The organism is Corallococcus sp. AB030, from assembly GCF_003668965.1.
In the GTDB taxonomy this organism is placed as follows: Bacteria; Myxococcota; Myxococcia; order Myxococcales; family Myxococcaceae; genus Corallococcus; species Corallococcus exiguus.
Genome location: NZ_RAWQ01000050.1, coordinates 1 through 49,129, shown reverse-complemented (window position 1 = coordinate 49,129; position 49,129 = coordinate 1). Strand labels below are relative to the sequence as shown.

General features: G+C 69.4%; 38 protein-coding genes and 1 rRNA gene. 25 read left to right on the top strand and 14 right to left on the bottom strand.

Translation table 11 applies throughout. The annotated features are described in order from the left end of the window. Positions 1-82: 82 nt before the first annotated feature. Positions 83-1,441, bottom strand: coding sequence for an RtcB family protein (locus D7Y15_RS14835; RefSeq protein WP_120575829.1), 1,359 nt, complete (start codon positions 1,439-1,441; stop codon positions 83-85). 235 nt (positions 1,442-1,676) lie between these two features. Between D7Y15_RS14835 and D7Y15_RS14830 the strand changes: the two genes are divergently transcribed. Beyond that, entirely contained in the window at positions 1,677-1,958 is a 282-nt protein-coding gene (locus D7Y15_RS14830) for a hypothetical protein (RefSeq protein WP_120575828.1), read from the top strand. A 79-nt stretch (positions 1,959-2,037) separates the two neighbouring features. Here the strand turns inward: D7Y15_RS14830 and D7Y15_RS14825 are convergent, their stop codons facing one another. Together D7Y15_RS14825 and D7Y15_RS44145 are read right to left on the bottom strand one after the other, a co-directional pair. After that, complete coding sequence (locus D7Y15_RS14825; RefSeq protein ID WP_120575827.1) at positions 2,038-2,388, bottom strand: DUF2019 domain-containing protein; 351 nt, start codon at positions 2,386-2,388, stop codon at positions 2,038-2,040. A 90-nt stretch (positions 2,389-2,478) separates the two neighbouring features. Continuing rightward, the gene (locus tag D7Y15_RS44145) at positions 2,479-3,870 is read right to left on the bottom strand and encodes a tetratricopeptide repeat protein (protein ID WP_148712770.1); all 1,392 of its coding nucleotides are present in this window, start codon (positions 3,868-3,870) and stop codon (positions 2,479-2,481) included. A gap of 2 nt (positions 3,871-3,872) precedes the next feature. On the opposite strand from D7Y15_RS44145, the gene D7Y15_RS14810 reads away from it, so the two are divergent. Then, a complete protein-coding gene (locus D7Y15_RS14810; protein WP_158620770.1) occupies positions 3,873-4,199 on the top strand; it encodes a pilus assembly protein N-terminal domain-containing protein in 327 nt (108 codons plus the stop codon). Between the two features lie 22 nt (positions 4,200-4,221). On the opposite strand, the gene D7Y15_RS14805 is transcribed toward D7Y15_RS14810, so the two are convergent. Next, positions 4,222-4,674, bottom strand: a complete 453-nt coding sequence (locus tag D7Y15_RS14805; protein WP_120575824.1) for a PaaI family thioesterase — start codon at positions 4,672-4,674, stop codon at positions 4,222-4,224. Then, on the bottom strand, positions 4,674-5,123 hold the full coding sequence (locus D7Y15_RS14800) for a PaaI family thioesterase (protein WP_120575831.1): 450 nt from the start codon (positions 5,121-5,123) through the stop codon (positions 4,674-4,676). The genes D7Y15_RS14805 and D7Y15_RS14800 overlap by 1 nt, the downstream gene beginning before the upstream one ends. Before the next feature lie 160 nt (positions 5,124-5,283). Here D7Y15_RS14800 and D7Y15_RS14795 point away from each other — a divergent pair, with 160 nt between their 5' ends. Next, positions 5,284-8,727, top strand: a complete 3,444-nt coding sequence (locus D7Y15_RS14795) for an amidohydrolase family protein (protein ID WP_120575823.1) — start codon at positions 5,284-5,286, stop codon at positions 8,725-8,727. A gap of 421 nt (positions 8,728-9,148) precedes the next feature. Continuing rightward, on the top strand, positions 9,149-9,604 hold the full coding sequence (locus tag D7Y15_RS14790; RefSeq protein ID WP_120575822.1) for a hypothetical protein: 456 nt from the start codon (positions 9,149-9,151) through the stop codon (positions 9,602-9,604). Positions 9,605-9,608: 4 nt separating this feature from the next. On the opposite strand, the gene D7Y15_RS14785 is transcribed toward D7Y15_RS14790, so the two are convergent. Next, positions 9,609-13,001: a PAS domain-containing protein gene (locus D7Y15_RS14785; protein WP_121752991.1), complete on the bottom strand. Its 3,393-nt coding sequence runs from the start codon at positions 12,999-13,001 to the stop codon at positions 9,609-9,611. 623 nt (positions 13,002-13,624) lie between these two features. Between D7Y15_RS14785 and D7Y15_RS14780 the strand changes: the two genes are divergently transcribed. Then, a complete protein-coding gene (locus tag D7Y15_RS14780; RefSeq protein WP_120575820.1) occupies positions 13,625-15,136 on the top strand; it encodes a M20/M25/M40 family metallo-hydrolase in 1,512 nt (503 codons plus the stop codon). 7 nt (positions 15,137-15,143) lie between these two features. Here D7Y15_RS14780 and D7Y15_RS14775 read toward each other — a convergent pair whose 3' ends face one another. Further along, positions 15,144-16,904 (bottom strand): MDR family MFS transporter, encoded by a 1,761-nt coding sequence (locus D7Y15_RS14775; protein ID WP_121752990.1) that lies wholly within the window; start codon positions 16,902-16,904, stop codon positions 15,144-15,146. Between the two features lie 247 nt (positions 16,905-17,151). Here D7Y15_RS14775 and D7Y15_RS14770 point away from each other — a divergent pair, with 247 nt between their 5' ends. The 4 genes from D7Y15_RS14770 (at position 17,152) to D7Y15_RS14755 (ending at position 23,873) form a co-directional block, all read left to right on the top strand. After that, entirely contained in the window at positions 17,152-19,137 is a 1,986-nt protein-coding gene (locus tag D7Y15_RS14770) for a lysyl oxidase family protein (protein WP_121752989.1), read from the top strand. Positions 19,138-19,237: 100 nt separating this feature from the next. Further along, positions 19,238-21,247 (top strand): lysyl oxidase family protein, encoded by a 2,010-nt coding sequence (locus D7Y15_RS14765; protein WP_121752988.1) that lies wholly within the window; start codon positions 19,238-19,240, stop codon positions 21,245-21,247. A gap of 151 nt (positions 21,248-21,398) precedes the next feature. Further along, positions 21,399-22,625, top strand: coding sequence for an ABC transporter permease (locus D7Y15_RS14760; RefSeq protein WP_120575816.1), 1,227 nt, complete (start codon positions 21,399-21,401; stop codon positions 22,623-22,625). A 21-nt stretch (positions 22,626-22,646) separates the two neighbouring features. Continuing rightward, positions 22,647-23,873 carry an ABC transporter permease gene (locus D7Y15_RS14755; RefSeq protein WP_120575815.1) on the top strand — a complete coding sequence of 409 codons (1,227 nt, stop codon included), beginning with the start codon at positions 22,647-22,649 and terminating at the stop codon, positions 23,871-23,873. 86 nt (positions 23,874-23,959) lie between these two features. Here the strand turns inward: D7Y15_RS14755 and D7Y15_RS45240 are convergent, their stop codons facing one another. Together D7Y15_RS45240 and D7Y15_RS14750 are read right to left on the bottom strand one after the other, a co-directional pair. Then, a complete protein-coding gene (locus D7Y15_RS45240; protein WP_167548584.1) occupies positions 23,960-24,133 on the bottom strand; it encodes a hypothetical protein in 174 nt (57 codons plus the stop codon). A gap of 166 nt (positions 24,134-24,299) precedes the next feature. Further along, positions 24,300-25,202, bottom strand: a complete 903-nt coding sequence (locus D7Y15_RS14750) for a hypothetical protein (protein ID WP_126933752.1) — start codon at positions 25,200-25,202, stop codon at positions 24,300-24,302. A gap of 196 nt (positions 25,203-25,398) precedes the next feature. On the opposite strand from D7Y15_RS14750, the gene D7Y15_RS14745 reads away from it, so the two are divergent. The 4 genes from D7Y15_RS14745 to D7Y15_RS14730 all read left to right on the top strand — a co-directional run bounded on the left by D7Y15_RS14745 (position 25,399) and on the right by D7Y15_RS14730 (position 30,910). Then, positions 25,399-26,643, top strand: a complete 1,245-nt coding sequence (locus tag D7Y15_RS14745) for a phosphatidylserine/phosphatidylglycerophosphate/cardiolipin synthase family protein (protein WP_121752986.1) — start codon at positions 25,399-25,401, stop codon at positions 26,641-26,643. Positions 26,644-26,746: 103 nt separating this feature from the next. Further along, positions 26,747-28,732 (top strand): DUF4091 domain-containing protein, encoded by a 1,986-nt coding sequence (locus D7Y15_RS14740; protein ID WP_121752985.1) that lies wholly within the window; start codon positions 26,747-26,749, stop codon positions 28,730-28,732. A 238-nt stretch (positions 28,733-28,970) separates the two neighbouring features. After that, positions 28,971-29,495, top strand: coding sequence for a GNAT family N-acetyltransferase (locus tag D7Y15_RS14735; protein ID WP_121752984.1), 525 nt, complete (start codon positions 28,971-28,973; stop codon positions 29,493-29,495). Between the two features lie 179 nt (positions 29,496-29,674). Beyond that, positions 29,675-30,910 carry an AAA family ATPase gene (locus D7Y15_RS14730; protein WP_121752983.1) on the top strand — a complete coding sequence of 412 codons (1,236 nt, stop codon included), beginning with the start codon at positions 29,675-29,677 and terminating at the stop codon, positions 30,908-30,910. A gap of 22 nt (positions 30,911-30,932) precedes the next feature. On the opposite strand, the gene D7Y15_RS14725 is transcribed toward D7Y15_RS14730, so the two are convergent. From D7Y15_RS14725 to D7Y15_RS14710, 4 genes are all read right to left on the bottom strand, one after another. Then, entirely contained in the window at positions 30,933-31,832 is a 900-nt protein-coding gene (locus D7Y15_RS14725; protein ID WP_121752982.1) for an Abi family protein, read from the bottom strand. Between the two features lie 364 nt (positions 31,833-32,196). After that, positions 32,197-32,943, bottom strand: coding sequence for a hypothetical protein (locus D7Y15_RS14720; RefSeq protein ID WP_121752981.1), 747 nt, complete (start codon positions 32,941-32,943; stop codon positions 32,197-32,199). Then, positions 32,940-33,776: a hypothetical protein gene (locus tag D7Y15_RS14715; protein WP_148712769.1), complete on the bottom strand. Its 837-nt coding sequence runs from the start codon at positions 33,774-33,776 to the stop codon at positions 32,940-32,942. The genes D7Y15_RS14720 and D7Y15_RS14715 overlap by 4 nt, the downstream gene beginning before the upstream one ends. Next, positions 33,776-34,678: a PilZ domain-containing protein gene (locus D7Y15_RS14710; RefSeq protein WP_158629052.1), complete on the bottom strand. Its 903-nt coding sequence runs from the start codon at positions 34,676-34,678 to the stop codon at positions 33,776-33,778. The genes D7Y15_RS14715 and D7Y15_RS14710 overlap by 1 nt, the downstream gene beginning before the upstream one ends. 269 nt (positions 34,679-34,947) lie before the next feature. On the opposite strand from D7Y15_RS14710, the gene D7Y15_RS14705 reads away from it, so the two are divergent. The 10 genes from D7Y15_RS14705 (at position 34,948) to D7Y15_RS14660 (ending at position 45,551) form a co-directional block, all read left to right on the top strand. Further along, complete coding sequence (locus D7Y15_RS14705) at positions 34,948-35,388, top strand: hypothetical protein (RefSeq protein ID WP_120575805.1); 441 nt, start codon at positions 34,948-34,950, stop codon at positions 35,386-35,388. 180 nt (positions 35,389-35,568) lie between these two features. Continuing rightward, on the top strand, positions 35,569-37,053 hold the full coding sequence (gene mmsA, locus D7Y15_RS14700; protein ID WP_121752993.1) for a CoA-acylating methylmalonate-semialdehyde dehydrogenase: 1,485 nt from the start codon (positions 35,569-35,571) through the stop codon (positions 37,051-37,053). A 70-nt stretch (positions 37,054-37,123) separates the two neighbouring features. Further along, complete coding sequence (locus D7Y15_RS14695; RefSeq protein WP_120575804.1) at positions 37,124-38,377, top strand: GTP cyclohydrolase II; 1,254 nt, start codon at positions 37,124-37,126, stop codon at positions 38,375-38,377. Then, on the top strand, positions 38,370-39,578 hold the full coding sequence (locus tag D7Y15_RS14690) for a URC4/urg3 family protein (protein WP_120575803.1): 1,209 nt from the start codon (positions 38,370-38,372) through the stop codon (positions 39,576-39,578). The genes D7Y15_RS14695 and D7Y15_RS14690 overlap by 8 nt, the downstream gene beginning before the upstream one ends. Before the next feature lie 23 nt (positions 39,579-39,601). Next, positions 39,602-40,246 carry a uracil phosphoribosyltransferase gene (upp, locus tag D7Y15_RS14685; protein WP_120575802.1) on the top strand — a complete coding sequence of 215 codons (645 nt, stop codon included), beginning with the start codon at positions 39,602-39,604 and terminating at the stop codon, positions 40,244-40,246. Positions 40,247-40,301: 55 nt separating this feature from the next. Beyond that, on the top strand, positions 40,302-41,075 hold the full coding sequence (locus D7Y15_RS14680; RefSeq protein WP_158624362.1) for a serine protease: 774 nt from the start codon (positions 40,302-40,304) through the stop codon (positions 41,073-41,075). 107 nt (positions 41,076-41,182) lie between these two features. Then, the gene (locus D7Y15_RS14675) at positions 41,183-42,586 is read left to right on the top strand and encodes a hypothetical protein (RefSeq protein WP_121752978.1); all 1,404 of its coding nucleotides are present in this window, start codon (positions 41,183-41,185) and stop codon (positions 42,584-42,586) included. Between the two features lie 63 nt (positions 42,587-42,649). Continuing rightward, complete coding sequence (locus tag D7Y15_RS14670) at positions 42,650-43,408, top strand: trans-aconitate 2-methyltransferase (RefSeq protein ID WP_121752977.1); 759 nt, start codon at positions 42,650-42,652, stop codon at positions 43,406-43,408. Beyond that, the gene (locus D7Y15_RS14665; protein ID WP_121752976.1) at positions 43,408-44,697 is read left to right on the top strand and encodes a CapA family protein; all 1,290 of its coding nucleotides are present in this window, start codon (positions 43,408-43,410) and stop codon (positions 44,695-44,697) included. The genes D7Y15_RS14670 and D7Y15_RS14665 overlap by 1 nt, the downstream gene beginning before the upstream one ends. 128 nt (positions 44,698-44,825) lie before the next feature. Beyond that, complete coding sequence (locus tag D7Y15_RS14660; protein WP_121752975.1) at positions 44,826-45,551, top strand: carbonic anhydrase; 726 nt, start codon at positions 44,826-44,828, stop codon at positions 45,549-45,551. Positions 45,552-45,557: 6 nt separating this feature from the next. On the opposite strand, the gene D7Y15_RS14655 is transcribed toward D7Y15_RS14660, so the two are convergent. Next, complete coding sequence (locus D7Y15_RS14655) at positions 45,558-46,844, bottom strand: chloride channel protein (RefSeq protein WP_121752974.1); 1,287 nt, start codon at positions 46,842-46,844, stop codon at positions 45,558-45,560. Positions 46,845-47,071: 227 nt separating this feature from the next. On the opposite strand from D7Y15_RS14655, the gene D7Y15_RS14650 reads away from it, so the two are divergent. Both D7Y15_RS14650 and D7Y15_RS14645 read left to right on the top strand, forming a co-directional pair. Next, complete coding sequence (locus D7Y15_RS14650; RefSeq protein ID WP_120575795.1) at positions 47,072-48,157, top strand: SGNH/GDSL hydrolase family protein; 1,086 nt, start codon at positions 47,072-47,074, stop codon at positions 48,155-48,157. An 893-nt stretch (positions 48,158-49,050) separates the two neighbouring features. After that, positions 49,051-49,129, top strand: a 16S ribosomal RNA gene (locus D7Y15_RS14645); the annotation flags it as partial.

Genomic DNA, 49,129 nt, shown 5'->3' with positions numbered 1-49,129 from the left:
GGGCATGGGTGGGGCTCCAGGCGGAGGCCCAGTCTACCGCCGCCCGGCCTCCCCCACGAGTCCCCCTTCTCGGGATATCCCGTCAGTCCGCGCCCTTGATGCAGGCCACCGGCTTGAGGCGGTGGGCCACCCGGGCGAGTCCTGCCTGCTCCACCGTCTCCAGCACGTCGTCCAGGTTCTTGTAGCAGGGCCCGGACTCGTCCAGCGGCGTGGTGCGGGTGTTGAGCAGGATGCCGGCCTCCGCCATGCGCCGGTCCGTCTCCTCCTGCTGGAGCTGCCGGCGCGCGGCGGAGCGTGACAGCCGCCGGCCGGAGCCATGGTTCACCGAGTAGATGGACTTCTCCGCCCCCGGCTCCGCGAAGAGGATGGCGCTGCCCGTCTCCATGGAGCCCGGGATGAGGATGGGGTGCCCGGTGGCCTCCCACGTCGTCCCCTTGAGGGCCGGATGTCCGGCAGGGAAGGCCCGCGTGGCGCCCTTGCGTGCGACGAACCTGCCGCCCTCGCGCTGGATGAGGTTGTGGCTGATCTCGTAATAGATGTTCGCGGTGCCGCCGAACACGTCCTCGAGCGCCCCGCACACGGCCTCTCCGATGAGCAACCGGTTGGCCACGGCGAAGTTGGCCGCCATGTTGTGCAGGTTCCAGTAGCTGCGGCCCAGGGCGCTGTCCGCGTCCAGCCAGACGAAGTCCTCGCTGCGGCTCTTGAGGCCCAGCTGCGCGGCGCCTGCCACGAAGAAGTGCTTGGCGATGTTCCAGCCGAAGCCCCGGCTGCCGGTGTGGAGCATCACCCAGACACGGCCCGTCTCATCCACCTGCATCTCGGTGAAGTGGTTGCCGCCGCCCAGGCTGCCCAGCTGTCCGCGCTTGTCATAGGCGCGCTCGGGGATGGAAACGCCGGTGTCCTCCACGGGGATGAAGTCGCGCTCGGTGACGGAGCGGCTTCGGCCCAGGGCCTTGGCGCCGTGGCGCAGGACTTCCTTGAGGGTGGGCTCGCTGAGCTTGCGCTGCTTGCGTGCCCGGGTGGCGCCCACGCCCACGGCGATGCGGTCGGTCACCTCGTCGATCCACTGGCGGCGCTTCGCGGGGTCGGCGACGTCCTCCACGGTGAGGGAGGTCTGCAACTGCACCATGCCGCAGCCGATGTCGTAGCCGGCGGCGGTGGGCAGCAGGACGCCGTCCGTCTCCACGATGGTGCCGATGGGGACGCCGTAGCCCACGTGACAGTCGGGCGTGACGGCGACGCGGGTGACGCCGGGGAAGGTGGCGGCGTTGACGACCTGATCGAAGACGGCGTCTTCCAGCGGGGGGGCTTCCGGGTTGCCTTCCTCCCCCCAGAGGAGCTTGTCGGAGAGGAACAGATCCGCGTGCACGCGCATCGTCTTGGTGCGCGGCAGGACGTAGTGGCCCTCGGAGACCTTTTCCAGGTGTTGCTTCCAGCTCATGGTGAATCCCCCAGGTGGGTGAACCCGCGGCAGGGACGAAGCCCTCCATCATCCCTGACGGTGCCGGTTTCCGGACACACGATTGGCTGCCTGCCTGGCGTTCGCCGAGGGGAAATCCCCTGGGGTGGACGGAGGGAACGGCCGGGAGTGCACGGAGCGGCATTCAGACAAGCCCGGGGGTTGCGGCGGAGGATCGGCATTCCCATTTCTGCAGCGTGCATCAAGGGGGTGGGCGATGGGGTTTTTGACGGGGATGGTGCTGGCGGTGTCGTTGCAGGCGGGGCCGGTGGAGATGACCGCGGCTCCGGTGTTCAATCCGTCGCTGTGCGCCAAGAAGCGCGTGGATCCATGCGGGTGCCATCACGTGTACGGCATCCGGCACTGCCACCAGAACCGGAAGAGCAACCACTGCGAGGCGCAGGTCCGCGCCTACGAGCCGGACGTGGGGCAGGAGACCGCGGAAGCGACGAACCCGCTCCAGAGCCTCATCGACCCGGCGAAGTCCGTGTCCATGTAGGACGGTCCCTGAACGGGGTGGAGCATCCGGGCGTCCTTCCCTGAAGAGGGGAGGGCGCCACGGTGCGTTGTGGGGACGGCTATCCGGGGTCCAGGGACCAGGTGCCTTCCTTCCAGTGCTTCAATACGATCGAGGCTTCGAAGGGAACGAGGCCCTGGCCCTTGGCGGCTTCCTCCAGGACGGCCTTGGCTTCAGCCGTCCGGTAGCGGAGCAGGGTCGCAGCGGCCGTCACCCGTACGTCCATGCGCTCATGCTTGAACAACACGAGGAGCGCATCCCGTCCGGCATCACCGTGGGCCAGGAGTTGATCGATCGCCGCGTTGTACTTCCTGGCGTGCTTGTTTCCGGTCTTCGCGTCCCCTTTCCAGATGGCGTCGGTCTGGGCGGCGACGTGCTTCGCGACCTGTTCGACCAGTTCCTCCAGCGTCATCACCAGACTCCTTCGGGATGGTGAGTCGGAGCAACGGCTCAACCACGAAGGCGGGCTGGCTGCAAAGACCTTGTCACTCCTCACACCACCTCAATGCGCGGCGGCTGGCTCCCCGGGAAGCACCTCGGAACGGCTCACTTCAAGGTCGCTCTCCGAGCGGATGATGACCCAGCGTGCCTGTGGCGACACGCGCAGGGCCACCACGTTCGGCGCCAGGCGGCGCATCTCCGGCTTGTAGGGCATCACCGCGGACGGAGGCTTCGTTGGTGGGGCGCCGGGCGCGCGGTTCTTCAGCGCGAGGACCTTCACCGTGGGGCGCTCCGGCGTCGGAGCAGGATTCACCGTGGACGGCGGCACGGCCGGCCGTGCCTTCTGGGGCACGCTCCTGCTCACCATCACCGGCGTGATGCACGGAGGCGTATTCCCTCCCGGCTGCTCGGCCCCCTCCGCCGGTGGATCCCCGAAGGCGAACATCGACACGATGACCTTCGGCAGCGTCACGGCCTCCGGCGCACCCGCCGCCACCTGCGCCATGGAACGGGACATCGTCGTCGTCGCTGAATCCAGCGCGGGCGTCACGGTCGGCATGGCAGGACGCGGATGGGGCAGCACCGCCTGCCGTCCCGGTCCCTGCATCACGCTCGGTGTCCCATGGACGTTCACCGGCGTGACGGACGGCGCCACCGGGAGAGCCCTCGGTGCGTCCGGCCCCTGCGCGTCGTTGCGCACGAAGGACGGCGGCACGCTGCGCATCCGTCCGGGCGGCGGCGTCGGCGGCAGCCGGTCGAAACGGTAGAGCTCCTCGTCCTCCAGTGCCGTCGGAGTCACCGCGCCCTGACCCATCCGCGCCAACTCCTGCTGCAACGCCGCGTCGCGCGGATCCAATTCCAGCGCGGCCTTCAGCGCACCCCTTGCGCGGGACTCGCAACCCAACGACAACAGCACCCGGGCGGCTTTACGGTACGCGGCAATCGCTTGCTCCTTCTGCCCCGCGCGGCGGCAGGCCTCCGCCAGCCGGACGCGCACATTCGCGTCGCGCGGGAGCATCTTCGCGAGCTGCGCGTACGTTTCCACGCACTGCGCATACCTCCCCCGCTGGTACAGCGCATGGGCGGCTTCCTTCAAATCCCGTAGCTTCATCGACTCGCGCTCGCTCATGGGGGTCTCCGCGTCGGTGTCGCTCCCGTGAGCTAGCAGGCGACGTGCCGCGCTCCCGTGACGTGCGCTCGCGTTCACTGCCGTGCCCCCACCGCGCCCCCAGGCTGGAAACCCTGTCCTCCACCCGGCGGACCCCAAGGCAATCCACCGTGTCCCCGTGCACGCTGTCCGCTGAAGGACCCGGCCTGAACCCTGTAGAAATGGGAACCACGCTGTAACAACGTCAGTGCGCGCATCGCGGGGGGCTCTCAGGAGACGTCGGATGCCAGCGCATGGGACATTGGGGCAGCTCCGGACTCCGCCGGAGTCACCCGGAGGTTGCATTCATGGCTTCACGCTTCGTGGCCCTGACGTTGGGAACCCTGCTGCTCAGCGCCCTGCCCGCGGGGGCGAAGGAGCCCGCTGCTCGCGCTGGGGACTCGAAGGAGCTTCCTCCCGCGGACGAGACGCTCACCCTGAAGAAGGGCGCGAAGCAGGTGCTGACGGTGCAGGGAATGAGCCGCGTGGCGCTGGGCGACCCGTCCGTCGCGGACGTGAAGACCACCGGGAAGGACGGCGTGGAGGTCTCCGCGCTGGCGAAGGGGACGACCACGCTCATCATCTGGGGCAGTGACGGCAAACGCCGCACGTACCGCATCGTGGTGGACGGCTAGCGCCCCCCGAAGCTCCGGAGCCTCACGGCTCCGACAGCAGGAACAGCGCGTGCGAGCTGGCGATGGGCCGCGTGCGGTCGTCCTGCCAGGCCTCCACGCGCACGTTGGCCACGCGGCGTCCCTGTCGCGTGATGAATGCTCGCGCGAAGGTGTCCTGCGCCTTGCCCGAGCGCAGGAAGTCCACCGTGGTGGAGATGACCTTGGGCACGCGCTCGGTGTCTGTCTTGAGCAGCAGCTCGAAGATGGCGCTCGATTCCAGCAGCGCCCCCAGCGTGCCGCCGTGCAGCGCGGGCAGGATGCTGTTGCCGATGAGGTGCGGCGCGTAGCGCATGCGGCAGAGCATCTCGCCGGCCAGGTTCTCCACGCCAATGCCCACGAAGCGCGTGTAGGGGATGGCGTCCGTGAGGCGGTGGTACTCGCGCGACTGGCGCACCTGTCGCACCAGGTCCGCGAGGGGAAGCGAAGGCGTGCTCATCAGCTCTCCACCCGCATGAAGGTGCCCTGCGACGAGGCCACCGGCGTCGCAGGGTCGCCCTGGTGCACCAGCGCGCGCACGAAGGCGACCATGCGGGTGACCTTGTAGCACTCGGCCTGCGCGGTCAGCGGCAGGCCCGGGCGCGCGGGGCGCAGGTAGTCGATTCGCAGGTCCAGCGTGACGATGGCCGCGAACGCGCCCAGCGCCGCCATCACCGCCGCGCCGCTCGCCGCGTCGATGAGCGTGGTCACCGCGCCGCCCGCCACCACCCCCGTCTCCGGGTTGCCGACGAGCACATCCGCGTAGGGCATCACCACCGTCGCGTCCGTGGGCCCCACCGCTTCCAGCCGCAGCCCGAGCGCATGGTTGTGGGGCACCGCCTCGGTGAACAGGACGGAGAGCGCCTCGCGCCGCTCCGCCGGGTCCGTGGAAAGACTGAAGTCCGACATGGGCTGGATGCAGTAGCAGATTCGGACCGCGCCGGGGGAACGCACCGCGGCACGCCGCGCCCAGGAACACGCCTGCCCGTCCGCGAGTTCACGGGCGCCCTGACAGCCCACGCATCCTGGCAGGATGCCGCGCCCCGCGTCTTCCCCGAGGACACTTCCGGTGAACCGACCTCTCTCCGCCCTCTGCTTCGCACTGCTCGTCCCAGGTCTGCTCCTGGCGGCGCAGCCCCTGCCCCGGCCCGCGAGTGCACCCGAGCCCGCACCTCCAGGGCAGGGTGAAGCGCCTCCGCAGGAACCGCCCAAGCCGCCCGCGCCCAAGGACACCGCGCGCGAAGCCGCCCGGGCGAGCGAGGGCGACGGCGGCACCCTGGCCCCCGTCGCCACGACGGAGCAGCCGGACGCGAAGAAGGAGGAGTGGAAGGTGGACGCGCCCCCGGGCGTGGCCAGCACGCAGGTGCCCATCGACGTGCGCGAGGGCACGTGGATGAACGTGGACGTGAGCCCGCGCGGAGACGAACTCCTCTTCGACCTGCTGGGAGACATCTACGCGCTGCCCATCGCGGGCGGCGAGGCCCGCGCGCTGACGTCCGGCGCCGCGTGGGACATGCAGCCGCGCTACAGCCCGGACGGGAAGTCCATCGCGTTCACCAGCGACCGGGGCGGCGGGGACAACATCTGGGTGATGGACCGCGACGGCAAGAACCCGCGCGCGGTGACGCAGGAGAAGTTCCGTCTGCTCAACAGCCCGGCGTGGAGTCCGGACGGCCAGTTCCTGGTGGCGCGCAAGCACTTCACCGGCCGACGCTCGCTGGGCGCGGGCGAGGTGTGGATGTTCCACCGCGCGGGCGGCGAAGGCGTGAAGCTCACCGAACGCGCCAACGACCAGAAGGACCTGGGCGAGCCCGTGTTCTCCCCGGACGGCCGCTACGTCTACTTCAGCCAGGACGTCACGCCGGGGAAGTCCTTCGAGTACGACAAGGATCCGAACAAGGAACTCTACGCCATCCAGCGGCTGGACCTGGACGCGAAGGAGGTGGAGCCCTTCGTCACCGGCCCGGGTGGCTCCATCCGGCCCACGCCGTCGCCGGACGGCAAGCAGCTGGCGTTCGTGCGGAGGGTGCGCGGCAAGAGCGTGCTGTACGTGACGGACGTGAAGTCCGGGGCGGAGCGGCCGCTGCATGACGGGCTCGACCGGGACATGCAGGAGACGTGGGCCATCCACGGCGTGTCTCCGGTGATGGCGTGGACGCCGGACAACAAGTCGCTGGTGTTCTGGGCGAGCGGGAAGCTGCACCGCATCGACGTGGCGACGAAGAAGGTGTCGCCCATCCCCTTCCACGTGAAGGGGACACGCACGGTGTTCGCGGCGGTGAAGGGCACGCGCGCCGTGGCGCCGGACCGCTTCGACGTGAAGATGCTGCGCTGGATGCAGGTGTCACCGGATGGCAAGAGGCTGGTGTACCAGGCGCTGGGCAAGCTTTACGTGAAGGAGCTGCCGTCGGGGACACCGCGGCGGCTGACGCGGCAGAACGAGCACCTGGAGTTCTATCCGTCGTTCTCGCGGGACGGGCGCTCCATCGTCTACACGACGTGGGACGACGATGCGCTGGGCGCGGTGCGCGTGGTGTCGGTGACGGGCGGCGAGGGCCGCGTGGTGACGACGCAGCCGGGCTTCTATGTGGAGCCCGCGATGAGCCCCGACGGCAGGTGGGTGGTGTACCGGACGACGGGCGACGGCTACCTGATGCCGGGCACGTGGAGCCGGGAGACGGGGCTGTTCGTGGTGCCGTCCACCGGTGGAGGCGTGGCGCGCAAGCTGACGCGGGACGGGGAGCAGCCGCACTTCGGCGCGAAGTCGGACCGCGTGTACTTCCTGCACGTGGAGTCCAAGGACGTGGAGGACGTGCGCACGCTGCGCAGCATCGGGCTGGACGGGGACGAGCCGCGCACGCACCTGACCAGCGGTGGCGCGCTGGAGATGCGCGTGTCGCCGGACGACAAGTGGGTGGCCTTCCGCGAGGACTTCAACGCCTACGTGACGCCCTTCGTGCGCGGCGCGAAGGAGGCGCGGGTGGGGCCGGGCACCAAGGCGATGCCGGTGACGCAGGTGAGCCGTGACGCGGGCGAATACCTGCACTGGTCCGGCACGGACGCGCGGCTGTCCCTGCACTGGGCGCTGGGGTCCAGGCTCTACACGCGGGCGCTGAAGGACGCGTTCACGTTCATGGACGGCGCGCCCAAGACGCTGCCGCCGCCGGAGGCGGACGGGGTGGACGTGGCGTTCTCCGCGAAGTCGGACGTGCCGGAGGGGACGCTGGCGCTGGTGGGCGGGCGGCTGGTCACCATGAAGGGCGAGCAGGTGGTGGAGGAGGGCGTGGTGGTGGTGAAGGGCAACCGCATCGTGGCGCTGGGCCCGGTGGGGAAGGTGAACGTGCCTGCGTCCGCGAAGGTGGTGGACGTGAAGGGCAAGACGCTGATGCCGGGCCTGATTGACGTGCACTGGCACGGGGCCATGGGCGTGGACGGGCTGATGCCGGAGCAGAGCTGGGTGCAGGCGGCGTCGGTGGCGTTCGGGGTGACGACGCTGCACGACCCGTCCAACCACTCGGAGACCATCTTCGCCGCGAGTGAGCTGGGCAAGGCGGGGATGCTGACGTCGCCGCGCATCTTCTCCACGGGCACCATCCTGTACGGGGCGGCGAGCGCGGACGCGCACGTCGAAATCGACACGCTGGACGACGCGCGCCGTCACCTGCGGCGGATGAAGGCGTTGGGGGCGTTCAGCGTGAAGAGCTACAACCAGCCCCGGCGCGACCAGCGGCAGAAGATCCTCCAGGCGGCGCGCGAGCTGGACATGCTGGTGGTGCCCGAGGGCGGATCGCTGCTCCAGCACAACCTGACCATGGTGGTGGATGGGCACACGGGGCTGGAGCATTCGCTGCCGGTGTCGCGCATCTACGACGACGTGCGCCAGCTCTGGAAGGGCACGCAGGTGGACTACACGCCGACGCTGGGCGTGGCCTACGGCGGGCTCATGGGGGAGAACTACTGGTACCAGAAGACGAACGTCTGGGAGGACACGCGCCTGTTGTCGTTCGTGCCCCGGCGCGTGGTGGACGGGCGCTCACGGCGCCGCGTGATGATTCCTGACGAGGAGTTCAACCACCAGAACGTGGCCCGCGCGGCGAAGGAGCTGAACGACCTGGGCGTGAGCGTGCAACTGGGCGCGCACGGTCAGCGTGAAGGCCTGGCGGCGCACTGGGAGCTGGCGATGTTCGTGCAGGGCGGCATGTCGCCGATGCAGGCCTTGCGCGCGGGCACGATCAACGGCGCGCGCCACCTGGGCATGGACAAGGACCTGGGCTCGCTGGAGGTGGGGAAGCTGGCGGACCTGGTGGTGTTGGACAAGAACCCCCTGGAGGACATCTCCAACAGCCGTACGGTGCGCTACACGATGGTGAACGGCCGGCTGTACGACGCGAACACGCTGAATGAAGTGGGCACGCGGCAGCGCACGCGCGCGAAGTTCTACTTCGAGAAGGACGGCAACGAGGGCTGGAGCCCCCGCGCCACCACGCACGCCACGGAGCAGGTCTGCGATTAGGATTCGTGCTGTTGTTTTGTGGAGCTGTCGCGGGCTGCGCAGGTGGCCCGCGACAGTTCCGGCAGTCCCTTGGCCCGGGGCCTGGACCGGGCTGCGTCAGCACGGTGGATTGCCAATGCAAGAACGGCTCGGCGGCGGCGTGCGAGCAGGTGGAGGTGATGAAGCCGCCCCGGCCCTGGAAGCCGAACCCGTTGCCTCCTCCTGGAGCGGATAAGGAACTGGAGAAGTCGGAGAAGGAAAAGGTCAGGGAGACCTGCACCCAGGACTACATTCGCTGTGTCGATGCAGGCGGGGAGCGCAAGCCAGGACGGGTGGAGGGAGAGAGCCGTTGTGACTCGTGTCGGTCCTATTGCATGGCCAACGGGTTCTGGCCTGACGCCGTTTACAGCTGGAACGGGAAGGCATTGGAATGCCCGCGATAATGAAGAAAGCGTTCCAGGATCCGCCCTTTAGGGCTCCGGCCTGGAGTGCCTTCATCGATGATGTGGCGGACGTGAGTGCCCTCGCGTCCAGGGACTGGCCTCGGTTCCGCGCGGGCCTCAAGCAGGTGGAGCGGCGACATGCGGGACGGGTTCCGTCAGCTTCGCTTCTCCGCTTCATCGCCAAGACCGCCTTCTTCTGTGCCGCTCATTGGGGGCAGACCCCGCGGGTCGTGCGAGGCGCCCTGCGCGCCTACCTGAAGCATCCGGTGGACACCCGGATGTACTCGTACACGGCCGCGGAGTACTGGCAGTGGGCGTTCAAGGTCTCTCCCGAGGACCTGCCCGCCGCGGAGGCCATGCTCGCGGAGGTCCGCGAGTACCTGCCGTCCCTGGACGACCACGAGCGCCGCAACACGGAAGGCCTGCTGGCCTTCCTGGAGCGCCAGCGCGGCTGACCTCTCAGCGGGCCGTCGCGGCCACCTGCGCCAGGGCCTGCTGTATCTGCGGCAGCGCGTAGGGCTTGGGCAGCACCACCACGCCCAGCCACTGCTGCGGATCCCCATCCAGCGCCGCGCGGCCATGGCCAGACGCGATGATGATGCGCATGGCGGGCTTGCGCAGCGCCACCTCGCGCGCCAGGTCCACGCCGGACATGCCCGGCAGCGTCACGTCCGTGAAGAGCACGTCGAACCGCTCCGCCGCCAGCGCCACCCGCGCCTCCTCCGCGCTCGCCACCGACATCACCGCGTGGCCCAGCAGCCCCAGCAACTCGCCGGCGGACGCGCGGATGTCCTCGTCGTCCTCCACCAGCAGGACGCGCATCCGTCGCGCGGCCTCCAGCGTCGCCGACGTTTCCCCGGGGCGCGGCACCTCCGGCCACTGGAGCTTCGGCGTCGCCATCCGTTGCTGCCGCTGGTCCAGCAGCGCCCGCACCTTGCGCGCCAGGTCCTCGCGCCGGTACGGCTTGGACAAGAGGCTCACGCCCGGGTCCAGCCGGCCGCCGTGCACGATGGCGTTCTCCGTGTAGCCGGACGTGAAGAGCACCTCGATGTCCGGCTGCAGCGACTTCGCCTGCCGCGCCAGCTCCGGACTGCGCACCGGCCCCGGCATCACCACGTCCGTGAAGAGCAGGTCCACCGCCACGCCGCTCTTCAGGATGGACAGCGCGCTCTGGCCGTCCACCGCGCGCAACACGCGGTAGCCCAGCTCCGTCAGCAGCTCCACCACCGTCGCGCGGACCTCCGCGTCGTCCTCCACCGCGAGGATGGTCTCCTTCCCGCCCTCCACGGGCCCCGTCACCACCTCCGTCACCGGAGCCTCCGGCTGGAAGGCGCGCGGCAGGTACACCTTCACCGTCGTGCCGTGACCCAACTCGCTGTAGATCTTCACGTGCCCGCCGGACTGCTTCACGAAGCCGTACACCATGCTCAGCCCCAGGCCCGTGCCCCGGCCCTCCGGCTTCGTGGTGAAGAAGGGCTCGAACGCGCGCTCCATCACCTCCTGCGACATGCCCCCACCCGTGTCCGACACAGCCAGCAGCACGTACGCCCCGGCCATCACCTCCGGGTGCGCCTGCGCGTAGTGGTCGTCCAGCGCCGCGTTGCTCAACTCCAGCGTCAGCTTCCCGGCGCCCCCCATCGCGTCGCGCGCGTTGATGGCCAGGTTGAGGATGACGTTCTCCAACTGGTGCGGATCCGCCATCGTGTTCCACAGCCCGCCGCCGATGACCGTCTCCACCTCCACGTCCTCGCCCAGCGCGCGGCGCAGGAGGTCGTCCATGCCCCGCACCAGCCGGCCCAGGCTCAACGAGCGAGGCTCCAGCGGCTGCCGCCGCGAGAACGCCAGCAACTGCCCGGACAGCCGGGCCCCGCGCTCCACCGCGCCCAGCGCTGACCGAACCCGATTCAAGCCCCGCTCGTTGCCCGCGACATCTCGCTGGAGCAGTTGCAGGTTGCCGCCCACCACCTGGAGCAGGTTGTTGAAGTCGTGCGCCACGCCGCCCGTGAGCTTCCCCACCGCCTCCATCTTCTGCGCCTGCCGCAGCTGCTCCTCCGTCTGCCGCTGCTCGGTGACGTCGCGCCCGCTGGCGTACAGCACGCCGTCCTCCGGCACCGGCACCGCCGTCCAGGAGATGCGCCGGTAACCGCCGTGCTTGCACCGGTAGGCGCTCTCGAAGTTCAGCGTGGGATTTCCTCCCTCCAGGCGGTGCACCTCGGAGCGCGTCCGCGAGTAGTCCTCCGGGCGCTCCAGCCACTCCGACGTGCGGCCCAGCAGCTCCTCCTCCGTCCACCCCAGCATCTGCGTCCAGGCCGGGTTGACGCTGAGGAACTTCCCCTCCGACAGGCTCCCCACCACCAGCAGGTCCTGGGACACGTTCCACACGCGGTCCCGCTCCCGGGTGCGCTGCGCCACGCGCTGCTCCAGCGTCTCGTTGGCCCGCTTCAGGTCCGACAGCGCCTTGAGCCTGGACAGCGTCGCCCACACGCGGTCGGCGACGTTGCGTGACAGCTCGATCTCCTCCGCGGTCCACGTGCGCGGCTGCACGTCGTGCAGGAACAGCACCGCCACGAACCGGCCGTGCTCCAGCAGCGGGATGTTGAACAGTGCCCGGATGCCTACCTGCTCCAGCGTGGCCGCATGGGGCGCCGTGCGCGGGTCCTTCCGCACGTCCGGGATGGTCACCACCTCGCCCTTCAGGAGGTCTTCCAGGAACACGCCGTAGTCGTGGAAGCGGTGCACGCCCTCCACGCGCGCCACGTCCGGCGAGGCCACCCAGTTCGGGTGCATCAGCACCAGCGCGTGCGCCGCGTCCACCGTGCCGTAGCCCGCGCGCGGCACGCCCAGCATCCGCCCCACCACCTCCATGGCCAGCTTCGCGGCGGCGTCCGGGGACGAGGCCTCGCGCAGCCGGTCCGCCATCTCCAGCAGCGCCGTCTGCCGCAGCTCCGCCCGCTTGCGCGCGTCGATGTCCACCAGCACGCCGGGAAAGCGCAGCGGCGCGCCCTGCGCGGAAAGGTGGCAGTGGCCGCTGGCCTCCACCCACCGGTGCGCGCCGTCGGCGCGGAGCACGCGGTACTCGGAGCGGTACGCACCGCCCGTCTCCAGCACGCGGGCGATGAGCGCTTCCACCCGGGGCCGGTCCTCCGGGTGGATGGCGGCCACGAACTGGGAGATGGGCAGACCTTCGCGCGCCTGCACGGGGTCCAGTGAGAAGGAGTGCGCGAAGCGCTCGTCCGCGACGACGCGGTTGTCGGGCACGTCCCACACCCAGGTGCCAATCATTGCCTCGGCGTTCAGCGCCAATTGCACGCGCTCGTTCGCCTCGCGCAAGGCATCGTCGGCCTGGTGGCGCTCGGTGATGTCCTGGGTGATGCCCACCAACTGCACCGGCTTGCCGGCCGCGTCGTACACCAGCGACGCGCGCCGGTGGATCCACCGCACGGCCCCGGTGTCATGACGGCGGATGCGGTACTCCACCGACGGCGTGACCCGCCCCGAGGAGCGCGTGCGCGCGTTGGACACGTGGTGCCGGTCCTCCTCCAGCACGAGCGCCTCGATGACCGATGCGGGCAGCATGTCCGAGACCGGCACGCCGTACAGCCGGCAGAACTCCGGCGTCACCGTCAGCTGGTTGGTGGCGATGTCCAGCGTGAACACGCCAATGCCGCCCGCCTCCTGGGCCAGCCGCAGCTGTTCCTGCCTCACGCGCGCGTCGGCGTTCCCTCCAGGGGGCGCTGGGACGCCGGGGACCGTGCCAGCGCCGTCATCCAGGCCCGCGGCGCGCAGGCGGAATCGCAGACGTTCGACCTCGGCCCTCAGGGCCTGTTCCGTTTCGGAAAGGGGCACGATCATGAGCGGGGGACCGTGGGTCGGGGGGACGACCTCCGGCCGCGGCACTGTCGCCCGGGTCCTCCGGAGGGGGCAACGGAGAATTCCGAAGGAGGCATTCCTCCGGAACCGGAACACCTCCCCGGTGACGGCGTCCGCGCCCGGCTGTTCCAGGTGAACGCCCGAAGGCGCGTCGCCAGTCCCTCGTGCCGGCGCGCGAGCCCCTTTTTCCCGTCGCCTTGACGCAGGGCAGCCAGGGCGTCAGGTCGTCCTGAACCCTGGGGAATACAGCGCGCGGCGGCGTGTCCTGGGCCTCCAGAAGCGGGAAGACGTCACGGGTTACCCAGGGCAAATGCGAGCCATGGGACGTCCCGCGTTGCGGAGAGTCGTGAACACTCACATCACCCGCGGGTCGCAATGCTCACTTCCCGCCTTGACGCTGCCGGGAATTTCTTTAAAGAATGCACGCACGTCCTCTTCTTCTTGGAAGATGGCGTATGTACCGGGCCTCGCGTTCCCCAACCGCGGAACCGGTGCGTGACGTCCCAGTTGAGCCCCGCGCGCCGCGTTCCCCCTCTCGGCGCGCGGTGGCCCCTGGGACTTCCACCCCGCCCCTCCTCACTCATCAGGTCCCCTCGAGGATTCGAGTGTCCACGTCCACCTTCGTCCTGCCCGTCTCGCTGGCCCTGCAGCTGCTCACCTCGGCATCGCCTTCCCCCCAGAACACGGCGACCGCGCCCTCCCAGGAGCCCGCGCCGAAGTCCCCGGCCACGTCGTCGGTGAAGGCCACGCCCCCGGCCGTGACGAAGCTGAGCGCCGCGCAGCAGGCCACGGCGGCGAAGCTGGTGGGTCCCGCGCTCGCGGAAGGCCATGCGTACGCGCGGCTGGCGGAGCTGACGGATGGCATCGGGCCGCGCCTGTCGGGCTCCGAGTCCGCGGAGGCCGCGGTGCAGTGGGCCCTGCGCAGCTTCCAGGCGGATGGGGTGAAGGCGTGGAAGGAGCCGGTGAAGGTGCCTCGCTGGGTGCGGGGCGAGGAGCACGGCGAAATCCTGGCCTCCGAGCGCACGCGCGGACTGCCGCTGGCGCTGCTGGCCCTGGGCGGCAGCGCGCCCACGCCTCCGGAGGGCATCACCGCGGAGGTGGTGGAGGTGAGCTCGCTGGAGGAGCTGGCGGCGCTGGGTGACAAGGTGAAGGGCCGCATCGTGTTCTTCAACCACACCATGTCGGAGGCGGCGGACTACGGCCGCTTCGCGGGGCTGCGAGGCCGGGGTCCGGCGGCGGCGGCGAAGCAGGGCGCGGTGGCCGCGCTGGTGCGCTCGCTGGCCACGGCGTCGCTGCGCACGCCGCACACGGGCTCCACGCGCTTCGACGAAGGCGGCCCGCGCCTGCCCGCGGCGGCGGTGTCGGTGGAGGACGCGCTCACGTTGCACCGGATGCTCCAGGGCGGAGCGGTGAAGGTGCGGCTGGTGCTGGGGTGCTCGGATCTGCCGGACGCGGACTCGTCCAACGTGGTGGCGGAGGTGCGGGGCCGCGAGAAGCCGGACGAGGTGGTGCTCCTGGGCGCGCACCTGGACTCGTGGGACGTGGGCACGGGCGCGCACGACGACGGCGCGGGCGTGGTGATGGTGATGGAGGCCGCGCGGCTCATCGCGAAGCTGCCCCAGGCGCCCCGGCGCACGGTGCGCGTGGTGCTGTTCATGAACGAGGAGAATGGGCTGCGCGGCGGCCGCGCGTACGCGGAGACGCACGCGAAGGAGCTGCCCAAGCACGTGGCCGCGATCGAAATGGACGCGGGCGGCGGGCGGCCCCTGGGCGTGAGCCTGCACGCGGGGCCGGGCGGTGAGGCGCTGATGCGTCCGTGGCTGGCGCCGTTGGAGGGACTGGGCGCCGCGCAGTTCCTGGTGGGGCACGCGACGGGCGCGGACCTGAGCCCGATGGAGCCCGCGCACGTGCCCTTCGTGGGCGTGCGGGTGGACAGCAGCCGCTACTTCGACGTGCACCACTCCATGGCGGACACGCTGGACAAGGTGGACCCCCAGGACCTGTCGCGCAGCACCGCCGCGGTGACGTGGATGGCGTACGCGCTGGCGGAGTCGCCGGGCACGCTCGTGCGTCCCACCGCGCCGGAGTCGGACACGCCGCCGCCGCCGAAGAAGTAGGCCGCTGCTACGCCTCCGCCGGGGCCTTGCGCGGTCCGCCCCGGCGAAGCGGCAGCTCCGGCAGCAACAGTGTAACGAGCAGGGCCGCCAGCGCGACGAAGATGGCGACGCGGTACACGGCCATCGTCGCGCGGGTGAAGGACTCCTTCATCGCGCGGTCCACGCGGTCCACGGTGGACAGCGCGCGGGCCTCGTCCGCGTCCACTCGCGCGCGGGCTTCGGGCCCTTCTCGCAGGGCCTGCCGCCGCTCCTCGGCGAAACCCTCCCGCAGCTTCGCCTTCACCTGCTCCGGCTGGAACCGCTGGCCCTGCGGCGCGCCTTCTCCTCCGCCCAGGCTCGCCGGCGCGGACGCGTGCAATTCCTGCCGCACGTCCGGAGGCAGTCCGCTCGTGGCCTGCTGCGTGCGCGCGTGCATCTCCCGGCCCAGCGTGCCCGCGAACACGGAGCCCAGGAGCGCCACGCCCACCGTCATGCCCAGCTGCCGGAAGAACGTCGTCGCGGACGTGGCCACGCCAATGCGCTGGGGCGGCACGGAGTTCTGCACGGCCACGGTGTAGAGCGGGATGGACGGGCCCAGGCCCAGGCCCACCAGCACCATCTTCACCGTGACCTCGGCCTGGGTGGAGTCGGGCGTCAGCGTGAAGCCCATCACCGCGAAGCCGCCCATGAGGAACAGCAGCGCCCCCACCATCAGCGCCTTGTAGCGGCCCATCCGGGACACCAGCTGCCCGGACAGGACATTGCCCGCCACCACGCCCAGCGTCAGCGGCGTCAGCGTCAGCCCGGAGTGCGTCGCGGACAGCCCCACCACGTTCACCATGAACAGCGGCAGGAAGGTGACGGACGCCAGGAACACCGCGCCAATGGTGAACACCGCCGCGTTGCCCGCGGAGAACGCGCGCAGGCGGAACAGCGACGGATCCAGGAGCGGCTCCTTCGCCTGGCGCTCCCGCCACACGAAGAGCCCCAGCCCCACCGCCGACAGCGCGAACAATCCCAGGATGGGTGCGGAGCCCCACGGGAACCCGCCCGCCCTTGGCGACGCCGCGCCATGGCCCAGGCTGAGCGCGAGCAGCAGCGGCACCACGCCCACCGCCAGCGCCACCGCGCCCAACACGTCCAGCTTCCCGCCGTGCACGCCCTCCGGCTTGAGCGGCGGCATGCGCAGGAAGATGAGCGCCAGCGCGAGCGCGCCCACCGGCAGGTTGATGAAGAACACCCAGTGCCAGCCCAGCGCGTCGGTGATGAAGCCGCCGGCCAGCGGGCCAATGACGCTGGACAGGCCGAACACCGCGCCGAACAGGCCCTGGTACTTGCCCCGGTCGCGCGGCGGGAACAGGTCCGCCACCACCGCCAGCGAGCCGGTGAAGAGCGCCGCGCTGCCCAGCCCCTGCACCGCGCGGCAGAGGATGAGCACGAGCGTGGAGCGGGCCGCGCCGCACAGGAAGCTGCCGGTGAGGAACACGGCGATGCCCGCCACCAGCACCGCGCGGCGGCCCAGCAGGTCGGACAGCTTGCCCCACACGGGCACCATCATCGTGGACGCCACCAGGTACGCGGTGGTGAGCCACGGGTAGTGCTCCGGCGCGATGTGGAGATCCGCCTGGATGGTGGGCCCCGCCGTGGCCACGATGGTCTGGTCCAACGCCGCGAGCAGCAGCCCCAGCAGCGCTCCCGCCAGCGTGAAGGCCTTCTGTGAACGGCTGAACCGCTCGGAGGCCGGAGCGGCGCGGGAGTCCAGGGCGGTGTCGGCGGCGGTGTCGGCCATGGCTCGGGCACGCACTCAGGGCGCGTGCATTCGCGCGAATCTGGGGACGGCGTCGGGGGCTGGCCACGTCCGCCTGCCCGGCTGCTCTCCGTCCGGAAGGCAATGCGCCGTCGGGCAGGTGTCGGAAGCACCGTTCATCCAGCAAGGGCCTTTCGGGGAACGGAGCGCGCCGCTCTATCCTGCGCACCCCTTCATGCCGGACATCGGATGCGCTGGGGGCGTGAGCGCGTCCTGCCCAGGAGTGAACATGCGGACCCGTGGAGCGCTGGCCTGCGCCGTGGTGATGTTCCTGACGGCGGGTTGCAAGGACGACCCCAAGCCCCAGCCCGACGCGGGTGTCCCGGACGCGGGCTCTCAAGACGATGCCGGCACCGCCGGGCCCACCCTCTCCGAAACGCCACGCTGGCAGGTGGAAGGCGATGGCCTCGACGCGAAGGAGTGCTTCGGCCGTGGCGTGGCGCTGGGGGACCTCGACGGTGACGGCCGCAAGGACCTGGTGGTGATTTCACCGCCGTGCACCAGCGGCCCCACGAACCCTGGCCGCGTGATGGTGTACTCGGGGCAGGCGTCCTACTTCTCCCAGACACCCGTCACCTCCACGCTGTCGTGGGTGCATCCCAGCCCGCGCACGTCGGGTTACCAGATGACGGTGGGCACGGGCGACGTCGACGGGGACGCGTACGCGGACGTGGTGGTGAAGAGCTACTACGGCGTCAGCGTGTACAAGGGCGGACCGGACCTGGCCCAGGTGTTCGCCCAGCCGCTGTTCCGCGTGCCGGACTCGTCGACCACGCGCTTCGCCATCGGGCGGCTGCTGGACGTGGATGGCGACGGGCTGGACGACCTCATCGTCTCCACCTTCACCGGGAGCACCACGATCTACCGCGCGACGCCCGGAGGGAAGGAGGGCCCCTTCACCAACGTGCGCGTGCTGTCCGGCTACGCGCAGCCCGCGGGAGACACGGACGGGGACGGCGCCCAGGACCTGCTCATCCCCCTGTACGACGAGGAGAACAGCCAGGGCCTCTTCCTGGGCTGCAAGGCGGACAGCTCGCGTGTCTGTGATGGACCGCTCACCACGCAGCCGGTGTGGAAGGGCACGGCGCAGAGCGTGAGAGGGATTCCGGACCTGAACGGAGACGGCCGTCCGGAGATGCTCGCGGGGCTCCGGGGCACCGTGCGCCTGCACCTGTCCGACGCCTCCGTGCAGGGCTACTCCGCCTCGCCCGTGTGGACGTTGATGGACGACCCGGCCTTCCCCAGCGTGGCCGCCCAGAGCCTCTCGGTGGGCTCCATGGCGGTGGCGAGCAAGGGCCACGACTTCGTGCTCGCCTCGCTGGGGCGCGTGTACCTCTTCCGCCCCCAGGAGAAGGTGTCCGGCCCGCTGACGCCGGTGTGGGCGTGGCCGCGCGCCAACCGCCTCCTGCCCCAGACGATGCTGGGCTTCACCGTCCCCAGCGTGGCCAGCCCCGGCGACCTGGACGGAGACGGCTTCGACGACCTGGTGGTAGGCCTGTCGCAGGAGAACGACGGCACGCGCGCCCCGGGCCGGGTGGTGGTGTTCGGTGGCGGAGTGGAGGGGCACTCGGAGGAGTCCGCGCCCCTGCTGATACCCGCGAAGATGTGCAACCTCCAACTGGACCCGGTGAACGGCAAGCCGGACCTCACGGTGGACCGGGACGTCATCGCCCGCACGCTCTACATCGAACGGCGCTCCTTCGCGGCGGACGCCTGCGAGGTGCGGGAAGGCTGCGTGCCCGCGGGCGGCGAGCGGCGCCTGCTGCGCTTCACCACCTCCATCGTGAACCTGGGCACCGCGCCCGCGGTGGTGCCCTCGCCGGAGGAGCGGCCGGACCTCTTCGTCTACGACGAGTGCCACCAGCACGACCACCTGGTGAACTTCGCCGGCTACGACCTCAAGGACGCCTCCGGCAACTCCCTGTCCGTGGGGCGCAAGCAGGGCTTCTACATGGTGGACTTCACCCAGTACTGCGCGGACGGCACCGCGTTCGCCTGGTACGACCCGGGCACGGGCATCTCGCCGGGCTGGTCGGACGTCTACACGGCGGACACCGCCTGCCAGTGGCTGGATGTCACCGACACCCCGGACGGCGACTACACCGTGCGGGTGGGCGTGGATGAGAACCACATCATCGACGAGCTCGACGCGCTCCCCAACGAGGCCACCGTCAAGGTGCGCCTGAAGGGGGACACCGTGACCGTGCTGCCCTGAAGCGAAAGGGCGGGCCGAGCGCATCGTTTCACCGCGAAGGGACTCCTGGGGATGGGGCCGGTGCAATGCCGGCCGGTTTCATTCCGGGGAGAACGACACGATGCGGATGCGATTCGCGCGGTCCTGCGCGGTGGTGGGGCTTTGGGTCCTGACGGGCTGCAAGGATGATCCGAAACCCCAGCCGGATGCGGGCACCCCGGACGCGGGCCCCACCCTCTCCGAAACGCCGCGCTGGCAGGTGACCGGTGACGGCGCGAACCCCAGGGAATGCTTCGGCCGCACCGTGGCGGTGGGCGACCTCAACGGGGATGGGCGCAAGGACCTGCTGGTGACGTCCGCGCCCTGCTCGGGCACCCAGACGGACCCTGGCCGCGTGATGGTGTACGCGGGCGAGGCGCGCGACTTCTTGAAGACTCCGGTCACCACGACGCTGACGTGGGTGCACCCCAGCCCCCGCGCCTCCAGCAGCCGGATGACGGTGACCACGGGCGACATCGACGGGGACGCGTACGCGGACGTGCTCGTCGCCACCGCCTTCGGCGTCAGCGTCTTCAAGGGCGGGCCGGACCTGTCCCAGGTGCTGGCCCAGCCGGTGTTCCGTGCGCCGGACTCCGCCACCCTGCGCTTCAGCGGCGCGCGGCTGCTGGACCTGGACGGGGACGGGAAGGACGAGCTCGCCGTCTCCACGCTCGACGGGGAGCTCACCGTGTACCGGGCGACGCCGGGAGCACCGGAGGGCGCTTTCACCGCCGTGCGCAAGCTGACCGGTGTCCCCAACCCCGCGGGGGATGTCGACGGGGACGGGGTCAAGGACCTGGCCGTGACCCACGACGACTTCAAGGTGGAGCTCTTCCTGGGGTGCAAGGCGGGCAGCGCTCACGTCTGTGAAGGGCCACTCACCGCGCAGCCCGTGTGGACGGGCCAGGCCGAGCTGTTCGCCGCGCTGCCCGACTTGAATGGGGACGGCCGCGCGGAGGCGCTCCTGCTGCTGGACGGCAGCCAGCGCCTGCACCTGTCCGACGCCGCGGGCCAGGGCTATGCGCCGCAGGTCACCTGGCAGCCGATGGACGACGCGGCCTTCCCCCTCTTCGGACAGGCCTACGTCACCTTCAACAAGACCGTCGTCTCCGTGGGCTCCATGGTGGAGGGCAACACGGGCCACGACTTCGCCATCGGCGCCGTGGGCCGCGCGTACCTCTTCCGCCCCACCGCGAACGTGTCTGGCCCGCTGGAGCCGGTGTGGGCGTGGCCGCGCGCCAACCGGCTCGACCTCCGGACGTCGATGGGCACCGACTACCTGGGCATGGCCTCCGCGGGCGACCTGGACGGGGACGGGTACGACGACCTGGTGGTGGGCGTGTCCCCGGGACTCAGCGGCACGCCCGCGGGCACGCCCACGGGAGGCAGCGGCGAGTCCGCCTTGGGCCGGGTGATGGTGTTCGGCGGCGGCGCGGTGCCGGACTCGCAGGAGCCCGCGCCCGCGCTGGCTCCCACGCGGATGTGCGGCCTCCAGGTGGACCCTGTGAACGGCAAGCCGGACCTCACGGTGGACCGGGACGTCATCGCCCGCTCGCTCTACATCGACCGGCGCTCCTTCACGGCGGACTCCTGCGAGGTGCGCGAGGGCTGCGTGCCCGCGGGCGGTGAGCGGCGCCTTTTGCGCTTCACCACCTCCATCATGAACATGGGCACGGGCCCGCTGGTGGTGCCCTCACCCGAGGAGCGCCCGGACCTCTTCGTCTACGACGAGTGCCACGAGCACCACCACCTGACGAACTTCGCCGGCTACGACCTGAAGGACGCGGCGGGCAACACGACGTCGGTGGGGCGCAAGCAGGGCTTCTACATGATCGACTTCACCCAGTACTGCGCGGACGGGGAGCCATACAGCTGGTACGACCCGGGCACGGGCATCTCGCCTGGCTGGTCGGACGTCTACACCGCGGACCTGCCCTGCCAGTGGCTGGACGTCACCGACACCCCGGACGGCGAGTACACGGTGCGCGTGGGAGTGGACGAGAACCACATCGTGGACGAGGCCGACACGCTCCCCAACGAGGTCTCCGTCAAGGTGCGCTTGACCGGTGACACGGTGACCGTGCTGCCCTGAAACGGGAAAATCCCGCCGTGAAACGCCGTCCGGTGAAGGCCGCGTGCAATGGGCGGCCCTCCTGGGCGTAGAGTGCCTGACGCGGCCCGTCCGCCGGGGTCCCTCCCGGTGCGGTGGGCCGCATGGCTTCCATGCGTGAAGGGGTGGTTTCGTGAACTTCCGGGTCGACGTGTGGGAGGGCGCGCGCATCGCGCTGACCTCGCTGCGCTCCAACCGGCTGCGGACGGTGCTCACCACGGTGGGCATCGGCGTGGGCGTGTGCACCCTGCTGGCCATCGTCGGCATCATCCAGGGGTTGAACAGCTCCTTCGCGGACCAGCTCAACAAGATTGGCTCCAACACGCTGCAGGTGTCCAAGTTCCCCTGGGTGATGAACGGGGACTGGTGGGCGTACCGCAACCGCAAGACGCTCTCGCTGGACCTGGTGGAGCCCATGCGCGCCGCCTCCGAGCACGTCATCGCGGTGGCCCCCATGATGTTCGTCAACGCGGAGGTGTCCTTCCAGAGCCGGAAGCTCGCCTCCGTGCAGACCATGGGCACCAGCCCCGACTACGCGATGACGTCCTCCGTGGAGATGGGGCAGGGGCGCTTCCTCACGCAGGCGGACGTGGACAACCGCTCCCCCGTCGTGGTGATTGGCGCGGAGGTGGGCAAGGTGCTCTTCCCGGGCATCAACCCGGTGGGCCACCGCATCCTCGTGGACCGCCGCCCCTACCGCGTCGCGGGCGTCATCGTGGAGCGCGGCACGCTGCTGGGGCAGAACGTGGACCTGGTGGTGATGCTGCCGTACACCGCGTTCCAGGGGCACTTCGGCACCCTGCGTGACGTGACCCTGGTGCTCGCGGTGGACCAGCAGGAGAACGTCCCCCGAGTGCAGGACCGGCTCACGGAGACGCTGCGCCGTGAGCGCAACACCAAGCCCGGCGCGCCGGACGACTTCGCCATCAACCGGCCGGATCAGCTGGCCAACATGTACGCGCAGCTCACCGGCGCGCTCTACGGCGCGGCCACCGGCGTCGGGCTCATCACGCTGCTGGTGGGCGGCATCGGCATCATGAACATCATGCTGGTGTCCGTGCGCGAGCGGACGCGTGAGATTGGCGTGAGGCGGGCGCTGGGCGCTCGCAAGAACACCATCATCTTCCAGTTCCTGATGGAGGCGGCCAGCGTGTCCGCGGTGGGCGGCGCGATGGGCACCGCGGTGGGCATGAGCCTCGCGTGGCTGGTGAACTACCTCACGCCCCTGGCGGCGGCGGTGCAGCCCATGACGGTGGTGCTGGGCGTGGGCTTCTCCGCGGTGGTGGGCCTGCTGTTCGGCATCTGGCCGGCGGCGCGCGCCGCGAACCTGGACCCCGTGGAAGCGCTCCGCCACGACTAGGCGCGAGCGGGAGACCTGACCATGTGGATGGCTTTCTGGGACACGGTGCGGCTGGCGTTCGGCACGTTCCGCTCCAACCCCCTGCGCTCCTTCCTCACGCTGCTGGGCATCGTCATCGGCGTCACCACGGTGGTGTCCATGATGGCCCTCATCGAGGGCCTCCGGAACCAGGTGAACGAACAGATGTCGGACCTGGGCAGCGACTGCTTCCAGGTGCAGCGGCTGCCCTTCGGCCAGGGTGAGCTGTCCATCGCGGAGCTCGCGCGCCGGCCGCGCTTCACCTACGCGGACCTGGACGCCATCCGCACGCAGCCCTCCATCGCGCAGGCGGCCGGCGAGGACTCCAAGGGCGGCCAGAAGGCCTCCACCGCCGACCGCGAGTCGCGTCCCAACGTGAACGTCTGGGCCGGCACTGCGGAGTACTTCAACACCAACTCGGTGAGCCTCTCCACCGGGCGGCCCTTCACGGACGCGGAGTTCGTGGACGGCCGGCGCGTGGCGGTGATTGGCCAGGACCTGGCGGACACGCTGTGGCCCGGCCTGGACCCCCTGAACCGCGAGTTCCGCCTCCTGGGCCGCACCTTCCAGGTGGTGGGCACGCTCAAGCGCCGGGGCGGGTTCCTGGGCGGCGGCAGCCAGGACAACCAGGCCATGATTCCCCTGTCCACGTTCGCGGGCATGTTCGGCGTGCGCGACTTCCGCATCAGCATCCAGGCGCAGTCCCCGGAGGTGCTCCAGCGGGCCCAGGATGAAGTGACGCTGCTCATGCGCCGCCGCCACGGGCTCAAGCCGACCGACGCGGACGACTTCTTCCTCTACAACAATGCGAGCGCCACGCAGATGTTCAACAGCCTCTCCGCGGCGGTGTCCGCGGCCAGCTTCGGCGTGTGCATCCTGTCGCTGCTGGTGGGAGGCATCGGCATCCTGAACATCATGCTGGTCGCCGTGACGGAGCGGACGCGGGAGATTGGCATCCGCAAGGCGCTGGGGGCCAAGCGCTACCGCATCCTCGCGCAGTTCGCGCTGGAGGCGGTGGTGCTGTCGCTGGTGGGCGGCGCGGTGGGCGTGGCACTGGGCGTGGGCCTGGCGCACCTGGCGCGGTGGATGATCAACCTGCCCACGGAGGTCCCCATGTGGTCCGTGGTGGTGTCGCTGGTGATGAGCTGCGGGGTGGGGCTGGCGTTCGGCATCTACCCGGCGGCGCGCGCGGCGAAGCTGGACCCCGTGGAGGCGATGCGCTCGGAGTAGCACGCGCACTTCGCGCAGGAAGAAGGCCCCGGCCCGGCATGAAGCGGGTGGGGCCTTTTTTCATCACGGTCGTGGCCGGCCCGGGACTACGGGCAGGGGTACGTACAGGTGATCTGCCCGGAGATGGGGTTCTTGAAACACTGGGGCGTGCAGTCCTGCGCGTCGGCGGAGGACGGCGTGGCGGCGATGCCCAGGCCCATCACGGTGGCGGCGGCGGCGAGGACGAAGGCGATGCGACGGACGTGCTTGCGAGCCTGCATGGTGTCGTCTCCCTGCGATGTGTTGGCGCTGCACGGAGCACTCTAGGGACCGGGGCTGACAACGCCACTGGCGAGATTGCAGGCACGCGCGCACGCGCGGAGGGCGGGGTGCCAAGGCGCCGCACGCGGGAAGAAATTTGAAACACCGATGCGGCGAAACAATGCGTCAACGCCTGGGAGTGGGGGTGCGACTCCACTGATAGCCCACCGTCGCGCCGCTGCCGATGAGCGAGAACGCGAGGTACTGGCGCAGGAAGTCCAGCCGTTCGCTGGAGCCGGCCAGGTGGCGCAGGCCTTCATGCGCGGCGATGCCCAGGAGCATTCCCACGGTCGCGCCGCCGAGCGCGCCCAGGTACGCGTGGCCGCGATCCTGGCTGTCGCCGAAAGCGATCTCGCCCATGCCCCAGGTGCCGAGCGCCGCGATGGGAGGAGTGACGACCATCGCCGCGCCGAACGCGCCCACCTCCAGCTCCATCCACCGTCCTTGCGGATAGGAGGGATGAACGAAGAGGAAGCGTCCCGGAAGCGACGCGAGCACGGTGCCCGCGGCGGCCTCCGCGGCGGAGGCGCCCAGGCGCGTGTCACCGCCCACGCGGGTCGCGGCCCAGACGGTGCCCAGGGGCAGCAGCGTGACACCGCCATGCGCGACCCAGGTGCCGGCGGACAAAGGTGCCTCCGTGTCGGGCTCGCCATGCGGAATGAACGGCCGCAGCTGGCGAGGCGGCACGGCGGGAGGTGGAGGATCCGCGTCCAGGAACGGCGCATCCAGGACGGTGGGCCTCAGCGGAGGGGGCGGAGGTTCAGGCTCGGAGGACGGAGGCCGGTCCGACGGCGAAGCGGAGGACGCGGGCGCATCCGCTTCGCGCGGTCCATCGCGAGGCGCGAGGACGTCGCCAGCCTGTGGCGCGGGCGTGTCCGTCGTGGGCGGCTGCTCATCCCGAGGCGAGGATGAAACATCTCCCGCGGGTGGCACGTCCTGCATCCACACCGAGGCGGACGCGGCCGGTGCCCCCAGCAGGCCCACCCACAGGAGCGCTCTGTACGCGGGTGCCATCCCCTGTCGCCCCATGCCGTGTCCGTCCTCCCTGAGTGTTCGCCGTGAGCACCCAGCAGTGCGCACGCGGCGCGTCCGGCACCACCGGCCTCTCGTGCCACGGGGCTCAAGCGTCGACGGGTGGACGGTGTTCGTGTCCATCCACGCGCTTCCGCCACTCGGAGACACACGGCGGATGCGGAAGGGCGGGGGCTGCCCTAGCTTCCGGACCGTGCGGCTGGTCCTGCTCGCCCTGCTCGCCCTGCTCACCGCGGGGTGTCCCTACCCGAACCACCGACAGGACCTGCGCCTGCGCGCGCTGCCGGAGGACCCGGCGGAGAGGGAGCTCGCCATCGAGCAGACGCTGGGCATCCCGATGGAGTCCGGCAACGGCGTGGAGTTGGTGCAGAACGGCCAGGTCTTCGACGCCATCGAGGAGGAGATCCGCGCCGCGCGCTCCAGCATCCACATCGCCAGCTACATCTGGCGTCCGGGCATCCCGTCGGACCGGTTGCTCATCGCGCTGCGAGAGCGGGCCCCTGGAGTGCAGTGCCGGGTCATCGTGGATCCGCTGGGTAGCGTGAACTTCGAGGTCGTGGCCCCGGTGCTCGCGGACGCGGGCTGCGACGTGCGCATCTACCGTCCCTATCAGGGCGCGGTGACGTCCCTGGACGCGGTGAGGATCCGCGCGCGCATGCACCGCAAGATGGTCATCCGCGACGGCGAGGTCGCGTTGACAGGCGGCTTCGGCATCTGGCGCAGCTGGCTGGGCAACGGCGACGCGGCGGAGACCTGGCGAGACACCAACGTGCGGGTGCGGGGCCCCGTCGTGCGAGGCATGCAGCTCGCCTTCGCGCAGAACTGGCAGGAGTCCGGCGGCGCCTTCCTGCCCCCGGAGTCCTTCCCGGAGCTCGCGCCCGCGGGCAACGCGCGGGCCCTCTTCGTCGCCAGCACGGGGCACCGCTTCCTGTCGGAAGCCACGAAGATGTGGCTGCTGTCCATCGCGTCCGCGAAGCACCGGCTGTGGATCGCCAACTCGTACTTCATCCCGTCGGAAGCCATCAGCGACATGCTCATCCTCAAGGCGCGCGAGGGCGTGGACGTGCGGGTGCTGGTGCCCGGCCGCTACCACGACGTGAAGCCCGTGCTCAACGCGCAGCGGGCGTCCTACGCGAGGCTCCTGGAGGCCGGGGTGCGCATCTACGAGTACGAGATCTCGATGATGCATTCCAAGACGCTGGTCGCGGACGACACGCTGAGCATCGTGGGCTCCACCAACCTGGATCCGCTGGCGCTCAGCCACACCGACGAGGGCTCGGTGATGGTGGAGGGCCCGGTGCTGGCGGAGGAGTTGGCGAAGTCCTTCGAGGCGGACCTCAAGCACTCGGCGGAGGTCCACTGGCACGGCTGGAAGCGGCGAGGCCTGCTTCAGAGGCTGAGCGAGCAGTTGCCGTGGTTCATCGGCGACTTCCTCTGAGCCCACCATCCGAGGCGTAGAGCCCCCGGCCGTCTGCCTGTCCGGCTGACAAGGAACATCCGGGGCGGGAAGGCTGGCGGGGCCGGGTCGCGTTGGTCTCTTCATGCCTTCGATTCGACCGTTCCATGCCGCCCTGTTGTCGCTGACCGTGGCCCTGCCGGTGTACGCGGCCGGGCCGGCCGTGTGGGGCGAGGGGATGATGGTGAAGGTGCGGCCGGGGACCGCCGCCCGGAGCGCCACCGAGGTGCGGCTCACCGCCGCGCGCAACGAGTTCGTCTCCTTCCAGGTCGCGCTGCAAGGCGGAGACACGGGGCTGAAGGGCGTGCGCGCGAAGCTGCCCGCGCTGGAGGGCCCGGGCTCCACGACGCTGACGGGGCCGGACGTGACGCTGTATCGCGAGGCGCTCGTCACGACGAAGCAGGCGTCGGTGGCGGGAGAGTCCGTGGGTGCGTGGCCGGACGGGCTGGTGCCGGACACGGACGAGATCGCCGGTGAGACGCGAAGCGCCTTCCCCTTCGACGTGCCCGCGAAGGAGGCACGGGCCATCTGGGTGGACGTGCACGTGCCGAAGGACGCGCCGCCCGGGGACTACAGGGGCACGGTGACGGTGGAGGCGGACGGAGGCTTCCAGCGGCAGGTGACGGCGAGGCTGACGGTGGTGGACGCGGCATTGCCGAGCACGTCCTCGCTGTCCTCGGCGTTCCTGCTCTGGCCGCCGCACGTGTGTCGCGCGCACACGGGCCGCGAGGACTGCACGCCGGAGGAGTTGCAGCCGCTGCTCACGCGCTATCAGCGGATGGCGTTGGAGCACCGCTTCACGCTCTCCAGTCTCTTCCCGCGCAAGCCGTGGCCGCCGGAGTGGAGCACCTTCGACGCGACGTGGGGACCTTACTTGGACGGCACGGCGCCAACGCGGTTGCAGGGCGCGAGGATGACGAGCCTGGAGTACGTGGGTCCGCTCGACGCGGCGAACCTGAAGGACTTCACGGCACACATGAAGCAGAAGGGCTGGCTGGACCGGGCCTACGTGCAGTTGGGGGACGAGCCGCCCTACGGCACGCCCTTCGCGCAGGTACACGCGATGGGAGAGTTGGTGCGTCAGGCTGCGCCCGGGCTGCGCACGGTGCTGACGACGAACTCGCGCGAGCTGAAGGCCAACGGCCTGGAAGACGCGGTGGACACGGCGGTGCCTCTGGTGAACCACCTGGACGGCACGGACGCGAACTTCCGGGGCGACCAGCGGGGCACGTACACGAACTTCCTGGAGCGTCCGGGAACAGCGTTGTGGATGTATCAGAGCTGCATGAGCCACGGCTGTGCGTATGGGACCAACGCGCCGGAGAACAAGCCGGGCGCGGGCTGGCCGTCGTACATGCTGGACCGGTCTGCGGCGAAGGCGCGCGCGATGGAGTGGGTGACGTTCCTGGAGGGCGCGACGGGCGAGCTCTACTACCAGTCGGTGGGCATGCTCTCCACGGCATGGACGGACCAGTACCGCTTCAACGGCAACGGGGACGGGACGCTCTTCTACCCGGGTACGCCACAGGCCATCGGTGGCAAGACGGACGTACCGGTGGCGTCGCTGCGGCTCAAGCTCATCCGCCAGGGCATGCAGGACTACGAGTGGCTCAAGGCGGTGAGTGACGCGGGAGACCCGGACTTCGCGCGCAAGGTGGCCAGGGACCTGATCCCGGCCGCATCGCGAGTGACGGACGACGGCGCCGCGTTCGACGCAGCGAGGCTGAAGCTCATCCAGCGTTACGAGGAACTGACCGCGACCCAAACGCCGGACGCCGGAACGACGCCGCAGGACGCGGGCACGCAGCAGCCGGACGCGGGCACGCAGACGTCGGCGGACGGAGGCACGGAGCCCATGCCGGACGAAGCCGCGGGAGGCCCCTCGCAGGGAGCGCCCGGCTCATCTTCCGATGTGGCGCCGGACGCGGTCGATGACGCACAGGCGGGAGGCTGCACCACGGGCGGAGGCGGAACGGCGGCGGCCGCGGGAGGCCTGTTGTTCGCGGCCTGGGCACTCGGCGGCATGCGTCGTCGTCACGCTCGCGTGACCGTGCCCGCCCGGAGGAAATAGGCGCACGCGGAGCACGCCTCCACGTGCGCCTGCCGCAGCGCGCCAGGACGGGGCCCTCCCTGTCCGGAGGCACATGGCACGAACTTGTCCGACAGTCGGACAGGTTTTGGAGCGCCGCGTCCCGGACCCCCGGTCCTGGTAGCCAGGTCGGGCCCGTGTCGGACGGGGGAGGTACAACGCTGGCTGCCTGCCCGGAAGCGCCGCGCGGGCTCCGGGGCGTCATGCTAGAGGGCGGCGCATGAGCACGGACGTGGTGAAGCGAGCCGTCATCCGCGAGGCGCGGCCCGAGGACGACAAGGCAATTGGCGACCTGTTGGTGGAGGCCTACGTCACGCAGTACGCGAAGAAGCTGCCGGAGGTCGTCTACTCCGAGGAGCGCAAGGCGTTCCTGCGCGACGTCGCCTCCAAGCGCAAGGTGTGCACCATCATGGTGGCGGAAGTGGACGGAGAGGTCGCGGGCACGGTGGCCCTGTATCCGCCCGGCGCGCCCGGCACAGAAGCTTGGCTGCCCCGCACAGCGGACCTGCGCGCCCTGGCCACGTCGGTGCGCTACCACGGCCAGGGTCTGGCTCAGCCGCTGCTTGCGGAGGCGGAAGTCCTCGCGAAGCGCTGGGGCGTGGACGCCATCTCCCTCCACGTGCGCCAGGGTGCGTTGGGCGTCGCGCGCATGTACCAGCGCCGGGGCTACCAGCGTACGCCGGAGGGCGACATGGACCGCCGTCCGGACGTGTTCCTGGAAGCGTACCTGCTGCCCCTGAAGTGACGCATGTCAGGCGGGAACGCGTTCATCCGTGGATTGCGCATCCCGTCTGACGCCGGAGGGTCCGCGAACGCTCGCGTGACCCGGGCACCGGAAGGGATCGCGCGCCGGAGTCGTGGCGTGCGCCCTGCCCCGGAAGGGGCGCCGGTCGGTACGCCGACCCCCACCCCGGTGTTCCCATCATGATGATTCCCATTCCCGAGCAGTCGCTCGTGCTGCTCCTGGGCCCATCCGGCTCCGGCAAGTCCACCCTCGCGAACGCGCACTTCCTCCCCGAGGACGTGCTGCCCGGCACGGGCAATGAAACGAAGCTCCACGACGAGGTGGCGCGAAGGCTCGCGAAGGGCACGCTCACCGTCATCGACGGCGTCCCGCTCAGTGCCGAGTCACGTCGTCACTACGTGACCCTGGCGCGCGAGCACCACGTCGCCCTGGTCGCGGTGGCCATGGACACGCCGGAGACGCTCTGTCTGGAGCGCAACCGCACGCGCTCCGGGGCGCACGCCAGTCCCCGAGCCCTGCGCAACCAGGTGCAGCAGCTGCAGAACGCGCTGAAGGGGCTGACGAAGGAAGGCATCCGGCACGTGCACGTGCTCACGCCGGAGACGGCGGGCGCGGTGGCCTTCGAGCACCGCCCGCTGCCGTGCCACCGCCAGGACGAGCACGGCCCCTTCGACATCATCGGAGACATCCACGGATGCTTCGACGAGCTGAAGGCCCTGCTGGCAGAGCTGGGCTACACGGTCGCGCCGCGAGCGGACGGCAGCCCCGGCTTCGACGTGAGTACGCCCCACGGGCGCAAGGTCGTGTTCCTGGGCGACCTGGTGGACCGAGGGCCGGGCGTGACGGACGTGTTGCGCCTGGTGATGGGAATGGTCGAGGCGGGCACCGCGCTGTGCGCGCCGGGCAATCACGAAATCAAGTTGCTCAAGAAGCTGCGTGGCAAGGACGTGCGCGTGGCGCGCGGGCTCGCGATGACGCTGGAGCAGCTGGAACGTGAGCCGCCCGGATTCTCCCATGCGGTCGCAGACTTCATCGAAGCCCGCTCGCCACACTACGTCCTGGATGACGGTCACCTCGTGGTGGCGCACGCGGGCCTGAAGGAGTCCATGCACGGCCGGGACACCCCGGAGGTGCGCGACTTCGCCCTCTACGGAGAGACCACCGGCGAGGCGGATGCCTACGGCCTGCCGGTGCGAGCCGACTGGGCCCGGGACTACCGGGGACCGGCGACGGTCGTGTACGGCCACACCCCTGTGACGGAATCCGAATGGGTGAACAACACCCTCTGCGTGGACACGGGCTGTGTGTTCGGAGGGAAGCTGACCGCGCTGCGCTATCCGGAGCGGCAGCTCGTCTCCGTGCCGGCGCAGCGCGAGTACTGGAAGTCACGGACGGCTTTGAGCGAAGTGAGCTGAAGAACTGTGTGCGGTTCGTTCATCACGCCTTCTTCAACTTCCAATGCATGAGTGCGCGAGGCACCTTATATGCGCGCACTTTGTGGCCAGCCAGACTTGAGGGCTCTCGCCAAAACGAGTGAGTAGCCCATTTAGCTGGCACCCCCATGGCGTTTAGCCACCGAGGCTTGCCGTTCATTTCAGCCAGAAGATTCCGGACCGATGCAGCCCACTCGTCTCCGCCATGTGCCGAGCGCGTCAGATGCCTGAGGATGCAAAGGATGGCATAGACGCGCTTGTTGCTGAGGGCGGGCCAATCAGGCGAACTCTTGGGGCTCAGTGGACTGATGGCGAGTTCACGATTCCAAAGGCGACCATGATGGGCGCAGACATTCCGGACATACGAGAGCGAATGGAGCCATGATCCGGCGACGGACTGGTGGACGTTCCAGCTCTGCAGTACCTGCTTCTGATCCGCGGTCCGCATCCCTTGGAACATCCGCGACAGTGTACCGAGGGACATGACTTCGGAAGCCATCCAGATGGGGACCGTCGGAAAACCAATGTAGTTGGTCTGGTAGTGCTCAAGGAATTTCTCCTTCGCTCGCTCTATCTCCTTGAGCAACTCCTGGTGCCACTTGCCATGAGAGAAGCGAGGCGTGATGTCGAAGTTGGCGCTGTCTGCATGGGCGAATGCGCCATATGCATGACCGAAGGTGTAGGTGATCAGCGTTCGCGCGAGGATCTCGACCCGTTCAATTGCATCAAGGACAACGAGTCGGAGTCGACGGTCGAACTCATAGAGTTCGAGGGCCTGATCGAAGCTAGTGCCAGCCTCGAAAATGGTGTCGCCCTTCTTGAAGGGGTACCAGTAGGCACTGAGGCGGTAGTAGCTGATGCGTCCAAGCGCCGCCAAGGCACGGGCTCTATCGGCGACGAGCATCCCGCGCTGCTCCAACTGGGTGAGCTGCTGTTCGAAAGTCAGAGCTGGCTTGGTGTATTGCTTACCCAGGCTACGGCCTTTCGACTCTGCCCCCCAGGGCACTCAATTATCGCGCACATTACAATGGGGATTCGGCGAAAAAAAACCCGCCAGAGGCGCATAACTGAGATTCCAGTTAGAGGCGTGGCGGGTGTGTTGGAGCAATCATCAATCGCCCATGATCGATCGTCAAGGGCGGACGAGCACCCGCTCAAGCCACCACCTGCTAGGTAGCATAGTCGCTACTAGATCTTGTGGTTCGTGGCCGCCTGCACCACAAGTCCTTGCTTGATTGCCTCCTAGGTCATAAGTGCCATGGGGAAAATTAGGCCGCCGCCGCGGTGACGCCGCCTACACTCCGGCGCGCCGCCTCCAGGCAGTCGTCCAGGAAGCGCAGGTAGCAGTCCAGCCCGCGCGAGCCGAACGCCGCCAGCCGACGGCCTTCCTCGGGATGGGTGCTCAGCATCCCCTCCATCATCCGCTCGTTGAGCGCGGTGTGGCCCACGTCCACCTCCGCGTGCTCGCGCAGGAAGGTGAGCGTGTCCAGCGTCCCCTGTCCCAACACCTCGCGCACGCGCGCCAGGATGCGAGGCACCAGCACCACCGCGAGGTAGCCCACCTCGTACTCGATGGCCGCCTGGCCCAGCGGCAGGTCGCCGGTGATGGCCTCGTCGTGCACCTGCCGGTACTCGCGCATGGCGGCCGTGGGCGCCTGGGTGACCAGCGCCTCCGCGTCCAGCTGCTGCGAGTGGCTCGCGTTCCACTGCGCCGTCAGCACGCGAGCGTCCTGGAGGGTCATCAGGTGATGGCCGGCCTCGTGCTTCGCGTGGGTGATGAGCTGCCGGCCCACCTTCTCCTGGCCCAGCGCGATGCAGCGCTCACCGGCGCTGCGGATCCATCCGTCCACGGGCTCGGTCATGTACGCGCCCCGGGCGGACCACTCGATGAGGAAGCGCGCCATCAGGTCCGGCGTGATGTCCGGCGACAGGAGCGTGCGCACGACGGGCTCCGTCTCCAGGCGGTCGCGGGTTTCCATGGCGTGCGGCAGGTACTGCGTCTGGATGAGGCTCATGACAGCTCCTTCTGGGGGTGGGAGAGCGGACGGGGCGCCGTCTGCTCATGGATGTGCTCCAGGAACTCGGGAGCGAGGTCGGCGGGGATGAGCCACAGGTAGGGCTTCGCGTCGGGCGCGGCGTCATGCAGGCCCGCGGCCTCCACGTCGCCAGCCTCTTCGGCCAGGAAGGTGAAGCCGTCGCGGCCCCGTTGGGCGAACCAGCGGCGAGCCCCATCCATCAGCGCCGGATAGGCCTGCCGTGCACGAGGCGACAGCGCGAACACCCGCACGGAGTCCAGCAGCCCGAAGGGATTGGTGCCGGGCGGCCCCGACTCCAGGACGGCCACCGCCACCGGCTTCGCGCCCTCACGAGCGACCAGCAGGTGCCGCTCGCGCTCCAGGCCCACCGCCTGCCAGGCCCGAGTCACGTCCCGCAGGTCCAGCGTCTCCAGGCGCAGGTCCAACGCCTCGGCGTAGCAGGCAGGGCGGGTGAGGGCGATCCGCTCCACGAGCAGCCGTCGCTCCGCCTCCGTCGCGGGCCCCAGCTCCAGACCCGTCGACGGCGGGGCAGGGGGATGGCCACACTCGACGTCAATCATTCGCATCGGCAGCATCAGCGTCCGCCCCGTCGCCGCCATGCGGTCCGCGAAGCCCACGTGCGAGCGGTACGTGAAGGGCACGGTCGATTCGATGTACGCCGCGAACCACCGGAACCCGTTGTCCCGCTGCGCGTGCTCCACGCAGTGCACGTACAGCTCGCGCAGCATCTGGCCCTTGAGGCGCTCGAACCGCGTGGCGTCCTGGCGCCGCGCCAGCTGGTGCACCATCCACACGGAGCGGTAGGGCTTCATCACGGAGAGCGTCGCTTCCAAGCCGCGCTCTGAAGGCCACACCACCTCGGTGAGGACGGAGCCCATCGAGCCGGCCTGGCGTCCCAGCTCGATGAAGCTCCGCCGCCGCGACTCGAGTCCTCCGCGGACCTGCCCGCCAGATTGAAGTAGCCGGAGTCGATGAACAGCCGCCACTGCTCCTCCACCCGCGCGCCATCGGTACACGTCGTCGGATGAAGGGCCCGAGCCACCAGCGCCTGCCAGCGCTCCGAGTCCTCGACAGTCAAAGGCGTCACCAGGAGCCCGCACAGGAGCTCCCCATCGGCGCGGTCCGACACATGGCGCACCTCCCCGCGCAGGGACAGGACCTCACCCGCCGCAGTGCGCAGCTCGATGGGCTGGAGCACCCGGCCCGGCGAAAGACGTTCCCCAGCGCCCATCCGCAGCGCCATCCCATGCAGGGACACATCCACCGCGTCGCGTTCCCGGCCCAGCCATCCCGGCAGTGGCAGACGCAGTCGCAGGCCTTGCGGCGCGGGAGCACGCCGATGTGCCCGGCGACGCACCTGGATCAACTGACGAGGCAGCGGCGTCACCCACGTCCCCGGCTCCGGGGTCTCGCCGAACAGGAGCATCCGGTAGACGCAGCCATGGCCAAACACCTCCACCTCCCAAGCGTCCGCGCCCGGATCCACCGTCAGTCCGGACCAGTGGAGGACTCCACCTTCCAACTCCAGCGTCTCCAGCCGCAGCGGCGCCGCCGCATCTCCCCGTCGCAGCAGGGCGGGCGAGCCCATCGCGGCGGCGGTGGCGAGGATGACGCGGATGCGTTCGGAGTCGGTGACGTCCCACCGCACCTCCCATTCCTGGGCCGGTGCCTCGGACAACGGACGCAGCTGTGCGCGAGCGAAAGGCGCTCCCACGGTGGACTCTCCAGATGAATGACGTCGGGGGGCGCGCGAATCACCCAGGACTCCCGTGGATCCGCGCTTGAAATGGATACGGAGCCCGTCCACCCGGTTGGTCATCGAATCCCGGGGAACACGAGCACCGGCGGTGCGGCCTGCGGCTTTCTCGTTGTCTCACCTGACGTTGAAACCACGTGGAACCTCACGGGTTTCATGTGACGGCGGGGTGCCGCCACGGTGGGAAAGGTGCGTGCGCCCCAGGTCGGGCTTACCCTGTGGAGCCCATGTCCCTCCGCAAGGACTTCATCGAGCGCGCCGCCGAGCAGTTCGCCGCCGCCATCGCCAGCATCCTCAAGGCCCGGAAGGAGAAGCGGTATGGGGATGCACGCAACCACATCCGCGACACCGCCCTCACCGTGCTGGGCATGGAGTACGGCGCGCTCATCCTCGCGGACGCCGAGTCCACCTCGCGCCTGCTCGGCACCGCCTCTCGCGCGCGCATGCTCGCGAAGCTGGTGCGCGAGGACGGCGAGTTGATGCGCGAGCAGGGAGACCCCCTCACCGCCGACTCGCGCTTCCTGCTGTCGCTGGAGCTGTACCTGGAGGCCATCTCGCTCGGCCTCAACCCGGACACCGAGGACGCCACCGCCATCGCGGAGCTGCGCACCCTCACGGACACCTCCGCGCTGTCGGAGCGGCACCAGCGGATGCTCTCCCAGGCCTGACGAGGCGCGGCGCGCACGTTCGCGCACCCGTGCATCGGTCGGGTTTGCGACAGAGCAACATGGGGAGATCCATTGCTTCCGATCAAGCAATGACACGGTGACGCGCCCCGCCTTGCCCTGGCTTCCGGCTTTGCGTCTATCCTTGCCGCCCATTTGTCACGCAACACCGGGGGGGTGCGCGTGTCCTTTGTTCGGTTACCCGAGAGCGTGGTCTCTTGTCGCAACCTCGTGGGCGGAGAGTGGGTCTCTCCGTCCGGAGCGTCCGCGCAGGAGGTCCGCAGTCCCTATACCGGCGCGCTCATCGGCCGGGTGCCGCTGACGACCGCGTCTGGTGTCGCCCAGGCCGTGGAGGCCGCGAAGGCCGCCGCGCAAGGCTGGCGCGTCACCCCGCTGCGCGAGCGCACCCAATTCCTGCAACGCTTCCGCACGCTGCTGGAGACGCACGTGGAAAGGCTCGCGCACCTGGCCGCGAGCGAATCCGGCAAGACGGTGGCGGAGGGCCGCGCGGGCCTGCTCAAGGGCATGGAGGTCTGTGATTTCGCCCTGTCGCTCCAGAACCTGGACAGCGGCGCGCACCTGGAGGTGAGCCGAGGCGTCACCTGCGAATACCGCCGCGAGCCCCTGGGCGTCGTCGCCGGCATCACGCCGTTCAACTTCCCAGCGATGGTGCCCCTGTGGCTGTTCCCCATCGCCGTCACGGTGGGCAACGCCTTCATCCTCAAGCCGTCGGAGAAGGTGCCGCTCACCGCGACCGCCATGGGTGAGCTGATGGTGGAGGCCGGCTATCCGCCGGGCGTCTTCTCCGTGGTGCACGGCGCGAAGCCCGCGGTGGACGCGCTGCTGGAGCACCCGGATGTGAAGGCCCTGGCCTTCGTGGGCTCGTCCCCGGTCGCGCGGCACGTCTACGTGGAGGGCAGCCGCCACGGCAAGCGCGTGCTGGCGCTGGGCGGCGCGAAGAACCACCTCATCGTCGTGCCGGACGCGGACCCGGAGCTCACGCCGCAGGCGGTGGTGGACTCGTTCACCGGCTGCGCGGGCCAGCGCTGCATGGCGGCCAGCGTGATGCTCGCGGTGGGAGACGTGCAGCCGCTGGTGGACGACATCCTCCGGCGGGCCTCACGCCTGGAGGTCGGCCCGGGCATGGGAGCGCTCATCGACCGGGGCGCGGTGGATCGGCTGGAGACGGCCATCGCCAAGGCCCAGGCGGACGGGGCGCGAGTGCTCCTGGACGGGCGAGGCAAGAGGCCCGCGGGCGAGGCGTACGCGAACGGCCACTGGCTGGGGCCCACGGTGTTGGACAACGTGCGCCCGGACATGGAGGCCGCGCGGCGCGAGCTGTTCGGCCCGGTGCTGTCCATCGTGAGGGTGCCCACGTTGTCGGCGGCGCTCGCGGTGGAGAACGCGTCGCCCTATGGCAACGCGGCGTCCATCTTCACCACCAACGGCGCGGTGGCGCAGTCGGTGGTGGAGGGCGCCAGGGCCGGCATGGTGGGCGTGAACGTGGGCGTGCCGGTGCCGCGCGAGCCCTTCTCCTTCGGCGGCACGGGCGAGTCGAAGTTCGGCCACGGGGACATCACGGGACCGTCGAGCCTCGACTTCTGGAGCCAGCTCAAGAAGGTGACGCGCAAGTGGTCCGCGCGCACCGACGGCTCGTGGATGAGCTGACGCCGAGCGTCGGCGTCTTTCCATTCCCAGACATCATTCCTCTCCCGCGCCCCCCAAGGAGGGTGCACCCATGGCTGACAAGAAGCCCGTCAATCACATCCGTCTTACGTCCCATCCCGACGGGCAGGCGCCCGGAGTCCCCCTGCGCTGGGGCGAGTCGGAGCCGCTGCGCCGGGGCCCGGTGGTGGCCACGCTCTCCGACCCCGCGAGCCGAAACGTCATCGGCACGCACTCGGGTGCGTACTCCATCTACCGGGCGCTGGCGGTCTCCGCGGGCAAGCTGCCGCAGGACCACAAGGCGGACCTGACCAACACCTCGCCGGCGGCGCAGGTGGGGCCGCATCCGGGGTGGAGCGACCCCAAGCGCATCGTGTCGCTGGACCCCTGGGGCGCGGTGGCATCGCAGGTGTTCCGGGCCTACGCAGAGCAGGGCGTGGACTACCGGCCCACCATCGCCGTCACCCGGGCCCACATCAACATGCCGGAGGTGCGCGAGGCCATGGCCGCCGGGCGCCTCAAGGTGGACGGCGACCTCGTCGCTGCCAACGGTGACGTGAAGGTCGTGAAGGCCGCGGTGGAGCCCGTCTGGTACCTGCCCGGCATCGCCGAACGCTTCGGTCTCACGGAGGGCGCGCTGCGCCGAGGCCTCTTCGAGCACACCGGAGGCATGTACCCGGAGCTCATCACCCGCCCGGACCTGCACGTCTTCCTGCCGCCCATCGGCGGTCTATCGCTGTATGTGTTTGGAGACATCACCTCGCTCGCGGACCGGAACGTGCCGCTGGCGGCGCGGGTGCATGACGAGTGCAACGGCTCGGACGTCTTCGGCAGCGACATCTGCACCTGCCGGCCCTACCTGGTGCACGGCATCGAGGAGTGCGTGCGGATGGCGCAGCAGGGCGGGGTGGGGCTCATCGTCTACCACCGCAAGGAGGGCCGCGCGCTGGGCGAGGTGACCAAGTTCCTCGTCTACAACGCACGCAAGCGCCAGGAGGGCGGAGACTCCGCGGCCACGTACTTCCACCGCACGGAGTGCGTGGCGGGCGTGCAGGACATGCGCTTCCAGGAGCTGATGCCGGACGTGCTGCACTGGCTGGGCATCACGCGCATCCACCGCTTCATCTCCATGAGCGACATGAAGCACGACGCCATCGTGCGCTCGGGCATCGAGATTCTCGAGCGGGTACCCATCCCAGATGGACTCATCCCCGCCGACGCGAAGGTGGAGATGGAGGCGAAGAAGGCCGCGGGCTACTTCACGCGAGGGCCGGTGGCGGACGCGGGGGAGCTGGCGCAGGTGAAGGGACGGGACCTCGATGCTTGACGCGATCCGGGTGCAGGAGGTGTCCCCGACGGTGGCGTGGCTGCGCAGCCCGGCGGCCATCCGCGAGCGCTGTCACCAGGTGTTGGACCTGGGGCTCGCCGGCCGGCTGGAGTACTTCCGGGTGGAGCCGTCCCGGTTGCCCACGGTGGTGGACCGGGTGCTGGCGGTGACGCACGAGGCGTACCCCCGGCTGGACATCCCGGTGCACAGCCGCTGGAGGCACTTCGACGCGGGAGGAGTGCCCAGGCTCGCGCAACTGGAGGCGAAGCTGGCCCCGCTGCCGCCGGAGGAACGAGCCAGGGCGAAGGTGGACCTGGGCGTGGTGAGCGTGCTGCTGGACGCGGGCAGCGGACCCGCGTGGCGCTACCAGGAACCCGGAGGCGCGTCCTACGTGCGCTCGGAGGGACTGGCGGTGGCGTCGCTGCGCATGTTCATGGCGGGCGGCTTCTCGTCGGATCCGGACCGGCCGCTGCGAGCGGACGCGGAGGCCCTGGGCCGCATGACGCGCGAGCAATTGGAGCGAGGCTTCCAGGTGTCGGAGTCCAATCCGCTCCTGGGAGTGGAAGGCCGCTTGCACCTCATGCAGGCGCTGTCGCGAGTGCTGCCCAGGCCGGGGTCGCTGTTCGACATGCTGGCCGCGCATCGCCGCAGCGTGCGAGCGGCGGAGGTGCTGGGCACGCTGCTGGAGGTGCTGGGCCCCATCTGGCCGGGTCGCACGACGGTGGACGGAGTGAACCTGGGGGACGTGTGGCCGCATCCGGCGCTCGGGCCGCCAGGAAGCGCGGACGCGCTGGTGCCCTTCCACAAGTTGTCCCAGTGGCTGGCGTACTCGCTGGTGGAGCCGCTGGCGGAAGCAGGCGTGACGGTGACGGAGCTGGACGCGCTCACCGGCCTGCCGGAGTACCGCAACGGAGGCCTCTTCGTGGACCTGGGTGTGCTGGTGCCGCAGGACCCGCGCCTGACGACGGAGGTCTACGGCCCGGGTGACCCGCCCATCGTGGAGTGGAGGGCGCTGACGGTGGCGCTGCTGGACCGGGTGGCCGCGCTGGTGCGAGGGCGTCTGGAATTGAGCGCGGAGGAGTTGCCTCTGGCCAAGGTGCTCCAGGGCGGCACCTGGACGGCGGGGCGCCGGGTGGCGGCGGAGCTGCGCCCGGGAGGCGTGCCGCCCATCCGCATCCGCAGTGACGGCACGGTGTTCTGAAACCCATACAAGGACGGCGACACATGGACTTCCCGAACTGCACGGTGGTGGATCACCCGCTGGTGAAGCACAAGCTGACGGTGATGCGCAGGACGGATACGAGCACGGCGTCCTTCCGGGCGCTGCTGGAGGAGATCTCCCTCATGCTCGGGTACGAGGCGCTGCGAGACCTGAAGCTGCGCGAGGAGGAGATTGAAACGCCCATGGCGCGCACCACGGGCTGGGCGCTGGACGGCAAGAAGCTGGTGCTGGTGCCCATCCTGAGAGCGGGGCAGGGCATCCTGGACGGCCTGCTCCAACTGGTCCCCTCCGCGCGAGTAGGCCACATCGGCCTGTACCGCGACCCGGAGTCCCTGAGCGCGGTGGAGTACTACTACCGTGTGCCCGCCAACCTGGAGGACCGCGACGTCATCGTCTGCGACCCGATGCTCGCGACAGGCAACTCCGCGGTGGCGGCGCTCCAGCGAGTGAAGCGAAGCCGCCCGGGCTCATTGCGTTTCGTGTGTCTGCTCGCGTGTCCGGAGGGCCTGACGAACCTGCGCGAGCACCACCCCGACGTGCGAGTCTTCACCGCCGCCATCGACGAGAAGCTGGACTCGCACGGCTACATCCTGCCCGGCCTGGGCGACGCGGGAGACCGCCTCTTCGGCACGAAGTCGGTGGACTGACTAGTCGCGATTTGCTGGATTGACGGTGAGGCATGAATCCTTCATGTCTCACCGCATGAAGACATCCCGTTTCGCGTCCGCGTTGATGGCATTGGGGTTCCTCGCCTGTGGTGGAGAGCTGGATGAGGTAGCTGTCCCCGGCGTCCAGACCCAGGAGCTCATCGGCGGAAGCCTCGCTGCCCGGTACGAGCTGCCCCACCAGGTGCGCCTCCACGTGACGGGCGCATTCACCTGCGGAGGCACGCTCCTCCGGGCCGGCTGGGTGGTGACGGCCGCCCACTGCGTCGAGGGCGTCACCCCCGCCTCCATGCGCATCTACGCGGGAGACCTGCGGCTGGGCTCGGTGGAGGCGGACGAGCAGTACCGAGCGGTGTCGCGCAAGGTGATGCACCCGTCCTACGACGGGTCGGTCCACGACGTCGCGCTCCTCCAACTCGCCCAGCCCTTCAATCTCTCACCGGCGGTGCGGACGCTGACGCTGCCGGATGCGCCCGCGCCCCTGGGTGCGCCGTACGTCGCGAGCGGCTGGGGCCGCACCCAGACCGCGCCCACCTCCGATGCGCTCAAGCGAGTGAGCCTGAGCATCACCTCCACGGCCACCTGCCGAGACATGGTGGGAAGCGACTACGTCAACGGCGCGGTGCTGTGCACGGCGCCGAGCGCCACCGCCAACGTCTGCACGAAGGATGACGGCGGACCCCTGGCCTTCAACGGGAAGTTGTATGGGATTGTGAGCGGGTTCGGCTCCAACCAGTGCAACACGTTCTCCCTGTTCACCAACGTGGCCACGTACACGCCATGGATCCGCTCCGTCATCAACGGGACGTGATGCACCGAGCCACGACGGTTTCACGCCTTGGCTCTTGAGAACTGGGAAAGACGGATTTAAACGTTGAACGGTCTAAACGTTTTTGTCCATTTCCCGGGAGTCCAGGCATGCGCGCGTCGTGGCGGTCCACCCTGATGGCGGTGATGTTGGGCGCGGTCTTCGCGGAAGGAGTGGAGGCGGCGGAGCCCGGCACGCAGCATTGGACGGAGAATCTTTCCGCCGGAGCAGGCACGTCGGAGCTCGTGGGCACGCGAGACGGGCTGCTCTACGAACCCAACGCCGTGATGCGCCGTCCCGAGGGCCTGAGCCGGCTCACGGGCCTCTTCGAGTTCCCGGCGCGCACGCTCGAGCAGCCCGTGGACACCTTCCGTCCCCAGGTCCAGGCGTCGGTAGGCCTGGGGCAGGGCGTCGAAGTGGACGTGCGAGTGAGAACCCCCGGAGGAGCCTGGAGCGAATGGCGCACCGCCACGGGAGACGAAGCCGTGCGCCTGCCCCGCTCGGGCACGGAGGTGCAGGTGCGCCTCGCGCTCATCGCGGACGAGCGAGGCCGCGGGCCGGTGGTCCAGGAGGTGGGCCTGGAGGGCTGGCGCGAAGGAGGCACGGATGAGGGGCTACAGACGCTCGCGCCGCTGACCTACCGCGTCTACGCCACCCGCGAGGGCCTGGTGGGCGGCACGACGGCGAACGGCCACGTCATCAAGACCAACGACCGCTTCGTGGCGCTGCCGTCGCGGCGAGGGCTCGCGTCGAACGGAGGCTCCGAATACCAGGTGCGCGTCTGTTATTCGAAGACGGCGAAGTGCGCGACGACGTCCGTCTGGGACGTGGGCCCGTGGAACACGAAGGACGACTACTGGAACCCGTCCAGCGTGCGCGAGATGTGGAAGACGCTGCCGCAGGGCAAGCCGGAGGCGCAGGCGGCATACCAGGACAACTTCAACGGCGGGTTGGACCAGTTCGGTCGCCGGCCGGCGAACCCCGCGGGCATCGACCTCGCGGACGGGACATTCTGGTTGGACCTGGGGATGTCGAACAACGACTGGGTGGACGTGACGTACCTGTGGACGTCCGGCGGAGGTTCGTCGACGGGGCTGGTCATCGACAGCAACAACGCGAACAACGACCAGTCCAAGGGCTACATCCAGCTCACGGGCACCAGCTGGGCGTCCTCCACGAACGTGGCGGGCTACTACGGCACCAGCTACCTGGTGTCCCCGGGAGCAGCGGTGTCGGAGCCTGCGACGTTCTGGTTCTACCTGTCCGCGGCGGGAACGAAGACGGTGGACGCGTGGTGGACGGCGGCGAGCGACCGCTCCACGGTCGCGCCCTTCATCGTCACGAACGCATCCGGCACGCAGCTGGCGAACGTGAAGGTGAACCAGACGGTCAACGGCGCAAGGTGGAACACGCTCGGCACGTGGAGCTTCCCGGCGGGGTGGAACAAGGTCCAGCTGAGCCGGTGGGTGACGGCGGGGACCTATGTGGTCGCGGACGCCATCCAGGTCCGTTAGGCCTCATGGACGCACGGGTTGTCCGGGCGGTAGAACGGTGCCCCATCTCCGAGGAAGTCATCCATGGCGTCGTTGCGCACCGTGCTCCCGCCTCCCGTGGAGGAGCCACAGCTCTACACCGACCTTGCCGGCTGGTGGCCGTTGTTCTCGCCACCGGAGGAGTACGGGGAGGAGGCGGAGGACCTGCTCCCCATGTTGCACCCGGAGGAGGGCCCGGCGAGCACGATGCTGGAATTGGGGTCGGGCGGAGGAAGCCTGGCCTTCCACATGAAGAAGCACTTCACGCTGACGCTGACGGACCGCTCGGCGGAGATGGTGGCGGTGAGTCGCAAGGTGAATCCGGAGTGCGAGCACCGCGTGGGGGACATGCGCTCGCTGCGGCTGGGACGCACGTTCGACCGGGTGATGGTGCACGACGCCATCATGTACGCGGTGGATCGCGAGGACGCGCGAGCCACGGTCCATACGGCTGCTGCGCACTGCCGCCCGGGAGGCCGGGTGGTGCTGTTGCCGGACTGCGTGCGTGAGACCTTCGAACCCCTCACCGAGTCCGGAGGCCACGACGGGCCGGACGGGCGAGGAATGCGCTATCTCATGTGGACCTGGGATCCGGATCCGGACGACGAGACCTTCGAGACCGCGTTCGCCTATCTGCTGCGCGAAGCGGACGGAACGGTGAGCATGTCGCAGGAGCGCCACCGCTTCGGTCTGTTCCGGCGTGAAGACTGGCTCGAATGGATGCGAGAGGCCGGCTGTCCCGCGACGACACGCAGGGACCCCTGGAACCGGGAAGTCTTCATCGGGGTGCGGGAGCAGGACTGATGCGAGGGTGGGGGGCCTTGCTGGTGTTCATCCCGCTGTGGGGGATGGCCGCGCCCGCGCGAGTGGAGCTCGTCTTTGGCGGAGACGTGATTCCGCACGGCGAGGTGAAGTCGGTGGCGAAGGCCCACGCGGGCAGTGGAAACCACGAAGGTTGGGACCACGTCTTCGGCCCACTGTCGGACGTGCTGCGAACAGCGGACGTGGGCGTGGTGAACCTGGAGACGCCGGTCACGGCCAACACCAAGGCCTTCACGAAGGAGCTGGTCTTCAACGCGCCCCCATCCATGGTGCAGGCCCTGGTGAACGCCGGAGTGAAGGTGGTGTCCACGGGCAACAACCACGCAAGGGATCAGCACGTGGAAGGCCTGGTGGAGACGCTGCGACACCTGGACGCAGCGGGACTGCGCCACACGGGAACGGGGACGACAAGAGACGCGGCCTGGGAGCCGGTGTTCATGGAGGTGCGAGGCCTCAAGCTGGGCTTCCTCTCCTTCACGAGGAGCCTGAACGGCTTCAGCAACCCGAAGGAATCGGACGCGCCGCACGTGGCGCTGTTGCCCTACCCGGAGCACGCCTCGAGAAGGGGGCTGAAACCGGAGGAAGCACTGGAGCGGGTGCGAGCAGCGGCAGCGAAGTGTGACGCGCTCTTCGTGATGGGGCACTGGGGGCGCGAGTACACGGACACGCCGCACCCGTTGGACAGGGCCCTGGGGCAGTCCTTCCTGGAAGCAGGAGCCTTCGCGGTCATCGGCCACCATCCGCACGTGTTGCAGCCATTGGAGGCGTACACGACGAAGTCCGGGCGCCGGGGTTTCATCGCCTACTCATTGGGCAACCTGGTGGCGAACCAGGCGCGCTTCTACCGTCACGTGAAGGGGCAGCTGGGCAAGGACGGAGACAAGAGAGACACACTGCTCCTGCGAGTCGGAGTGACCAGGGCGGAGCCCGGAGCCCCGGTGTCCCTGGCGGATGTTTCAGTGTTGCCGGTCTGGATTGAAAACAACGCCCAGGGCCGCAAGGCGAAAGCGAAGCGGAACATCCAACCGGTACTCATCGACCGCGAGATTGAAGAGGTATCACGAAGGTTGGCCGCACTGACCCAGCGCACCGAGACGCCCGACAAGGCGACCCGAGCCGAGAAGGCCGCCCTGGAGCAGCGCCTGGCAAGCGCCCGATACCGCCGCGAACGCATCCTGAGGATGCTGCCCGCGGAGTTCCGGGTAGCCACCCCGGAGCTGAGGCGGAGGGACGACAGAGCCGTGGGGCTGGCGGCTCAGACCGTGCCCTGAACCTCAGGTAGGAGGACGTGCGACGGCGGAGTGTCGTGGAGTCCATGGTTTCCGGTCCGCCGCCCTGTTACCCCTGAGGGGCGCTTGGACTCGCGTCCTGGCGTACACCCCACCCCAGGTCACACCCCATGATTCCTCTTCTTCGCACCGCTGCGGCCATCGCGCTGCTGGGCCTCGCCATGCCCGCGCTCGCCGAGGACCCGCATCCAGCCCACCCCGCCGTGAAGCCCGAAGCGCCGCCGGTCACCTTCCACCGGCTGGAGCAGGGCAACCTGCGCTTCACCAAGGGCGTGGCACGCCACCCCGCGCAGACCCTCGCGGTGCGCCACGCGCTGGCCAACGAGCAGCACCCGCACGCCATCGTCGTCACCTGCAGCGACTCGCGAGTGCCCCCGGAGCTCGTCTTCGACCAGGGCCTGGGTGAGCTCTTCGTCGTGCGCGAGGCCGGCAACGAGCTGGAGCCCCTCGTCGTCGCCAGCATCGAGTACGGCGTCGCCAACCTGGGCGTGCGCCTCATTGTCATCATGGGCCACGAGTCCTGCGGCGCCGTGAAGGCGGGTCTCACCATTCCGGACGGCCAGAGCACCGGCTCGCCCAACCTCGACGCGCTCGTCTCCGCCGTGAAGAGCAACCTCATCGACGCCCACCTCACGGACGCGGACAAGCACGACCCCAAGGTGGTGAAGGCCTCGCACGCGAACGTGGACGCCGTCACCCGCCAGCTCACCGAGCGCTCCCAGCTCCTCAAGGCCAAGGTCGACGCGGGCGAACTCGCGGTCGTCTCCGCCATCTACTCGCTGGACACCGGGCACGTGGAGTTCTGGCACACGGAGGGGCTCGTCCCCTCCAAGTAGCGACCGTCAGCGAGGCGCCTCGGATTCCTCCCGGGGCGCCGCGTGCAGGTCGCGCAACGTGACGATACGGTCCAGCAGAGGCCCGCCCAGCTTCTTCCGGGCGATGCGCTGCGACGGATAGATGCCCCGGTGGCCCGTGAGCAGGTACGCCACCGTGGCGACGATGGCCACGTGAGGCAGCACGGAGGCGCCCACCAGCTCCACCGCCATCAGCGACAGCGCAAGCGGCGTATTGGCGGCCGCCGCGAACAGCGCCGCCATGCCCACCGCCGCGCCCAGGTCCACGGGAAGTCCCAACAGCCGAGCGAGGACATTGCCCAGCGCCGCGCCAATGAAGAACAGCGGAGTCACCTCCCCGCCCAGGAAACCCGCGCCCAGCGTCACCACCGTGAACACGAGCTTCCAGGCGAACGTCCCCCAAGGCAGCGACACATCCTCGAACGCGCGAAGGATGCCGGGCACGCCCAGGCCCAGGTAGTCGCTGGTGCCCGCGAGCTTCCAGAGCCCCACCACCCCCAGGCCGCCCAGGGCCATGCGCACGGGAAGCCACGGCACACGGCGCTCCAGGACCCGCTTCAGTCCATGCGTGCCCTCGATGAAGGCCACCGCCACGCCCGCGATGCCCACCGCGAACACCAGCCACTTGCCCAGCACGGGCAACGTCAGCGCCAGCGCCTGAGGCACCGGGTACGCGGTGTGATGGATGCCCAGCCCCTGAGTCACCAGGTCGCCCACGACGGCGGCCGTGAGCGCGGGCAGGAGCGCCTCGTAGCCCAGCCGGCCCACGCACACGACCTCCAGCCCGAACACCGTGCCCGCCAGCGGAGTGCCGAACACCGAACCGAAGCCGCCCGCGATGCCCGCCGCCAGCAGCTCGCGCCGGATCTCCGGAGCCACGCGGAAGCGCCAGGCAATCTGGTCCGCCAGGCTCGCGCCCATCTGCACCGCGGTGCCCTCGCGTCCCGCGCTCCCTCCGAACAGGTGCGTGAGCACCGTGCCCAGCAGCACCATGGGCGCCATGCGAAGGGGAATCACCGCGTCGCCCTCATGCACCGTGTCCAGGACCAGGTTGTTGCCGCCCCGGATGGACGCGCCCCACCGGCCGTACACCGCGCCCAGGACGAGTCCCGCCACGGGCAGTGCGTACACCAGCGACTCATGCGCCAGCCGGAACTCCGTGGCCTCCTCCAGCAGCGCCAGGAACACCGCGGACGCCACGCCGCACACGCCCCCCACGATGGCGCCCAACAGCAGCCACTGGCCCAGTGCTCGGGCGCTCCCGGAGATGTTCATGGGCGCACTCCAGTCGTGAAACAACGCGTCAACCGGAAGCGCCGCGTCAGAGAAGGGCGCGCGAAAACACCCCTCTGACGCACCATGGCGGAATTCGTGTTCAACATGGAATACATAGTGCGGAGTTAATTCCGGTCTGCGGAGTGATTCCTGAATCAAAGCCGTGTACCGTGCGCGGCCTCTCCCCATTGCCGGGGCGGGAACCCCCTACCTCTTCAGGAGCCGGTATGTCCGTTCGTCGCAGCGGGCTGTCCCTCGCCGCCGTCCTCGCCGCCACCACCCTCAGTGGCACCGCGCTGGCCAGCACCATCAACCAGAACACGTCGTGGACCATCAACCGCTCGGCGTCGCAGACGTACCGGGTGGTGGCCTACGGCGACTCCATCTTCGCCGGCTACAACGGCGGAATCTCCAGCGTGGGGCGTCGTGCGGCCCCGGTGGTGGAGGGTGAGTACGCGGCGAAGAAGTGGGGCGCCAACGTGGAGGTCATCCGCCGCACGAAGTCCGGCGCGAAGGCGGACGACATCTACAACAACAAGATCGTCTCCGAGCGCTCCTACATGCAGGACGCCAAGACGCGCGTCGTGATGTTCGAGATGTGCGGCAACGACTACCTGCAGGCCCGCAGCGCGTTCACCGACCAGACCGGCACCTGTAACTACAGCGGCCTGCAGAACGCGCTGGCGACCTGCACCACGTACATGGAACGTGGCATGCAGACCATCAACCAGTACGCGACCACCGCCAAGGTGAAGGTCATCTCCAACATCTATTACCCCGGCTATGACGCGGACAACGTGCTGACGGCCTGCACGGACGCGACGACGGGCCAGAAGGTGAACAAGCAGCAGTACTTCCTGCCGCTGCTGGCGCGCAGCAACTGGCGTGCCTGCAACCTGGCGGCGAAGTACGGCTTCAAGTGCTCGGACGCCTTCGCGGAGATGATGGCCTCCGACTACGACCGCAACGGCGACGGCCAGATTGACTCCGAGGCCATTGCGTACCGCGCCGGCGAGACCGAGGACGCCTACGTGCAGCGCATCAGCGTCACCCTGCGCAGCACGCTGCGCGACGCGAACGGCCACCTGGCGAACAGCAGCACCAGCTACGACTACATCCAGTCGGACAACACGCACCCCACGTACACGGGCTCCACCATCAGCGTGAACATCTTCTCCGGCTCCGGTTCCGGCTCCGGAGCGCCGTCCTACACGGACGCCCAGGTCGTCAACGGCAAGAACCCGGACTGGAACAAGTTCGGCCACGAGCGCATGGGCTGGAGCATCTCCACGTTCGACCCCGCGACGCCGTGAGCTGAAGCGGCATCCGTAGGGAGAAAGGGCCTCCGACCTGTCACCGGGTCGGGGGCCTTGTCGTGTCCGTACCGACGGAGCGGCCAGCAGCCCTGTCAGCGGCCAGGCGTTCATGCCTCTATTCGTCGGAGCGCCAATGATCAGGTTCGGCTCAAACGAAGGTTTGACGTCTTCGGCCTGAAGCGTTAGAGAGTGCCCCCTCCGCGACGACCGGCGGGCCCCTGGGCCTCGGAAGGTCAGCGCGGGGGAAGAAAAGGATCGACGAAGGTTGTTGATCCCGAACGCGGCAAAGAGGTAGAAGCCGCGCCCCTCACCTCGAAGCCCGCGCACTGGCGCGGAAGGCACTTCGGGGAGAGAGCAGCACCGAAAAGAAAATAGGGCAGTCAACCAAGTGAGTTGACAGCGAACGCGGCGAAGAGATAGAAGCCGCGCCCCACCGAAGAAGCAGCAGTCCGGAAGGCAACACGACGGACGCAAAGCGGTGAGGAAAGCTGACAGCAAACGGTTGACAGGGAACGCGGCGCTGAAGTAGAAGCCGCTCCCCTTCGAAAAGAAGCGGCGGAAGTCACTGGACGGCGCCGACGAACTTCGAAGAAGCCTGCAGGACGCAAAAGCGAAGTTGACGCTGGCTGCGAACTGAAATAGAAGCTGCAACCCCGCCGGACGAAACAAGCCGGCAAGCAACAAAGTCGCAACAAGCGGCTCGGTCTTTGAAAACCAAATAGCAAGCCCAAGCAGTAATGGATTGCGGAAACCCGCAGTCAATTTTTTGAGGGCGCTTCACCTCAAGAGCAGCGCTGAAAGGCGCAGCGAGAGGGAGGTGCCGACGAATCAGCGAGCCGAGACTCCTTAGCCGGGTCTCGGGGAACGCCGGTTCAAGCAAACCAAGAATACAATTGGAGAGTTTGATCCTGGCTCAGAACGAACGCTGGCGGCGTGCCTAACACATGCAAGTCGAGCGCGAATAGGGGC

What these genes read in the sequence shown, in the direction of transcription:
- D7Y15_RS14835 (WP_120575829.1), bottom strand. Translation starts at nt 1,441, where the DNA reads ATGAGCTGGAAGCAACACCTGGAAAAGGTCTCCGAGGGCCACTACGTC.
- D7Y15_RS14830 (WP_120575828.1), top strand. Translation starts at nt 1,677, where the DNA reads ATGGGGTTTTTGACGGGGATGGTGCTGGCGGTGTCGTTGCAGGCGGGG.
- D7Y15_RS14825 (WP_120575827.1), bottom strand. Translation starts at nt 2,388, where the DNA reads ATGACGCTGGAGGAACTGGTCGAACAGGTCGCGAAGCACGTCGCCGCC.
- D7Y15_RS44145 (WP_148712770.1), bottom strand. Translation starts at nt 3,870, where the DNA reads ATGCAACCTCCGGGTGACTCCGGCGGAGTCCGGAGCTGCCCCAATGTC.
- D7Y15_RS14810 (WP_158620770.1), top strand. Translation starts at nt 3,873, where the DNA reads ATGGCTTCACGCTTCGTGGCCCTGACGTTGGGAACCCTGCTGCTCAGC.
- D7Y15_RS14805 (WP_120575824.1), bottom strand. Translation starts at nt 4,674, where the DNA reads ATGAGCACGCCTTCGCTTCCCCTCGCGGACCTGGTGCGACAGGTGCGC.
- D7Y15_RS14800 (WP_120575831.1), bottom strand. Translation starts at nt 5,123, where the DNA reads ATGTCGGACTTCAGTCTTTCCACGGACCCGGCGGAGCGGCGCGAGGCG.
- D7Y15_RS14790 (WP_120575822.1), top strand. Translation starts at nt 9,149, where the DNA reads ATGAAGAAAGCGTTCCAGGATCCGCCCTTTAGGGCTCCGGCCTGGAGT.
- D7Y15_RS14785 (WP_121752991.1), bottom strand. Translation starts at nt 13,001, where the DNA reads ATGATCGTGCCCCTTTCCGAAACGGAACAGGCCCTGAGGGCCGAGGTC.
- D7Y15_RS14775 (WP_121752990.1), bottom strand. Translation starts at nt 16,904, where the DNA reads ATGGCCGACACCGCCGCCGACACCGCCCTGGACTCCCGCGCCGCTCCG.
- D7Y15_RS14770 (WP_121752989.1), top strand. Translation starts at nt 17,152, where the DNA reads ATGCGGACCCGTGGAGCGCTGGCCTGCGCCGTGGTGATGTTCCTGACG.
- D7Y15_RS14765 (WP_121752988.1), top strand. Translation starts at nt 19,238, where the DNA reads ATGCGGATGCGATTCGCGCGGTCCTGCGCGGTGGTGGGGCTTTGGGTC.
- D7Y15_RS14755 (WP_120575815.1), top strand. Translation starts at nt 22,647, where the DNA reads ATGTGGATGGCTTTCTGGGACACGGTGCGGCTGGCGTTCGGCACGTTC.
- D7Y15_RS45240 (WP_167548584.1), bottom strand. Translation starts at nt 24,133, where the DNA reads ATGCAGGCTCGCAAGCACGTCCGTCGCATCGCCTTCGTCCTCGCCGCC.
- D7Y15_RS14750 (WP_126933752.1), bottom strand. Translation starts at nt 25,202, where the DNA reads ATGGGGCGACAGGGGATGGCACCCGCGTACAGAGCGCTCCTGTGGGTG.
- D7Y15_RS14740 (WP_121752985.1), top strand. Translation starts at nt 26,747, where the DNA reads ATGCCTTCGATTCGACCGTTCCATGCCGCCCTGTTGTCGCTGACCGTG.
- D7Y15_RS14735 (WP_121752984.1), top strand. Translation starts at nt 28,971, where the DNA reads ATGAGCACGGACGTGGTGAAGCGAGCCGTCATCCGCGAGGCGCGGCCC.
- D7Y15_RS14730 (WP_121752983.1), top strand. Translation starts at nt 29,675, where the DNA reads ATGATGATTCCCATTCCCGAGCAGTCGCTCGTGCTGCTCCTGGGCCCA.
- D7Y15_RS14725 (WP_121752982.1), bottom strand. Translation starts at nt 31,832, where the DNA reads ATGCTCGTCGCCGATAGAGCCCGTGCCTTGGCGGCGCTTGGACGCATC.
- D7Y15_RS14720 (WP_121752981.1), bottom strand. Translation starts at nt 32,943, where the DNA reads ATGAGCCTCATCCAGACGCAGTACCTGCCGCACGCCATGGAAACCCGC.
- D7Y15_RS14715 (WP_148712769.1), bottom strand. Translation starts at nt 33,776, where the DNA reads ATGAAGCCCTACCGCTCCGTGTGGATGGTGCACCAGCTGGCGCGGCGC.
- D7Y15_RS14705 (WP_120575805.1), top strand. Translation starts at nt 34,948, where the DNA reads ATGTCCCTCCGCAAGGACTTCATCGAGCGCGCCGCCGAGCAGTTCGCC.
- D7Y15_RS14695 (WP_120575804.1), top strand. Translation starts at nt 37,124, where the DNA reads ATGGCTGACAAGAAGCCCGTCAATCACATCCGTCTTACGTCCCATCCC.
- D7Y15_RS14690 (WP_120575803.1), top strand. Translation starts at nt 38,370, where the DNA reads ATGCTTGACGCGATCCGGGTGCAGGAGGTGTCCCCGACGGTGGCGTGG.
- upp (WP_120575802.1), top strand. Translation starts at nt 39,602, where the DNA reads ATGGACTTCCCGAACTGCACGGTGGTGGATCACCCGCTGGTGAAGCAC.
- D7Y15_RS14680 (WP_158624362.1), top strand. Translation starts at nt 40,302, where the DNA reads ATGAAGACATCCCGTTTCGCGTCCGCGTTGATGGCATTGGGGTTCCTC.
- D7Y15_RS14675 (WP_121752978.1), top strand. Translation starts at nt 41,183, where the DNA reads ATGCGCGCGTCGTGGCGGTCCACCCTGATGGCGGTGATGTTGGGCGCG.
- D7Y15_RS14670 (WP_121752977.1), top strand. Translation starts at nt 42,650, where the DNA reads ATGGCGTCGTTGCGCACCGTGCTCCCGCCTCCCGTGGAGGAGCCACAG.
- D7Y15_RS14665 (WP_121752976.1), top strand. Translation starts at nt 43,408, where the DNA reads ATGCGAGGGTGGGGGGCCTTGCTGGTGTTCATCCCGCTGTGGGGGATG.
- D7Y15_RS14660 (WP_121752975.1), top strand. Translation starts at nt 44,826, where the DNA reads ATGATTCCTCTTCTTCGCACCGCTGCGGCCATCGCGCTGCTGGGCCTC.
- D7Y15_RS14655 (WP_121752974.1), bottom strand. Translation starts at nt 46,844, where the DNA reads ATGAACATCTCCGGGAGCGCCCGAGCACTGGGCCAGTGGCTGCTGTTG.
- D7Y15_RS14650 (WP_120575795.1), top strand. Translation starts at nt 47,072, where the DNA reads ATGTCCGTTCGTCGCAGCGGGCTGTCCCTCGCCGCCGTCCTCGCCGCC.